We start from the raw sequence: 57,671 nt of genomic DNA, 5'->3' as shown, positions 1-57,671 counted from the left end.
GGCTAAGTACTCCTTACTGACCGATAGTGAACCAGTACCGTGAGGGAAAGGTGAAAAGCACCCCGACGAGGGGAGTGAAACAGTACCTGAAACCGAACGCCTACAATCAGTTGGAGGCCCCTTGAGGGCTGACAGCGTACCTTTTGTATAATGGGTCATCGACTTGGTCTCACGAGCAAGCTTAAGCCGTTAGGTGTAGGCGCAGCGAAAGCGAGTCTTAATAGGGCGCATGAGTTCGTGGGATCAGACCCGAAACCGAGTGATCTAGGCATGGCCAGGTTGAAGGTGCGGTAACACGCACTGGAGGACCGAACCCACATCTGTTGAAAAAGATCGGGATGAGCTGTGCCTAGGGGTGAAAGGCCAATCAAACTCGGAGATAGCTGGTTCTCTGCGAAATCTATTTAGGTAGAGCGTCATCCGAATACCCCGGGGGGTAGAGCACTGGATGGGTAATGGGGCCCCACAGGCTTACTGATCCTAACCAAACTCCGAATACCCGGGAGTACTAGATGGCAGACACACTGCGGATGCTAACGTCCGTAGTGGAGAGGGAAACAACCCTGACCTCCGGCTAAGGCCCCTAATTCATGGCTAAGTGGGAAAGCAGGTGAGACGTCCAAAACAACCAGGAGGTTGGCTTAGAAGCAGCCATCCTTTAAAGATAGCGTAACAGCTCACTGGTCTAATTAAGATGTCTTGCGGCGAAGATGTAACGGGGCTCAAGCCATGAGCCGAAGCCGAGGATGCACATAGTGCATGGTAGCAGAGCGTAGTGTGACATAGTTCCATGCGTCTTTAACCTTCCTCTGGAAGGTCTTGGACGCAAGGAGCTTTCGATGAAGCGGGCGCGTGAGCGATCCCGTGGAGAGATCACTAGCGAGAATGATGACATGAGTAGCGACAAAGAGTGTGAGAGACACTCTCGCCGAAAGTCCAAGGGTTCCTGCTTAAAGCTAATCTGAGCAGGGTAAGCCGACCCCTAAGGCGAGGCCGAAAGGCGTAGTCGATGGGAACCAGGTTAATATTCCTGGGCCAGGAGGAATGTGACGGATCTCGAAGGTAGTTCATCCTTATTGGATTGAATGGGCTGCTGAGAGGTTCCTGGAAATAGCACCTCCATAAGATCGTACCCTAAACCGACACAGGTGGACTGGTAGAGAATACCAAGGCGCTTGAGAGAACGATGTTGAAGGAACTCGGCAAAATACCTCCGTAAGTTCGCGAGAAGGAGGCCCGGGTCCTACGCAAGTGGAATCCGGGGGCACAAACCAGGGGGTGGCGACTGTTTATTAAAAACACAGGGCTCTGCGAAGTCGCAAGACGACGTATAGGGTCTGACGCCTGCCCGGTGCCTGAAGGTTAAAAGGAGGGGTGAGAGCTCCGAATTGAAGCCCAGGTAAACGGCGGCCGTAACTATAACGGTCCTAAGGTAGCGAAATTCCTTGTCGGGTAAGTTCCGACCTGCACGAATGGCGTAACGACTTCCCCGCTGTCTCCAACATCGACTCAGCGAAATTGAATTGCCTGTCAAGATGCAGGCTTCCCGCGGTTAGACGGAAAGACCCCGTGCACCTTTACTACAGCTTCGCACTGGCATCAGGATTGTGATGTGCAGGATAGGTGGTAGGCATCGAAGCAGGGACGCAAGTCCCTGTGGAGCCTCCCTTGAGATACCACCCTTCGCACTCTTGATGTCTAACCGCGGTCCGTTATCCGGATCCGGGACCCTGCGTGGCGGGTAGTTTGACTGGGGCGGTCGCCTCCTAAAGCGTAACGGAGGCGCGCGAAGGTTGGCTCAGAGCGGTCGGAAATCGCTCGTTGAGTGCAATGGCAGAAGCCAGCCTGACTGCGAGACTGACAAGTCGAGCAGAGACGAAAGTCGGCCATAGTGATCCGGTGGTCCCGAGTGGAAGGGCCATCGCTCAACGGATAAAAGGTACGCCGGGGATAACAGGCTGATACTGCCCAAGAGTCCATATCGACGGCAGTGTTTGGCACCTCGATGTCGGCTCATCTCATCCTGGGGCTGGAGCAGGTCCCAAGGGTACGGCTGTTCGCCGTTTAAAGAGGTACGTGAGCTGGGTTTAGAACGTCGTGAGACAGTTCGGTCCCTATCTGCCGTGGGTGTAGGATACTTGAGAGGAGTTGCCCCTAGTACGAGAGGACCGGGGTGAACGATCCACTGGTGGACCAGTTGTCGTGCCAACGGCAGTGCTGGGTAGCTATGATCGGACAGGATAACCGCTGAAGGCATCTAAGCGGGAAGCCCCCCTCAAAACAAGGTATCCCTGAGGGCCGTGGAAGACCACCACGTCAATAGGCCGGAGATGTAAGCATGGTAACATGCTCAGTTGACCGGTACTAATCGCCCGATTGGCTTGATCTGATCCAGTAAAAGACAGCCAAACAGAAAGCACCAAGCAAGACTTGGACAACACTTGATTGTATTCCTGCGCTCTTGGAAGTGTCACGAAACACCATCGTGACATAACTCGGGTGCGGCTTCTCGCGCAGTTGCCACGCAACTACGCTGCCAGCCGCCAACCGAGAAAATCCAAGAACCGCAGGTTCTTGGATTTTACTCGGTTTGGTGGTCATAGCGAGAGCAAAACACCCGGTCCCATCCCGAACCCGGAAGTTAAGTGCCTTTGCGCCGATGGTACTTGGGCTTAAGCCCTGGGAGAGTAGGTCACCGCCAAACCTAGTAAAATCCAACAATCCTCTCTAAACGATCAATCAAAAATACCTCGCCTGACAAATCTATACGTTAAGTGAGGAAAAACGGGCCCAAAAAGCGATACGCTCAGAAGCCCGTAACCCTGTCCTCAAGCAGCCGAATAGGCGGTAGGACTAACACAGCGTCGCGGGATGGAGCAGCCAGGTAGCTCGTCAGGCTCATAACCTGAAGGTCGTAGGTTCAAATCCTACTCCCGCAACCAAAAACACAACAGAAAAGTAAAAACAAACGTCAATATCCCTCCAAGGATCGTCGTTCAGAAACAGTACGTGTAGCGTTGACGAGCGCACTGCTGCGTAAACAGGTGGCCGCAGATTTGGCATTGGCTTCCCGACACTGAACCGCTGCATGCCCGGCTCAACCCAGAGAAACCCACCATCCAATTCTATCTGGAACGTGAGTTCGCCTAGCTGCTGAAAGAGAAGCATATGCTTCCGGAGGAGAGGGAGGTGTTAAAAAGGGCCACCCAGTTCTTTACGGAGCGAAGCATATGAGGTTTGCTATTCTTCGAATACGTCAATGGCATCTATAATCCGCGCCGACGGCACCCAGCATTGGGCTGGAAGAAACACTTGGCCTTCGAGGTTCAGGCTGAATTAACGAGAACTTTAGGCGGCATCAATCTGTGACGGGTTCAGTTTCTTAGGCACAGTTGGCAGAATAGCTAGCTGCGATCTGGAAGCCGGTTTTCAAAGCGTTTGAAGGCAAGTCCGATTAAGCCTGCGATAACCATATAGACCAATGCCAGAAGCAGCAGTGGCTCATAGACGATAAAAGTGTCCGATCTGACGCGAGAGGAGACTGAGTAAATTTCCACCACGGTGATCGTGGCCACCAGGGGGGTCGCCTTTAGCTGTAGTATGGTTTCACCACCCAATGTCGGCAGTACATTTCCTATCGCCTGCGGCAGCCAGATCCTGCGGAACATGGTGAAACGGGGCATGCCAAAACTCTTGGCCGCTTCGAGTTGGCCCTTAGCGACACTGGAAAAGGCCCCGCGCATGACCTCACCTTCATATCCTGCATAGGACAGGGTCAACGCAGTAACCGCATAGGGCCAGGCCTGACGCAGATAGGGCCACAATTCAGATGAACGGATCCAGGGAAACTGTGGAAACAGAGAGCCTAACCCATAGTACAGAAGCCAGATCTGCAACAGCAGGGGCGTTCCTCGGATGATGGTACAAAAAGTGCGGGCCGGAACGGACAGGTACCAAGGCCCGATAGCCTGAGTGAGGCCCAGAGGTATCGCCAGGAGAAACCCAAGGAAAGTACTCACCGCGAGGATCCAGATTGTGGTCCAAAGCCCTTCCAGCGCAAGGGGGGCATATTTCGGAATCCAATCCCAGCGCAGCGAGATCGCGCACCAGAGTACAAAAAGGGCAAAAAGCACCATCATCACGATGCGGTGGGGCTGCGCCAACTCCTTTAGGCTGATCATGCGGAGCCCTCCTTGAGCGAAGGCTGTCCACGCCGAGCCCATTTTTCAATTCGAGCGAAAACAGCTCCAGAACAAAGCGTTACCATCAGGTAGAGAAAACCGGCGGCCAGGAAAAAAGTGAAATAGGCCCGCGTGCTGCTGGCCGCTTGACGTGTTTCCAGTGTCAGCTCATTGAAGCCCACGACTGCCAGAAGCGCTGTATCCTTGGTAGCGATCAGCCAGAGGTTTGCCAGTCCGGGCACCGCAAAACTCATCATCGCGGGAATGGTCACCCGTCGCATGATCATAATGGCAGGCATGCCATAGGATTTTGCGGCCTCTATCTGCCCGGTTGGCACCGCCTGAATAGCTCCGCGCAGCACTTCGGTGGCATAGGCCCCCTGAACCACGCCCAGGACCCAGATGCCGGCGGCGACACCGTTGATTTCAACGCGACCACCGCCCATAGCTTCGGAGATCTGATTGATGATATCGCTGCCCACGTAATAGAGGATCAGGATCAGCACCAGTTCCGGCACCGCCCGGATCACCGTAGTGTAGATGGCGAGAAGATCACGCGTGACCTTCCCGCCGTAGAGTTTGCCATAGGCTCCGAACAGCCCAATCACCAGCCCCAGCCCAAAGGCCCCAAAGGCGATTTGCAGGGAATTGGCAAGCCCACGTAGGAGGTTGCCGCCCCAGCCCGACAGCGACAGCAGTTCCGCGCTGGCGCCGAGGCCCAGTATCTCAAGCAGTCCGGTCACGGCAGCACCTTAGTAGATGCTGGTGGTGAAATAGCCTGCGGTGATCTTTTCGTGGGTGCCATCGGCCAGGATCGCAGCGATGCCCTTGTTCAGTGCTTCCAAAAGCTCGGTCTCTCCTTTGCGCACGCCTGCGCCAACTCCACGGCCCAGGATTGCAGGGTCATCCGCGACAGCCCCCTTAATCTCGCAGCAGCTTCCGTTTCCGGAGTTTACGAAATCGGCCATAGCAATGCTATCCGCTTGGGTTGCGTCAATGCGGCCTGCAAACAGGTCCTGGTTTGCTTCGTCCTGGGTCTGATAGACCTTCAGCTCAGCGCCTTTGAAGTACTCTTGTGCATAGGCCTGGTGAATGGTCGAGGCTTGGATGCCGACAATTTTTCCGGCCAATGAGTCTGGCGTTGGCGCGATATCCATCGACTTGTCCGCTACAATAACCGCAGGCGTATTGTAGTAAGGGTCGGAAAAGTCGATTGTTTTCAAACGTTCTTCGGTGATCGACATAGAGGCCATGATGGCGTCAATCTGCTGCCCGGTCAGAGAGGGGATGATGCCATCCCAGGCCACAGGCGTGATAACGCAGTCCAGCTCTGCAGCGGCGCATACAGCATTGATCACTTCGATCTCCCAGCCGACCCAATTGCCAGAGCTGTCAAGTGAGGAGAACGGTGGATAGGGTTCCGCCGCGATGCCGATCTTGACTTGTTCAGCAGTGGCAGCGCCAGCAGTCAGGGCGGCGGCTGCGGTGGCCGCGACAAGCAGTGTCTTTAGTTTCATGAGGTTTTCTCCCGGTTGAATTATTTGGTTCTTGGTCTGTCAGCCGACTGAACTGAGGAATTGTTTCAGACGCTCTGATTGCGGATTGCCAAAGACCTCGGCAGGTGGGCCCTGCTCTTCGATGCGCCCCTGGTAGAGGTAGACAACATGGTTCGCGACCTCGCGCGCAAACTTCATTTCATGGGTGACTAGCAACATGGTACGCCCCTCTGCGGCCAGATCGCGAATGACGGTCAGCACCTCTCCGACGAGTTCAGGATCAAGGGCAGAGGTGGGTTCATCAAACAGCATTGCTGAAGGATCGACAGCCAGAGCACGCGCAATTGCTGCTCGCTGCTGTTGACCACCAGAAAGATAGGCCGGAAAGGTGTCTTCCTTGCCGCCAAGTCCCACACGTGCAAGCAATTCGCGGGCACGCTCAATTGCCTGCGGCTTTGGCATTTTCAGTACATGCACCGGCACCTCAATCACGTTTTCCAACAATGTCCTGTGGGTCCACAGATTGAACTGCTGAAACACCATTGCGAGCTTGGTGCGGATACGTTCGATCTGTTTTTGGTTGGCCGGGCTGCCATCAGCCCGCATCGCCACTTCCTCTCCACCGATTACGATCTTGCCGGAGCTTGGCGTCTCGAGGAAATTGATGCAGCGCAGCATGGTGGATTTCCCCGAACCAGAGCCGCCGATGATCGCAACCACATCGCCCTGCTGTGCCGTCAGATCTACGCCCTTCAACACTTCCAACGAGCCAAATGATTTATGCAGGTTTTCGACCCGGATGGCTTCTCGACGAGGCTCTGGTTCCTGCTCTGGCGCCGCAGCTGTGGCTCTATCCATGTCGTCTCACCCCGGAATTGCTGCTAGCAGTAAGCCGCGATTCCAGTAATTATTCAAGTGTATAATTAAGTCGATGGAAAAATTCCAACGGATCAGGAGCCTTGGGGAAGGAGCAGGAGCCACTGTTCGGCATCGGAGGGGCGCCAAAACAAGAAAGGACCCCAAAAAGAAAAGCGCCGCCAAGATGGCGACGCTTCAGGATTTTCGAATGGATCCGAGACTTAGAAGTGAGCCGACTTGGAACTTGCCGGAACAGCCAGGGGCGGGGCGAACTTAGTCAGATCAATCCCTTCAACTGCAGCCTTATATTCTTCCAGGGTTGGGGTGCGGCCCAAGATTGCCGACAGAACAACAACCGGAGTAGAGGCAAGCAGGGATTCGCCCTTTTTCTCAGCACTATCTTCCACAACGCGGCCTTGGAACAAGCGGGTAGAGGTAGCCAGAACCGTGTCGCCCTTGGCCGCCTTTTCCTGGTTCCCCATGCAGAGGTTACAGCCCGGACGTTCGAGGTAGAGAATATTCTCATACTCGGTGCGGGCCTTGCTCTTTGGCATGAAGTCATCAAATTCAAAGCCAGAGTAGCGCTGCAGGATCTCCCAATCGCCCTCTTCCTTCATCTCATCAATGATGTTGTAGGTCGGCGCTGCGACAACCAATGGGGCGTTGAATTTCACTTCGCCATTGGTCTTTTCCAGGTTTTTCAGCATCTGGGCGACGATTTTCATGTCACCCTTATGCACCATGCAAGAGCCGACAAAGCCCAGGTCAACCTTCTTCTCTGCTGCGTAGAAAGAGATCGGGCGGATGGTGTCATGGGTATAGCGTTTGGAGACATCAGCATTGTTGACGTCTGGGTCAGCGATCATCGGCTCAACGATCTCGTCGAGGTCGACCACGACTTCGGCAAAGTACTTGGCAGTGCTGTCCGGGGTCAGCGCGGGGTTCTCACCAGAGCGGATTTCTGCGATACGCTTGTCCGCCTTGTCGATGAGGCCCTGCAGGGTGCCCGCCGCATTGTCCATGCCCTTGTCGATCATGATCTGGATGCGGCCCTTGGCCAGTTCCAGCGAACCGATGAGGGTCTCATCATTGGAGATACAGATCGACGCCTTCGCCTTCATCTCCGCAGTCCAGTCGGTGAAGGTAAAGGCCTGGTCCGCCAGAAGCGTGCCGATATGCACCTCGATGATACGTCCCTGGAAGACATTGTCGCCGTGCTGTTTCAGCATCTGCGCCTGGGTCGCATGAACCACATCACGGAAATCCATGTGATCCGCCATTGTGCCTTTGAAGGTCACTTTAACCGATTCAGGGACCGGCATAGAGGCTTCACCTGTCGCCAGAGCCAGGGCAACCGTTCCGGAGTCGGCGCCAAAAGCAACACCTTTGGACATGCGCGTGTGGCTGTCGCCGCCAATGGTGATGTCCCAATCATCCACGGTGATGTCATTCAGCACCTTGTGGATCACATCGGTCATGGCGTGATATTCGTCTTTGGGATCACGTGCGGTGATCAGGCCAAAGTTATTCATGAAAGACATCAGTTTCGGGATATTGGCCTGCGCCTTCAGGTCCCAGACCGAAGCCGTGTGGCAGCCGGACTGATAGGCCCCATCCACCGAAGGAGAGATCACGGTCGCCGCCATGGCTTCCAGTTCCTGGCTGGTCATCAGGCCGGTGGTGTCCTGCGAACCCACGATATTGACCTTAACACGCACGTCAGATCCAGCGTGCAGGGTTTTGCCGGGGGTAGAGCCGCGGGCATTCTTGTTAAAGATCTTCTCAACCGCGGTCAGGCCCTGACCCTCATGGCTGATTTCCTTGGAGGGCGCAAAGGCTGATTTCAGCTCAATCCCCAAGGCCTCACAGGCAAATGTCTGCAATTTCTTGCCAAAGACGATCGCATAGGAGCCGCCCGCTTTCATGAACTCCATCTTCTGTGGAGTGAAGGCACCGGCCACGTCGACCAGCTCTTCCGAACCATCTTCGCTATAGAGCTTTTTGGTCTTGCTGTTGATGGTCAGAACGGTGCCGGTCGCGACCGAGAATTTCTGCTCAAGAACAGGGTTGCCATCGTTGTTCAGGATCGGATTGCCATCCTCATCGACCTTCTTGACCCAGTTTTTCAGGTCCAAGCCGATGCCGCCCGTCACACCAACAGTGGTCAGGAAGATCGGCGAAATACCGTTGGTGCCGGCAACAACGGGCGCGTAGTTCACAAAGGGCACATAGGGAGAAGCCTGTTTGCCGGTCCAGAGTGCAACGTTGTTGACGCCAGACATTCGCGAGGATCCGACACCCATTGTGCCTTTCTCGGCGATCAGCATCACGCGTTTGTCAGGATGCTGCAGTTTGAGCGCTTCGATTTCCTGCTGAGCCTTTTCGGACATCATGCACTTGCCATGCAGCTCGCGATCCGAACGGGAATGCGCCTGATTGCCTGGGGACAGAAGATCGGTTGAAATATCACCTTCGCCGGCAATATAGGTCACCACTTTGATCTCTTCGTCGAGGTCTGGCAGTTTGGTGAAAAACTCCGCTTCAGCATAGCTTTGCAGAACGTCCTTGGCCACGGAATTGCCAGCTTTAAAGGCGTCTTCCAGGCGATCCGTGTCTGCTTCATAGAGGAAGACCTGCGATTTCAGGACCTCGGCCGCCTGCCTTGCAATCTCTTGATCATCGCCCAAAGCAAGATCAAGCAGCACTTCAACCGATGGGCCACCTTTCATATGGGACAGCAGCTCGAATGCGAATTCGGTGGAGATTTCTTCCACAGCTTCCTTGCCCAGGATGATTTCTTTTAGGAAGCGGGCTTTCACGCCAGCTGCCGAAGTTGTGCCAGGCAAGGTGTTGTAGATAAAGAAGTCTAGGGATGCGTCACGATGCGCATTGTTGGTGTCTTTGATCTGCGCTATCAGCTCGGCTACAAGAGCACCATCATCAATCGGCTTAGGATGCAAACCATCCTTCTTGCGTGTTTCAATCTCTGCTAGGTAGCCGGTGTACAAGCTCATGACAGTCCCTACGATATAGTTGGATCAAACCCAAATGCCGGTGCTCCGAATCTTCGGAAGCACCGGGGCGACTTTACTGTATGCTGTGGTATACTAAGCAAGGTCGGCTTGCAAGGTGATGAACTGAACAATACGCCTCTGTCGCAAACTTACCGGACAACTTGATGCCGAAAGTTTGCGATGGAGACTACTGCGCTGCTCTTCATTCTCAGTCCATGCCACGGTGAGACATCGGGTGCTTTGAAGCAATCGACGGTATTTGGCATCCAGTCCGTGTTCATGGAAACTAGCGTTCGCCGCATTTTTTCGTGATTATTCGCTAAAAAAATGGGATTCGTGCAAGTTTTGTCGAATGTTGGCGCCGTTTAGCAGTCGCACTTGAAGGTAGCGTGCACCCCACCTTCGAGCGCGTCGGTTTGTGTTTTCGACCGTGCCTTTCTGCCACGGTGAAGACGGGTCACAGAACCAGGTCTGCGTTCCGATCTCGGCCTGAAGGTGGGGCCAGCTGACGAACTCAGTACCACGATCGAAAGTGATCGAACGGCGTGCGATGTGGGGCAGGTCGCGCACGGCCTTCATGATCTTGCCCATCACGGGCTTGGTGCGCTTGCTTGGGTTCTTCAGCAACACGGTGAACCGGCTAACGCGCTCGACTAGTGATGTGATGTTTGATTGGCCAAACTTCTGTTTGAACAGCATCAAATCGCCTTCCCAGTGGCCGAACTGACGGCGATGCGCCACGTCGTCGGGGCGGAACAGGATACTGACATCGCGGTCAAACTTCGGTGCCTGGCGCTTTCTGGCGCGACGCGGTCTGCGGGCCTTGCGGTGCTCGGGCAGGTACCACCAAAGCTCCTGCGCCATGCCTTCCTTGGAGTAGATATAGCGATAGATCGTTTCCTGGCAGACGCGTAGTTTCACGCCTTCGTAGATCATGCGGTTGCCGATCTGCTCGGGTGTCCAGCCTTGTTTGATCCGCTGCACAACCGTCTGGCACAGCTCAGGATGTCGGATCAGCTTGCGCTGCACAGATCTTCGCTTGTCAGTCTGCAACTGAGCGGCATGACCAAAGTAACCCGCATACTTCTTTGGGAACGCATCATCCGCCCAGAAGTTGCGTTTGATCTCACGAAAGATCGTCGACTTGTGTCGCTTCAGAACACGCGCCATCTCTCGGACGGGGACTTTGGCGTGCCACCAGTTTTCAATTCTGCGACGTTCCTGAAGCGACAGTTGCGTGTAAACAGCTCCCATGCCATGATCTCCTATTAGATAACTCATTGTTTTCTAATAGGAGTCGCACTTCAGGGTAGCGCGCTCCCGGCTACAACATTTTGCATCGATAAGGTTCATTATGTTAAAAATTTTTCCGATCCAATTCGAGGGGAGATCTACCTTTTGGGGCCGATCTAGCTTTTTCATAGGAGGATCTATCCCCGGAAGATGCCTTGGCTTGGCCATTAAGCCTGACGAAATCCCTGGTAAGACAATCCGCTCAAGTCAGAGTTGAGCCAAATTCCATCATCCAATTGGTTTTCCAATTGACGCCTCCATCCTGAGAGAAGGCCTGTTCCCAACGCGGGCTTTTGCCTTTTGTCCAGAGGAAGCGCACCACAAAGGGCTGGCCATCCAGGGTGTCGCGGGCAAAAAACGTGCGGATGTCACCATCAAAGCTTCCTTTGTCCGGCGTATCCAATCTATGGGGTGAGCGGCCATCGAGCCACCAAATCGCCCATTGCTGCAAACTGATGTCAAAACTGCGCAGTGCAATGGCATGATAGGCGCCTCCCGGAAAGTTCACAAAGTTGTCTTCCAGATTTCCATTGCCCGCCAGGATTGGCACGGTCTGAGAAGTCCCCTCAAAAACATCCCAATCCTGGCAACCGCTAAGACGTTCTCGAAGCCTTCTGTGGCGAACCTTCCAACTGCCAAACATGAAGTCAAAGTCATTCTGAGCAGTCTGCGCCATCTCAGAGATCAGATCGGTGTGCATGGGTTTTCCTTTTATCGTAACATGCACAGGCTTACTGCAATTAATATGACATCATATGTCATGATTAAATGAGGGTGAGATGAAATCTTCACGTTTGCTTTCGATCCTGATGCGCCTTCAAACGCGTGGCCAAAAGACGGCTGAACAATTGGCCCAGGAGCTTGAGGTCAGCCTGCGCACAATTCATCGAGACATCGACCAGCTCAGCTATGCAGGCGTCCCTGTTAATGCTGAACCTGGCCGCAATGGCGGGTACAAACTGCTCGATGGCTACCAAAAGCGTCTAACTGGTTTAGATGCAGAGGAAGCCAGCAGTTTGTTGCTCTCCGGTTTCGGACCCGCCTTGCATGATCTGGGGCGCCGGAAACCGCGAACCGGACCGAATTGAAAATCCTCACCGCGCTTTCAGGTGCTATGCGTGACCAGGCGGCTGTGGTTTCTGAACGGTTTCTGTTGGATCCATTGGGCTGGTACCGAAGGAAAGACCTTGCCCCTTTCGTCAAAGTGGTTGCCACCGCCGCCTGGGAACAGAAACAACTCTCGATCAGATACGAAAGCTGGAAGGGCGTTGTGGATCCTGTTGTTTCCCCTCTGGCATTCGTTCTCAAAGCGGGGAGTTGATACCTGGTGGCAGAGGTGCAAACTCCGCGGGTCTACAAAATTGCAAATATCCAGGGTATCGAGATTTTGGACAGATCTTTCTCTTGGCCAGAAGGGTTCTATCTCCTTAGCTTCTGGGGCGCCTGGATTGCTGATTTCGAACGGAGGTTGAAATCTCAGCCCGTCACGCCTCGGGTCAGTTTCTCAGGGCTGCGCATGTGGAACTAGGAGATACCGCCATCCGGGATATTCTCTCTCTAGGTCAAGAGGCTGAGGTCATTACCCCGGAGAGCCTTCGGCAAAGGGTGATCGCTGAAATTCAAAAGATCGGTGAGGCCTATGCCGCCTGAGGCCTCGGAAAGATGCTCTTTCTCCTACCTGCCAAAACCACATCAATACGGTTGCAACAGAATTAGCCCGTGGCATCAGCACCTGGGTTTGAACGTACTCAAGACGGCAGGCAGTCTTCGAAGTCTAGCCGGAACCCACCCTTTGCCTGTCTGTCGGTATCAGGAGGGATGCCAAAGGCCTCTTTATAGTGACGCCGGAAGGTCCCGGATGATGAATAGCCCACCATAAAGGCCACTTCAGCAATACTGTCATTGGTGTAAAGCACCAGCTGGCGGGCCTGTTTCATTCGCATCTTGCGGTAGTACTTCAGTGGGCTTTGGCCGGTTGCCTCCTTGAAACTGCGCTCCAGGTTGCGGGTGGAAATGCCAATGGCCTCGGCGACACTGGTCATGGAGACGGGGTATTCAATGTTCTCGGTGAAATACTGGATCGCGCGCACTACCTGTTTGGGCAAGAGATCTTGGCTCTTTGCCGTTGCCAAGGCCGGCAGTTTCTGTGGTATCGTGGGGCTGCGCACAAAGGGATGCTGGAACCAGCAGGCGGCTTCTGCCATGATCTCCGGCCCCAGGTGCTCCCCCACCAGCGAAAGCATATGGTCAAACAGAGCCAGGGTGCCAGAGATGCTGGTCATGCCGCCCCCCTGGCTGATGACGCTGCTTTGCACTGAAAAAAATGGAAACTCCGCTTGGAAAGCCGCCGCATAGCACCAATGCACCGAAATTGGTTGTTCTTTTACCAAGCCAGTCCGAGCCAGCGGGAAGACCCCGCCACTGACAGCACCCAAGCGGGTGCCTTGGCGCATAAGCCGCTGCAGGGCCGCTTTGGACCGCGCCGGGTTTTCAAACCGCGCATTGGGGTTGGAAGCAAAGAGCAAATGCTGCAGAGCTTCAGCTTCCGCCAAGGCTGCATCCGGTGTGACAAGCACCCCGGCAGAGGAGGGCACCATGCTGTCGTCCTCGCCAAGGATATGCCAGCGAAAGGCCTCTTTGCCTGCAATTTCATTGGCCGCCCGCAAGGGTTCGACAAAGGAGGAAAGCGCCGCGATAGGAAAGCCGGGGAAGACCAGAAGCCCCAGGGTCACTGGCGGGATGTCTTCGGGCATGTCGCCTCTCCTGTCCGGCGGCACCAAACGGCGCAGGGTTTTAGTCGTAGTTACCCTTCACGCGCTCTTTCTTCGGGTCGAAATGCGGGAAGGGTACGATTTTGGCGCGCAGCCGTTTCTGTTGCCCGTCCAACTGACCAATCTCAATTTCGGTCCCGATCTCCGCATGGGTGGTGGAGACCCTGCCTAAGGCGATGACCTTGCCTAGAATCGGAGATTTCATCGCGCTGGTGATCTCGCCCACCTGGGCGCGCCCTATGCGGACACAATCTCCGGGCGCCGGTATAGTTCCGCCTTCGACCTCAAAGCCGACCAGCTTGCGATGCGGATGGGCTTTGCGCTCCTCAACAGCGGTGCGGCCGATAAAGTCATCTTCCATGGATTTCAGCGGCACGGTGAAGCCGATGCCGGCCTCGAAGGGATCGGTCTGGTCGTCAAACTCGGAGCCCGCAAAGATCAGTCCGCCTTCGATGCGCAGCATATCCAGTGCTTCCAGCCCCAGCGGGGTGATGCCAAACTCCTGGCCCTCCTCCCAGACCCGGTCAAAGATCTCCACCGCGTCCTTGGGGTGGCAGAAAATCTCATAGCCCAACTCGCCGGAGTAGCCGGTGCGGGAAATCACCACCGAAGTTCCGGCGACATCCCCCACCCGCGCGACGGTCAGGCGGAACCAAGGCAGTTCCTCAACGGCGGGCTGCTGCGGCGGGGTCCAGAAGATCCGGCTGAGAATCTCGCGGCTGTGGCGGCCTTGCACTGCGATATTGTGCAGCTGATCCGTCGAGTTCCGCACCCAGACATTGAGGCCGCGTTTGCCAGCCTGCTCCTGCAGCCAGAGGCCGCTTGTGTCATTGCCGCCGATCCAGCGGAAGTTGGTCTCACCCAGCCGGTAGACGGTGCCGTCGTCGATCATACCGCCATGCTCGTAGCACATGGCGGTATAGACCACCTGGCCTACGCTCAGCTTTTTCATGTTGCGGCTCACACAGAGCTGCATCAGCTCTTCGGCATCGGGGCCCGTCACCTCGTATTTGCGCAGCGGGCTCAGATCCATCACCGCCACCTTGTCGCGGCAGGCCCAGTATTCGGCGATAGCGCCGTGATTGGTCATGGTATTGGGCAGCCAATAGCCATTGTATTCGATGAAATCGCGGGTATGGCGTGCAAAACACTCATGAAACGCGGTTTTCTTAGTTTTTTCCACATCCGCCTCCGCAGATTTTCTGTAGCCGATGGAGCGGGAGAAATCCTCTCCCGCCTTATAGGTGCGGACCTGGATGTCCGTCGGGTTCCAGCCATTGGCCGGGTCGATGTCGCAGGGACAGGCGGTGCTGACGCAGACCAGATCGGTGAGCGCGCGCAGCAGCACATAGTCGCCGGGGCGTGACCAGGGATCATCCATGCTGATCGCGTTGGTCTCGTCCAGAAGCGTGTTGAAAAAGAAGTTGATGGCCGGCCATCCACCGCGCGGTCTGATGCCGTATTGCGCCAGATCCCGGTTGATATTGTCCGAACAATTGATGTGGCCGGGATAGCCCAGATCTTCATAGTATCGGGCGGTGCAGGCCAGCCCAAAGGTGTCGTGACGCCCGCAGGTATCCTGCACGATTTCCACCAAGGGCTCCTGATCCACCGACCAGTACTTGGAGAAGATCCCTGGTGCCGGATAGAGATTGCCCATCAGACTGCGGGTCGTGGTCGGGTCAATCTCGCGCTCGATCCCCTTGTCCAGGGCGCGCAGGCTAAAGGCCTGAAAATCAGAACATTCGCGGCCCTTTACGTCCAGAATCTGGATGAACTCTCCCGCCTTCACCTCATAGCTTTGGGCATTGCCCGGCAGGATATTGTAGTCCTGCAAAGGGTCTGCCAGCGGATCCGGGGCGGTGATATCGGGTTTTTCCCGCCCGGGGGCGGCGCGTTTCACATAGAGGATGATATCCGTCGGCGGGTTCTGCTCTTCGGGCCGCATCGGCGCGCCGGGGGCCGCGACGATCAAGAGGCCGTCTACTTCGGCGGTAAAACTCGCCATGTCGCCGGCCTGGGAACCTTCCTCAAAGACGCGAATTGCGTCGCCCTGGCCGATGTCGAAACCGGCGGCTTCCAATGCCCGCAGCACCTTGCGGCCGGAGCGGGAACCATTTGCAAGCGTGGCGATGATCCCGTCGGGCTGCCCCTGCCCTGTTGCGCCCAGGTATCCGGCGCGCGAGCTGCGGTCGGGGGTAAAGATCACCATCTCTGCCATCTGCATGCCGTCGCGGTCCAAGAGGGTGATCTGATCCCCTTTGGCGATGGCAACAGCACGGGAGCCTGCGCCCGGAACCGGGTGGCGCTCTACTCCGTGGGGCAAGATGGGCAAGCCAGGCGCCAGCACGCCGCGCCGCTCAAAGGGCACTTCAAAGATCGGTTGCACGTTCATTTTCTGATCTTCCCTGCTCTATCAATCCAGGCCGAGGGCCCGTTTGCGGTGCTCTGCCCAGGCTGTGATTGCCATGTCAAAGGTGAGCGCCATCAAAGAGACGTTGAGCCCCAGCACAAAGTTCTTGCCCAGCTCGGTTCCCGCCAGGGTACGCTGCAGCTCCTGGCCCAGATCCTGGGTGCCGATGAAGGCGGCGATGATGACCATGAAGAAGGCAAACATGATCGCCTGGTTGAAGCCCACCGCCATGGTGGGCAGCGCCAGAGGCAGCTGCACTGACAGGAGTTTCTGCCGCCGGGTGGAGCCGGACATATCCGCAGCCTCGGTCATTTCCGGGGGCACGGTGCGCAGGCCCTCCACCGTGTAACGGGTCAGCGGCACCGTGGCGAAGATCAGGATCGAGAAAACCACCGCCACATCATTGACGCCAAAGAGCATGATCGCCGGGATCAGGTAGATAAAGCTGGGGAAGGTCTGCGCGGTGTCGCAGGCCAGGAGCACCCGGCGCGACCAGGCCTCGGAGCGCGAGGCCAGAATGCCCAGCGGAATGCCGATCATCATCGCCAGCACCACCGCCGAGATCACTGCATAAAGCGTAATTATGGACCGGTCCCACCAGCCGGAGAAGGCCACGATGGTGAAGAAGATCGCCGCAAAGACCGCCGGACGGCGCCCCCCCAGCCAGTAGGAGAAGCTCACCACCATCAGGATGAATGCCGGGGTTGGGATTGACAGCAGGGTATCGCGGAAGGGGATCAGTACTTTTACATTGAGGAACCAGCGCAGCCATTCGGTCACCGCGCGGATACCGTCCAGCGCCAGGAAACCCTTGATCAGCACGTCGATTTCCTTGCCCTGGCTAAAGTGCTGCTTACGCCCGATGCTGCCCAGGATCGGGAAGAGCTGCGCCAGCAGGATAAAGCCCAGAAAGACCCCCAGCGCCGTCAGCACCATGCGGTGACGGATCCACCAGGGTGTGCCCTTTTCAAAATGCACCGGCTGTTTCACCACCCAGGCTTTGGACATCCGGTCCAGGGTGACCGCGAGCAGCACGATGGTGACACCGATCTCAAAGGAGCGGCCCAGTTTGAAGCTGCCCATCATCGCCAATAACTTGGCGCCCAGCCCCGGCATGCCGATAAAGGCCGTCAGAACCACCATGGCGAGGCAGAGCATGATCACCTGATTTACGCCCACCAAAATTTCGGTGCGGGCGGCAGGTACATAGACATGGCGCAGCATCTGCCAGCGCGAGCAGCCGGACATCTTTCCGGCCTCGATCACCTCAGGGCTGACCTTTTTCAGGCCCAGGGTGGTCATCAGGATCATCGGTGGGATGGCAAAGATCACCGTCGCCACAGCCCCGGCTGTTGGCCCGACTTTAAAAAAGATCACCGCCGGCAGAAGGTAGGTGAAGAATGGCAGGGTCTGCAGCACGCTGAGCATGGGTTTCAGCACCCGCTCAACCCAAGCGAACTTCCAGGCAGCGATGCCCAAGCCCAGGCCGATGGCAAAGGCCAAAGGGGCGGCGACGGTCAGCACCGACATGGTTTGCATCGCCATTTTCCACTGGCCGATCAATGCGGTCCAGATGAAGGTCCCCGCTCCAAGGGCTGCCAGCCGCCAGCCGCCAAGCGCATAGCCAATAACACCGGCCACTCCGGCCACAGCCGCCCAGGGCACCGGCCCCAGATAGGGCCAGCGGCGTTTGCCTTCCAGCAGGTTGGCAGAGGTATCCAGGAGGAACTCAAGCGGCCCCTCGGCAATGAAACGGGTGACATGGATGAGGCCCAGATCATTCTGAATGAAGGCAAAAACCGCGTCCAAGATCTGCGCCGTGGGCGGGATAACTCCCTCGGGCAAGCGGTGCAGCCAGGCGGGCAGCAGGTTCAGGTATTGCGCCAGGGTCAGCAGGGCAGCCGCGCCGAGCAGCAGCTGCAGCACCTGGGCCTTGGTGCCGGACCCCGGCGCCTTTTTTGGTAAATCGGTTGAGAGCGTGGCCATCAGGCGTCTCCCAGCAGGAGATCAAGCGCCTTTTGCCGCTGCAGCACGCCGGTCACGGCTCCTTTGGCATCGGCGACGGGTAGATGCGCGCGGGTGTCATTGATCAAGAGGCGTGCGAGATCATGGATCGTAGCGCCGCCATCGATTGCAGCGCCCTCCACTGCGGTGCCATTCAGCGGTGAGGCCAGCCCGCGGGCGTGGACAACGCGGGCCTTGTCGATCTCTTCGGTGAATTTGGCCACATATTCCGTGGCCGGATTCATCACAATCTGATCCGGGGTGTCGCATTGCTCCACCGCGCCATTGCGCATGATGGCAATCCGATCCGCCAGGCGCAGGGCCTCGTCGAAGTCATGGGTGATGAAGACAATGGTCTTGCCCAGCATCTCCTGCAGGCGCAGGAACTCATCCTGCATCTCGCGGCGGATCAGCGGATCCAGCGCCGAGAAAGGCTCATCCAGGAACCAGATGTCCGGCTCAATCGCTAATGAGCGCGCAATGCCCACCCGCTGCTGCTGGCCGCCGGAAAGCTCGCGGGGGAAGTATTCTTCGCGCCCCTCCAGCCCGACCAGGCGGATCACCTCCAGCGCGCGGGCACGGCGTTCGTGACGGTCCTGGCCGCGCATCTCTAGCGGAAAAGCCACATTCTCCAGAACCGTGCGGTGCGGCAGCAGCCCAAAGGACTGGAACACCATGCCCATCTTGTTGCGGCGCAGCTCAATCAGCGCGCGCTCATCCATGGCCATGATGTCCTGGCCCTCGACCTCGATGGTGCCGCCGGTGATGTCGTGCAGGCGGGAAAAACAGCGCACCAGGGTGGATTTGCCGGACCCGGACAGCCCCATGATCACCAGCATTTCGCCGTGCCCGACCTCGATCGAAACATCCTTGACCCCGGCAATGTAGCCATCGGCGCGGATATCATCGAAGGAGCGGCCCGGGGCCATATTGGCGAGATATTTCTCTGGCGAGGCTCCAAAGAGCTTCCAGACGTTTTTGGCTGAGATCACGGGGGATGAGGAGGGCATGGGAAGGTCCGGTACTGGGGGCAAACGCGGCCCGGCGGGTTGTGCCGCGGGCCACGTATAGATCTAGAGCGAAAGTCAGCCTTTGCAGGCGCTGATCCAGGGATCAACAGCCGCGCGATTGGCAGCCAGCCATTCTTCGGCGGCCTCTTCCGGTTCCAGTTCATCGGTATCAACCAGCTTTGCCATCTCGGCGATTTGCGGATTGGTGAAGGAGATCTTAGTCAGGGCACAATATGCGGCGGGCCATTTGCCTTCCATACCGTCCCAGGCCGCTTTCTTCAGATAGCCGCTGGCCGGGTTGCCGCAGTCATAAAGCGCATTGGGGTTCGGGCCCTTGGCCGGGTCCTTGTCGCAGCCGTCTTCCCAGGCGGGGAAGTTCACAAATTCACCCGGCCAGACGGCTTCGGCAAAATTCGGTGTCCAGTTGAAGACCAGAACCGGCTTCTTCTCTGCTTCAGCGGCGCCGATTTCAGCCCAAAGGGCCGCAGCAGATCCTGCGTTGATCACGGTAAAGTTCAAATCCAGCGCCTCGGCGCGTTCCTTGCCGTGCTTCAGCCAGTCCACCGGCCCGTCCAGATAGCGGCCCTTGCCGCCGGTCTCGGCGGTGGCAAAGAGATGGGCGCAGTCGTTCAGCGCCTGCCAATCCGGCAGGCCCGGGCAGGCCTCTTTGGTCCAGAGCGGATACCACCAGTCCTCACGGGTGACCGCATCGTGATCGCCGGCATCATGCAAGCCGCCCTTTTCCAGCGCGGCACGGAAGGAGGCACCGAATGCGCCTTCCCAGACTTCCATCTCCAGCGAGACATCGCCGAGACGGACGGATTCATAGACCGCCTGGCTGTCGGTGGTGACGTATTCAACGTGGTTGCCCATTTCTTCAAAGATCTGGCCGACGACATTGGACATCACAATCTGGCTGGACCAGTTGTGGACAGGTATGACAATCGGATCGCTGCTGTCGGCGGCAAGGCCGGCGCTTCCGGTTACGGCGGTCAAGGCGGCTGCGGACAAGATGCGTGTAAGTTTCATGGTTGCTCCCTGGTGCTTTTGGCGGTCTTTTATGGCGTTTCCGCCGCGGGATTCTGATGATCCCGGCTCAGGGCATTCTGCATGTATCTTCACGAATTTCTGCAAAGAGATTTGATTGCATTAGGCTAAAGAAATTAGAGGCAAATGATAATTTTCATGGTTTAATCAGCCTATTGACGATTCGGGGCACTCCTTGTCAGGAAAATAAATTCCCCAAAAATAAACATTCGCGCTGCAAGTGCCCAATCTGGAGTGCCCGTTCACATGCTGAGCAAGAAGAAGATTCTTCCGCCGCTGGACTATCTTTTAGCATTTGAAGCCGCAGCCAAAACCGGCAGCTTTGCTCGTGCCAGCGATGAGCTGAACATCTCCGAGACCGCAATCAGCCGCAAGGTGCGCCTCTTGGAGCAGCACTACAACGTGCCGCTTTTTGTGCGCGGCAACCGCTCGATCACTCTGACCCAGCAGGGCGGCACGCTGCTTACCTCGGTTGAGCGCTCGATGGACATCCTGCGCGAGGCCAGCCGGGACATGTTTGCCAATCATCAGGCCAATTCGATCAATCTGGCGGCAACAAACTCGGTTGCAGCACTCTGGCTGATGCCGCGCCTGCGCAAGTTCAACCGCTCCAACGCGCGGGTGAAAATCACCCTGGTCTCTTCGGACAGCGACGCCGAATGCCTCGCCAATGAGATGGATCTCTCGATCCTGCGCGGCGAGGGCGACTGGCCCGGATATGAGTCGCATATGCTCTTTGGCGAGACGGTGTTTCCCGTCTGCAGCCCGCGCTATCTGGCGCGCAACCCAAAGGCGGGGGATCTGGCCTCCTTGCCGGATCTTGACCTGATCGAGGTGACCAGCAGCCATGCGGAGTGGATGACCTGGAAAACCTGGCTGACCCGCAGCGATGTCAGCGATGCGCCGCTGGAGCGCGCGGTAGCCTTCAACACCTACCCTCTGGCGATCCAGGCCGCGCTGGATGGGCTAGGCGTGGCACTTGGTTGGGGGCATCTGGTGGACCACCTGCTGGAGGCCGGCGAGTTGGTCCGCCCCTTGGGAGACCGGGCCGTGCGCACCGAGTCCGGCTATTACCTGCTGAAAAACACCAGCCACAAAGGCTTTCCCGAAAAGCAGATTGTCGAGAACTGGCTCATTGAGCAGAGCGCGCAGCGCAAACGCTATGCCGGCCGGGCCGCCGGTGTCTGAATTGGCACCCGTTTTGACAAGGCCTCTTCAGTAAGCCAGCACAGCGATCCCAGCAAAGGCCGCCACGCAGCCCAGCCACTGCTGCAGGCGCATCGTCTCGCGCAGAAAGGCCCAGGCTAGAACGACTGTCAGCATGCCGAATACCGAAGAGGCCACCGAGGCGAATTCAGCCCGTGGCAGGCTGCCCGCCGCCAGCACCGATTGCAGCGCCACCCCGTCCAAGAGGCCCATCACGATCAGAACCGGCAGGGGTTTCAGTCCGGGCCAGAAGGACTGGTGAGTCAGAAGCATCAGCACCAGCAAGAGGGTCAGCGCCGTGAGACGGGTCAGCAGGTTGGCCGCCGCCGGATCCACCAGAGCAGCGGTCTGGCCCAGGGCAAAGGTGCTGGCAAACCCCGCCGCAGCGATCAGCGACAGGGCAACGGCTGTTCCTCCGCCGCCTGCATTGGTGCTTTCCTCCCCATGCCCGGTTTCATGTTCTGTCTCGCCGCCGGCGGCAAAGCCAACTCCGGCAACGATGATCAGCACCGCCAGCCATTGCCACAGCGGCACCTCGGCCCCCTGCCACAGCGCGAAGAGCACCGAAAGGATCGGATAGCTGGCGATCAGCGGCGCCACCAGGGCCACCGGCCCTCGCCGGAAAGCCGCATAGAGGGCAAGGCCCGCGATCAGATAGCAAAGCCCGGCGGCCACTGCGTAGAAACTGGCACCGCCCGGCAGCAGAAACCCCGCCCCTGCGAGAGCAATGCCGCCGGCCTCATAAAGCAGGCCCACAGCCAGGACCACCATGAGGGAACCCATCAGCGGCACCTGATCCTTCAGAAACCGGACTGAGAAATCATGCAGGCCCCAACACAGGGCCGCAATCAAACCTAGACTTAAAGCACTCATTGGCCCTCCAGGAACCGAACATGGGCAACAACAGAACCCGCATGAAATCCCGCCAGCAGACTTGCTCAAAGCTGCGGGCGAAGCAATACTGGTGTTAAATTATTTTTCACATCAGGAATGTTTGGGAGCGGAGATGAAAAGCGCATTGGAGCAAATCGGCGGAGAGGCCCGCCTTCGGAAATTGGTGGAGCGGTTCTATGACCGGATGGAAACCGACCCGGCGGTGCATGCGCTGCACCGGCTGCATTTCCGCGGCCATGGCCTCAACCACACCCGGCAAACGCAGTTCGAATTCCTCTGCGGTTTTCTGGGCGGGCGGGCCTATTATAAGGAACGCTTTGGCCATATGAACATGCGCGAAATCCATGCTCATGTGCCGATCCGCGAGGCCGATGCGGAGCTCTGGCTCGAAACCTTTGATGCCGCACTTCAAGATTGCGCCATGGAAGGCCCGGCGGTGGAACGGCTGCGCGCCAGCCTGCGCCGGGCCGCGCTCTCTTTGGTCAATGATGTGCCCGACTGGCGGCTGGAGGCTCCGGCGCAGCAGGCGCCTGCGTCCAGCTAACGGCCTGAAACAAAAAACCCCGGCCGCAAAGCCGGGGCATTGGCAGGGAGGGAAACCTGGGGAAGGTGGACCTGCCGGAACCGGACAGTTAGATGTCAAGAGTGTTGTCGCGCTCCCAGCGGCTGAAGTGGCTCACGAAGGAGTTCCATTCCTGCTGCTTCATCTTCAGATAGGCGTTGGAGAACTCCTTGCCCATCATTGCCTTCAGCTCTTCGTCCTTGTCGTATTCGCGCAGGGCATCCAGCATGTTGAGAGGCAGTTTCGGCGCATCGGTGATGGTATGGCCTTCGGCGTACATGTCAATGTCATGCCGTGGGCCCGGATCTGCCTTGGTACGGATACCGGACAGCCCCGCTGCGATGATTACCGCCTGCAACAAGTAGGGGTTGGTGGCCCCATCAGGCAGCCGCAGTTCAAAACGGCCGGGTCCCGGCACCCGTACCATATGGGTGCGGTTATTGCCGGTCCAAGTCACAGTATTGGGCGCCCAGGTGGCCCCGGACATGGTGCGCGGCGCATTGATCCGCTTATAGCTGTTCACCGTCGGGTTGGTGATCGCCGCCAGGGCAGAAGCATGTTTCATGATACCGCCGAGGAAGTGCTTGCCGCGCTCACCAAGGCCCACTTCGCCGGTCGGACCCTCGCCCTCGCCTGCAAAGACATTCACGCTGGCATCCGAGCCCGCAGCGTCCCAGACGGAGATATGCGCATGACAGCCATTGCCGGTCAGACCCTCGATGGGCTTGGGCATGAAGGTGGCGCGGAAGCCATGTTTCTCGGCCACGGATTTTGCCATGAACTTGAAGAAAGAGTGCTTATCCGCGGTCTTCAGCGCATCATCAAAGTCCCAGTTCATCTCCCACTGGCCATTGGCGTCTTCGTGGTCGTTCTGGTAAGCACCCCAGCCGAGTTCCAGCATGTAGTCGCTGATTTCCTGAATCACATCCAGGCGGCGCATCATCGCCTGCTGGTCATAGCAGGGTTTTTCGGCACTATCGAAGGGGTCGGAGATTTGCTCGCCGTCCGGGGTCAGCAGGAAGAACTCTGCCTCGATGCCGGTCTTGACGTGAAGGCCCTCGTCCGCAGCTTCTTTGATCAGACGGCGCAGCACGTTGCGCGGCGCCTGTGCGACATCCTCGCCCTCCATCACGCAATTGCCAGGCACCCAAGCAATTTCGGGGTTCCATGGCAGCTGGATCACCGCGTCGGGATCCGGCACCGCCAGCATGTCCGGGTGCGCTGGGGTGAGGTCGAGCCAGGTGGCAAAACCTGCAAAACCTGCGCCATCCTCTTGCATATCCGCGATTGCCCGCGCCGGAACCAGCTTGGCCCGCTGCCCACCGAACAGATCGGTGAAGGATATCATGAAATACTTGACGCCTTTTTCTTTGGCGAAAGCAGCCAGATCTGTCGTCATGGTCTGTCTCCCCTTTCCCTGTTGTCCTGTTTTCATCTGAAAAAGGCGCAGCAATGAAACCGCCGCGCCTTTGGTATTGCTGTTTAGAAACCCGGTTTGCCTGGATACCAATCGGTCCCCGCCAGGGGCACTTTGGCCATGGCGGCGGCTTCCATCGTCAGAGCGCAGAGGTCCTCCGGCTCCAGGTTGTGGAGGTGATTATGGCCGCAGGCGCGCGCGATGGTCTGCGCCTCCAGCGTCATCACGCTGAGGTAATTGCGCAGCCGGCGGCCCGCTTCGACCGGGTCCAGACGGGAGGCGAGTTTCGCTTCCTGGGTGGTGATGCCCGCCGGATCCTGGCCCTCGTGCCAATCGTCATAGGCGCCGGTGGTGGAGCCCAGTTTCTGGTATTCCTCTTCCCACTTGGGGTCATTGTCGCCGATGGCAACCATGGCGGCGGTGCCGATGGAGACTGCATCAGCCCCCAGCGCCATCGCCTTGGCCACATCCGCACCGGTGCGGATGCCGCCGGAGACGACCAGCTGCACCTCGCGGTGCACGCCCAGATCCTGTAGCGCCTGCACGGCGGGCCGGATACAGGCCAGAGTCGGCAGGCCAACGTGCTCGATAAAGACATCCTGGGTGGCAGCGGTGCCACCCTGCATGCCATCGAGAACCACCACATCGGCGCCGGCCTTCACCGCCAGAGCGGTGTCATAATAGGGCCGGGTGCCGCCAACCTTCACGTAGATCGGCTTTTCCCAATTGGTGATTTCGCGCAGCTCCAGGATCTTGATCTCCAGATCATCGGGGCCGGTCCAATCCGGGTGCCGGCAGGCGGAGCGCTGGTCGATGCCCTTTGGCAGGGTGCGCATTTCCGCAACCCGGTCAGAGATCTTCTGCCCCAAGAGCATGCCGCCGCCGCCGGGTTTGGCACCCTGCCCCACCACGATCTCGATCGCATCAGCCTTGCGCAGGTCATTGGGGTTCATGCCGTAACGAGAAGGCAGGTACTGATAGACCAGCTGGGTGGAATGGCCGCGCTCCTCGGGCGTCATGCCGCCGTCACCAGTGGTGGTCGAGGTGCCCGCCATCGAGGCGCCGCGCCCCAGCGCTTCTTTCGCGGGGCCGGACAAGGCTCCAAAGCTCATGCCGGCGATGGTGATCGGGATTTCCAGCTCGATCGGCTTCTTGGCAAAGCGGGTGCCCAGGGTGACCTTGGTCTCGCATTTCTCCCGGTAGCCTTCCAGCGGGTAGCGTGAGATCGAGGCGCCCAGGAACAAGAGATCGTCAAAATGCGGAACCCGGCGCTTAGCGCCGCCGCCGCGGATGTCATAGATCCCGGTGGCCGCAGCGCGGCGGATTTCGGCGTTGATCGGATTGCTGAAGGTTGCCGACTGGATCGGAACCGTCCGGGGAATGCCGTGATTGTCGTCTTTCATCTCCATCCCCTCAGTAAGCATTGTCGATGTTGAAGTTGTAAAGTTTGCGGGCCGAGCCGTAGCGTTTGAACTCTTCCGGCTTGGCGTCGCAGCCGCCGCGTTCCAAAAGCTCTGCCAGCAGTTCCAGGTGCTCAGGCCGAATCTCTTTTTCGATGCAATCCGCCCCCAACGATTTGACCGATCCGCGCACAAAGAGACGCGCCTCGTAAAGGCTGTCACCCAGGGCGTCGCCGGCATCGCCGCAGACCACCAGATTGCCGGACTGCGCCATGAAGGCGGACATATGGCCGATATTGCCATGCACGATGATGTCGATGCCCTTCATCGAAATGCCGCAGCGCGAGGAGGCATTGCCCTTGATCACTAGGGTGCCGCCATGACCGGTGGCGCCCGCATATTGCGAGGCATCGCCTTCGACAATCACCGTGCCGCTCATCATGTTCTCGGCCACGCCAGGCCCGGCAGAACCATGCACATGCACGGTGGCCTGCTGGTTCATGCCGGCGCAATAATAGCCGGTGGAGCCTTTCACATTGACCTCAATCGGTGCGTCGAGGCCGACGGCGATGGCATGGCTGCCACGCGGGTTCACCACTTCCCATTGGGTTTGATTGCTGCTGCCCGCCTGCTCATGCAGGGTCGAGTTGAGGGCGCGCAGCCCCTGTGCTTCCAGATCAAATTGCTGCATATCAGGCCGCCTTGTCCTGAGAGGTCGAAGCATCGTTGTGGCTCCAGAAGTAGACCGTTGCGGGCTCTGGTTCCCAGACCCGGGCGTCTTCGATGCCGGGCAGGTTGACCAGGGCGCGGTATTCCGAGCCAAAGGCCACATATTGGTCTGTCTCAGCCATAACCGCGGGCTTGCAGGCGATCGGGTCGCGAACCACGCCAAAGCCGTCCTTGGTGCCGACCACAAAGGTGAAGAACCCGTCGAGATCGTCGAGGCTCGACTCCAGTGCTTCACCCAGCGAAGCACCTTCGCGCATCTTCCAAGTCAGATAGGCGGCTCCAACTTCGGTGTCGTTCTCGGTCTGGATATGCACCCCTTCGCGGCGCAATTTGCGGCGCAGGGAGTTGTGGTTGGAGAGCGAGCCATTGTGCACCAGGCACTGGTCGAGGCCGGTGTTGAAGGGATGCGCCCCCATGGTGGTGACAGCGGATTCGGTTGCCATGCGGGTATGACCGATGCCATGGCTGCCGCTCATGCTGCCGAGATCAAAGCGCGCCGCCACATCTTTGGGAAGGCCCACCTCTTTGTAGATCTCCAGGCTCTCGCCCTCGCTCATCACCCGCACGCTGTCATGATGCGCCGCCAGATGTCGGCGCGCGTCAGCCAGCTTCTCAGAGGCCAAATCCAGCACCGCATGGGTGTCGATCTGCTGCAGGGAAACCTGGTCCTGCAGCGCTTCGCTGAGGTCCGCGGCCAGGGTTTCGAAATCGGCATCAGGCGTATGCGATTGCACGGTGAGCTTTGCCCGCCCGGCCTCGCTGCCGCCGTAGATCGCGATGCCGGCACTGTCCGGCCCGCGGTCGGTCATGGTGATCAGCATGTCTGTCAGCATCGCGCCGAGCTGGGGCGCCAGTGACTGGTCTTTGAGGAATAATCCTACAATCCCGCACATGGAATTCAGTCCTCCGTCAGGGTGTTTCGTTGATTCGACGCTATCACCAACGCCAGGCTCAATCAATAATGCCAGGAATATTTTTTTCCTGTTAGAGAAAGAGCGGCCGGATAGCCAGCCGCTCTTTCTGTTCTTCGCAAGGGGATTGCGGTCAGTATTTTTCCAGAAGTTCCCGCACCTTATCCGGATCGCCGGCACGGCGGGCCTCCTCCAGATGCTTGCCTTCCCGGACAAACTGGATGCGGTGCCATCCGACCCAGAAGATCACCCCCAGTATGGTCATCAACACTTCGGAACCCTGGAAGGGGTAGATCGCGCCGACCTCGGCTAGATCCACCGCCCAGCTTTCATATCCTATCGTTGACATAACGCTCTCTCCTTATTCTGCAGGGGTTGCGGCTGCGGCCAGATGGGCCTTGTCGGCTTCGATGATCTCTGCCTTGGCATCCTCGTAGGCATGGTGCTCAGCGTAATCGAGGCCCTGGAGTTCGACTTCCTCCGGGATCCGCAGGACACCGGCAGCGGCCTGCATCTTGGCAACGCACCAAGCGGGGATAAAGCCAAGCCCGAAGAACATGATCAAGGCGCCGACGGTCTGGCCAACGGGATTGATCGATGCATAGCCCTCGAATGGCGAGGCAGGCACGCCCCAGAGCATGAAGCCGGAGATCACCAGCCCGACAACGCCGGCATAGCCATGCACGGCAACCGCACCGACCGCATCGTCCAGTTTGAAACGGCGCTCAACCCAGTAGTGCAGGTTGTAGACGATGACCACGCCAACGGCTGCCACCAGCATTGCCTGGATCGGGTGATAGAGGTCATTGCCCGCCGAAGCAGTGATGACCCCGGCCAAGCCGCCGGAGAAAGTCCAGAAGGCATCTCCACGAGAGACCACATAGGCCGCCATCAGCCCGCCAGAGAGGGACATCAGGAAGTTGAAGGTGATTGCCGACAGTGACGTGGGCGCTAGATAGATATTGGTTGCGGTCCAGGTAGTGCCGGTAATCTGGCCACCAATCGCCTCAGGCGAAATCGCGGGTACGTTGCAGGCCGCATAGAAGCCCCAGAAGCCGGTGTAGATCAGAAAGATCCCGATGGTCAGCATCCAAGGATTATGCGGCGGGATATCGCGCGGCGTGCCGTCCTTGGCGAATTTGCCGATACGTGGCCCCAGCACCATGATCACACCCAGGGCATAGCCGCCGGCAATGGCGTGAATCACACCAGAGGCATAGGCATCGTGATAGCCAAGGTATTTCACCATCCAGCCGGCATAGTGCCAACCCCAGGCAGCGTCGATGATCCACCAGACAGAACCGATAAGAACAGCATGCACCCAGAGCGCTGAAGAGCGGATCCGCTCGATCACCGCGCCGGAGACGATGGAAGCCGCGGTCCAGGAGAACAAGAGGAAGGCCGCCCAGAACACCCCGGTGATTCGGTCGCTCAGGTTGGTGCCCATGGTCTCGGACCAGGGCAGATTCGCATTGCCCGCCTCATGGTTGAGGCCGCCGAAGAAGGGGAAATCCGGGAAAGCCCAGTAGATCCACCATCCGAAGAAGAAGAAGGTGACGGTCACCAAGGGGATGACCATAACGTTTTTCATCAGCGTATGCATATGGTTGCGGTGGCGGCTGGCCCCCACCTCATACATGCAGAAGCCGACATGAATTAAGAACATAAAGACGACGGTCACCCAGTAATAAAACTCGGTAAAGACTGTCGTCAGCGCGTTGAGATTTCCGTCCACGGTTTCCTCTCCCTGTTCGCTTTTGGTTGTTGGAATGCGTCGCTTTTAGTTTCCCCACAGGAAATAGATTATCCTTAGGGGATACAGCGAAGCCGAGGCTGTCAACTGTTTTGTGATGCCATTCGTCTTGCCGCAATGCCGCGCCGGGATGTCGCATTTCAGCTAAAACCCCTGTGAAATAGGGGGGATCGGGTATTCTGCGCTGCACCAAAGGACTCGAGTTAGCCCAAATATTTTGTGGGCTAAGCCGCTAAATATTCCTGTTAGGAAAAAAATCTGCACTGAAGTATTGATTTTGACTCCAATCTCGGCCTGAATATCTCCAGCGAACATGACAAGAGATCTTAGGGAGATTGCAGATGGCCATCATGTGGAGAAGGTCTGCCTTGGCGCAGCGCCATGCGGAGATTGGCGGAGAGCTGGAAGACTGGAATGGCATGGGAACCGCCTGGTTCTATGACCACAGCCCGGAGCGGGCTAAGGCCGATTATGAGGCCATCCGCACCAAGGCGGGGCTGATGGATGTCTCTGGCCTGAAAAAGGTGCATGTGATGGGCGAGCACGCCGCCCAGGTCATCGACCGGGTCACCACCCGCAATGTCGAAAAGATCATGCCCGGCCGCTCCACCTATGCCTCGATCCTGAATGATCAGGGCAAATTCGTGGATGACTGCATCATCTACCGCCTGTCGGTGAACTCCTGGATGGTGGTGCATGGCACCGGCACCGGCATGGAGCAGCTCGCAAGCGTTGCGGCTTCGAAAAACTGCGCGGTGATCTTTGACGACGACCTGCATGATATGTCGCTGCAGGGCCCCGTTGCGGTGGATTTCCTGGCCGGGCATGTACCCGGCATCCGCGACCTGGCCTACTTCGGCATTATCCAGACCAAGCTCTTTGGTTGCCCAGTGATGATCTCGCGCACCGGTTACACCGGCGAGCGCGGCTATGAGATCTTTTGCCAGGCCAAGGATGCGGTGCATCTTTGGGACAGCATCCTCGAAGGCGGCAAGGACATGGGCATCCGGCCGGTGCAATTCTCCACCCTTGATCTGTTGCGCACCGAAAGCTACCTGCTGTTCTATCCCGGCGACAATTCAGAGACCTACCCCTTTGAGGGCGAACCCTGCGGCGACACCCTCTGGGAGCTGGGGCTGGAATTCACCGTCTCCCCCGGCAAGACCGGCTTTATCGGCGCCGAGAACCACTATGCCGCCCAAGGCAAGGAACGCTTCAAGATCTACGGCGTCATCCTGGAGGGTACGGCTCCGGCGGATGAGGGCGCGGATCTGCTGCAGAACGGCGAGAAGGTCGGCGTTGTCACCTTTGGCATGCACTCAGAGGTCAACAACCACAATGTCGGCATCGCCCGGATGCCGGTGGATTGCGCCAAGCCCGGAACCGAACTTACCGTGCGCAATGGCGACGGCAGCCTGATTGCGGCCCGCGCCGCTGAGATGCCCTTCTACGATCAGGACAAATCGATCCGCACCGCAAAGGGCTGACCCAGCTGCCCCGGGAAGGCGGCCCCTCCCGCCTTCCCGACGGGCGCCAGGACTCACATGAGGACATAATGTCAAAATTCGATTTTCCACCTTCGATCAAAAGCCGCCCCGTCTGGGGCAGCCTGGAGGCACGGCAGGGCAAAGCGCATCTGATGATTGCCGATGCCGAAGGCGCCGAGGCGATCCTGGATATTGCCACGCCCGAGCTGATGGCAAACAGCCACATCATCCATATTCCCAAGGGCAAGGACTACGCCGGGCGCCTCAGCGCGCTCAATCCGGCGCAGCTTTATGAGGGGCCATCCTACGAGGCCTCCCTGCCCCGCATCCGCCGGGTGCTCACGGACGGGCATATGGGGCTGCAGGTCTATCTGGCCGGCACCGAGGGGCTGATGGGCCAAGCAATACAGGAAATGATGAGCGCCGGCATTCCCCATAGCGCCATCCAGACCGAGCACCGCGGCTCCACCGCCCGCCGGATGCAATGCGTTCATTGCAAGGGGATCACCGAGGATGTCGAAACCGACCCCTATCAGTGTTCCCACTGCGGGCTGCATCTCTTTGTGCGGGATCACTATTCGCGCCGCCTTGCCGCCTATCAGGGCGTGCGGGTCGATGCCGAGGATCACGGAAATATTCCAGAACCCAAGGGGATCTACGAATGAGCGGCGCAGAGAAAATCCGGGTCAAGGTCACCGAGATCACCCCTTTGAACGAGCTGGTCACCCGCTTCCGTTTCGAAGCCCTGGACGGCAGCCTCCTGCCGACCTTCTCCGGCGGCGCCCATACGGTGGTGGAAATGCAGGACGGCGGCATCACCCGGCTCAACCCCTACTCCCTGATGTCGGACCCTTATGATCAAAGCGCCTATACCATCTCGGTCCGGCGCGATGACGCGGGGCGGGGCGGCTCGCTGTTCATGCATAACCAGGTTAAAACCGGCGACGAGATGGTGATCAGCTATCCGGTGAACCTGTTTTCCCTGGATCTGCGGGCGCGCAAGCATCTGTTTATTGCCGGCGGCATCGGCATCACGCCTTTCCTGGCGCAGATCCACCAGCTGGAACGGTTCAACGGCCACTGGGAGCTGCATTACTCCTGCCGCAGCGAAGCCCTGGGCTCTTATGCGGATGAGCTGACCCACAGCCATCCGAATGAGACCCATATCTACTACGACGATCAGGATCAGAAAATCGCGCTGCACCATCTGCTGGAGGGCCAGCCGCTGGGCACCCATGTTTATGTCTGCGGTCCCAAAGGCATGATCGACTGGGTGAAATCCACCGCCGAGGCGGAGGGCTGGCCTGCGGACAACATCCATTACGAGGAGTTCCTGGCACCAAAGCCTGGCAAGCCTTTCCAGGTGAAACTGGCGATCTCCAACAAGGTGATCGAGGTCGGCGAGCACGAAAGCCTGCTGGAAGCGATGGAGCGCGAAGGCGTCGATGCACCCTACCTTTGCCGCGGCGGCGCCTGCGGCCAATGCGAGACCCGGGTGATCGACTACCAGGGGAACTTCATTCACCGCGATCACTGGCTGGACGAGGCCGAACACGCCAGCGGCGGAAAAATCATGCCCTGCGTTTCCCGGTTCGAGGGCAAGACCCTCGTGCTGGACCGCTGACAGGAGGCACCTAAGATGACTATTCAATTCAACACCGAAAGCTTCCGGGACGATTACACCTTCCGCAATTCGGACTGGGCCATTCAACGCTTTCCCTTCCCGTTTCACGAAGACAGCTACATGTATTCGGTCAACATGGAGCAGCACCGGGGCGGGCCCAAGGGCTCGGTCTATGAAAAGCGCTTTGACGTCGATGAGCATTACGTCTCAGAGATGAAGGACCGGGCGCTGGTGCTGGATCAGGATCCGCTGCGCTGCCAGTCGCTGCCGCATATGACTCTGGCGGGCTGGGACCTCTTGGAGCTGATCATGGTCAGCAAATCCGAGGATTACCCGGATCTGTTTGAGCTGCACCGCGACGGCAACCGCTGGCGTTGGGTGAACAAGCCCCTGGGGATCGACGACACTTTCACCTTCCTCGATGAAACCACCCTGCCCTATGGCCCGATGGAATACATCACCCGTCAGGCACAGGGGGATTTTGCCGTCCTCGACCAGCGCGACGACATGCTGTGGATGGATGCCGGAATGGTCACCACCCAGGCCGACTGGAGCCTTGATTTCGACATCGGCATGAACTTTTTCGAGTGGCATGCCCCGGTGCCAAAGGCCCACGAGATGGGTATTTTTGTCCGCGCGCTGAAGTTCCTGTTGAACATCCAGCAGGGGGCGCCGGCCCGGCGGCTCAACTGGACCATGACGGTGAACCCGCTCCTGGATACCAGCCCGGAGAACTATCACAAATGGGGCATTCAGAAGACGGAGCTGACGTCAGAGAATATCGGCCAGAAACAGCATTTGCGGGTTGAGCTGCAGACTTTCTTCAGGCTGCCGCGCTCCAATGCGCTGGCCTTCCCGATCCGCTGCTATCTCTGCGCCTTTGAGGATCTGATGACGGTGCCCAAATGGGGCCGCCGGTTGCATCGCGTGATCCGCGACCTGCCGGAGGAACTGGCCACCTACAAAGGCTTTATCGACAACCGTCCCCTGATGCTGGATTACCTCAGCAGGTTTGACGATGGGCTGCCGACCTCGCCCGGGATCTGGCCGGACCGGGAAACGGAACCGCCGCTGCAGAGGTGAACCTGCTCCTAGTCAGCAAAGATATGCCCGGCTAAACAGCCGGGCAGCGCCCGACCCTCCCCACGGGAGGGCGCTTCGCGCCTCCCAGGGTCTGGCGTCGTCAGATCCGCTCCACTGCTGACCCAAACACGCTTGAAGAGATCAGGTGTTCTGCGGATAGCTGATGATCGAAAGATAGCGCGCGGGCAACTCTACCAGCTTCTCCGGCCCATGCGGCGCGTCGGCGTCAAAGAACAGGGTATCGCCCGCCTCCAGCAAATAGGTCTCATCGCCGTGGCGGTACTCCACCTGCCCCTCCAGCATATAGATCGTTTCGATGCCGCCATGTTGGAAGGTCGGAAAGACATCCGACTCCTCACTGAGCGTGATCAGATAGGGCTCGACAATCACACCGGAACCATTGGCGCCGATATGACCCAGGAGGTTGTACTGGTGATTGGCGCGGGTGCCCTCGCGCTCCAGCTCCACCCCTTCGCCGGATTTGGTATGCACCGCCTCGCGGCGTTCCTCAAAGCGACGGAAAAAGCTGGTCAGAGGAACAGACAGCGCATTGGCCAAGATCTGCAGCGTGGTCAGCGAGGGCGAGGTATTGCCGTTCTCGATCTTCGACAGCATACCGATCGACAGACCGGTGATCTGCGCCAGCTCGGCAACGGTGATCTCCTTTTGCCGCCGAAAGGCCCGGACTTCGCGGCCGATGGCCACCTCCAGCACCTTCTCACGGTCACTGCTGCGCAGGCTATGCGGATTCTGCGTCAGCTTGGGTGTCTTTTCATTGGTTTTCTTGTCCAAACCGAGCCTCTTTGATCTGCGCCTCTTAGCGACGTCATAGGGCATTTCTGCAAAAGGAAAAATGCCACCGTCGCTCCGACACTATTCATATCATGAAAGTTTCCCGAAAGGAAAATAGCAAGCCGGAAGGGCCTGGTCATTGGGCAACCGTTGCAGCAGGGCACAAAACTCGGCCGGGCCGCCAAATGCTCGGCATCACTCACCCTAGGAATTATGATGGCTTTGGCCTTGCTAGCTGTCTTCGCTCATGATCGCAGAGAGTTTTGGTTAGAGTGCCCCAATCTCAGGCGGAAGAGATTTCACCAAAACGGAAGCTGAAGCGGAAACACGGCCGCTGGCATAGGATGCCGCTACGACCAATGCTGGTGCTTGCACGAGGGCTGGAGGGGGTGCATCCAGATTGTGGGCCAATACTGATTGACACTGATTATAGTAAGGCAGTCACCAAAGGTGCTCGCAGGTTTGCCCTACGGCTTTAAGCAAATCTGCTACGCCCAAGCTAAATCGGGAACAGTCGATAGAAAGGGTTCTGGCGCGTGGAAGGCTTGGCAATCTCCGTCATGGGGCTTTTGCTGAACTGTTGCCAGAGCATCTGGAGAGCCGCTTTGCCTTGGAATTGGACATGATCTCTTTGGCGACGAACAATTGCTTGCCGGGCCATTGCCTGGACATGCAGAGGGGCATTTTGGCTTGTCCTTCCCTGCTTTTGATCCCGGTTTGCTCTATGCCTGTGATGTGCAATAGCACTTGGGTGCGTTGGAGAAACCAGAGCGCCGCACGCCACTTGTATGCCTCGTTCCGGAGAATACGCGGGCCGCTCGCGAGAGCACTCAGAAACTGGCAGCGTTTCGCGCCTTGGGCGGCGAGGTGATTTTATGCCATGACCCGCTGATGCAGCGGATGGATTGGAGCAGGGTTGATGCTTGCAAAGGCCTTGCCAAATCCCCTTTCAAGGCTGAGCGTGTGGCGGTGATATTGCCGCAATCCTCAAGTCTTTATGAGAATATGGCACAAGCGCGCCGACAGGAACTGGCCTTTTTCGATCTTAGAGAGAGGCTTGAGAGCTGGGCTGCAGAACTGGCTGCCTTTGAACACCACGCCCTCTATAAAAGATGTCGCATCCTGTTGGTCAGCCTTGATGCATAGCAGCCTGCTCCAATTCAGAGCGCTTGCTCCAGAACGTTGACTGGTCCTGTGATATGAAGATGTCATCTTCAGGCCACGACGGGAACTCTCCCAGTTTTGCGACTTTCTGGGGCTTCAACGGTACACCCCTTGCTTGGACGCCGTGGTTCAATTGCCCAAAAACCAACCGCCGCGTTACTTATCCTTACTGCAAGCTGAACAAGATGAATTAATTCGGCTAACGCTGGAAGGACGTCAGTTTGAAGCCGCCAGTTTTTCGTCACAATAGGTTGGCACGTTTCCAACCAGCGATGTACCGCAAACGCGGGTCAGATCAGGAATATGCGCGCTACTGAACCACTCCGCGCAACAGCGCGATGAGTTTGTCAGCCTCTTCCTGTCCAAGCAAAGACTGATATTCTGCATCTTGTGCTTGCACCTCCTGCCGGATCTGTAGCATTCGCTTTTTCCCCAGAGCGGTGGGAAGAACATTGACCTGGCGGTGGTCAGCCTGCGCCACTTGCCGGTGAACCAATCCGTCCGAAACCATTCGATCCACTAGTTTGGTCAGGGTTGGTGGGTTCATCAATACGACCTCAGCAAGTTGCCCCATGGTTAGGCGTTGACCCGCTTCCAATGTCTCAAGAATGCGCCATGCTTCGATCTGAATTCCGTGTTGCTTCAGGCGCGCATTCAGGGAAGCAGACATCTTTCGATGCGCTGCAGCTATGGCATAAGTGAGATAGTCCTGAATTGAACTTGGGCTCATTTGCATCGGGGCACCTGTGATTGACGGTCTAAATTTATTTGACTTGGAAAGTAAAATCAATTGGTATGTAGCGGTCTCTGACAAATCCAGAAAGGGCTGCGCTACTTTGACGACTCTTTTGGCTGTACCAACTGAACTAGAGGAACTGCGCGATGACCCGATGTTGCGCAGCAAAGGGACCTATCGGATCGCCCTTTTGATCCCGCTTTGTGGTGCAGCAGGTCTTTGGGCGCCTTCTTGTATCTCTAGTGCGCAGGTCGCCGTCGAGGAGCTAAATCGGGCGAATGGCATCGATGGCCGCAAGGTGCAACTGATCATGATCGACGCCGCCATAGAAGCGAGTATTTCGATCGAAGAGACCGTGAATGATCTGATCGAAACCCAATCGATCGATGCGATTGTCGGCATGCATATCAGTTCTATTCGTCATCGATTAAGCAAGATCGTCCGCCAAAGGGTACCCTATATTTACACGCCACTCTACGAAGGAGGCGAGCGAACGGATGGACTGTTTGCGATTGGTGAAACACCGGATGAACAGCTAGGCCCCGCGTTGACATTTCTGCAAAATGAATATCGGCCCCGAAGCTGGGCATTGATTGGCAACGATTATGTCTGGCCCAGAACCACACATAACTATGCCAAGGTCAAACTGCAGGAGATGTCAGTTGGTTTGGCCTATGAAAAGTACCTTCCTTTTGGCCTGAAAAACATGAACCAGTTCGTGGAAGAGATATCCCGGTCAGGCGCGGAGGCGGTGCTGATCTCTCTGATTGGTCAGGACGCGGTTACGTTTAATCGGGCGTTTGGCAAGGCAAAATTACACAACCGAATGCTCCGATTGTCCTGCGCGCTTGATGAGAATGGTTTGCTGGGATGCGGGGCAAGTAACAGCCAACGCATGTTCGCCGCCGCCTCCTATTTTGGCGGATTGCCAACGGAGGCGAATGCAGCTTTCAAAGAAAAATACTATCGCGTGCACGGAGAGCAGGCGCCGGTCCTGAATACCCTGGGCCAGTCCACCTATGAGGGCGTGCATTTCCTGGCCGGATTGATGCAGCGACACGCGACTGTCTGGCGAGAGCACAGTGTTTGTGCTGCCCTGCCAGTGGTTCATCGCAGTGGTCGCAAACAATTGTCCATCAACAAGAGCGAGCGCGCGCCCATCTATCTAGCACGCGCAGATGGATTGAATTTGGAGGTCATTAAAGAGTTGTAGAACAATAGGTTGATTGCTTTTGATTTCCATTTCAAATAAAAAGCTTGAAATGGAAAATAAATTCCCCCACGCTTTAGCGAAGGAATAGATCGCGGACGCTTGGTCCATTGATCGATCAAATGGGGAGAATTGCCTTGGCTTGGGTAATCACGCTGGTTCTGCTGGTAGTCGTCGCGCTCATCGCGATCTGGTTTCTGCAAAGATACTACGCGAAAGCGACATTGGACTCTGCACTGGTGCGCACCGGTTTCGGGGGGCGCCGTGTTATCACCGATGGCGGCTGTCTGTCCCTTCCCATCCTGCACCAGGTGCAAAAGGTGTCGATGGGAGCGCTGACTTTCAGCGTCAGCCGCGAAGGCCGTGACGCGGTTCTGACCCGGGATAAAATGCGGGCAGATGTGCGGTTCGAATTTGAACTTCGTGTGGCGCCAACAGAGGAAGGCATCGCAACAGCCGCACAGGCATTGGGAGCACGGATCGCGCGCGGCGGTGACACCGTCAAGGATGTCTTCGCGGGATCTCTTGTTGATGCCATTCAACGCGCAGCAGCCGCCCGCACCTTGGAAGACATTCACCTGGATCGGTCTGGCTTTTCCACGGATGTGGCAAAGGCCATTGAAACTCAGGCGGCAAAGCTGGGGCTGACCCTGGTTTCTGCCTCACTCATTGCGGTTGATCAGAGCGACCTTGGTCAATGGAACGAGAACAATGCGTTCAACGCCCAGGGCATGCGGCAATTGGCAGAGCTGGTCGCGGATCAACGCAAGGAACGTATCCGCATCGAAACCGAAGCTGAAGTTGCGGTTCGCGAAAGTCATCTGGCCCAGCATCAACGACAGCTTGAGCTACGCCGCGCTGAACGGGAAGCAGAGATTGCGCAACATGAGCATCTTACCAAGCTCGAAGCGGATGCAAAATCCCGCGAGGAGAGAGCCCGCGATGAGGCAAAGCTCGCCAGCGAAACCACCCGGATCGAGAACGAAAAGCGGGTGAAAGCGACACAGGTAGAAAGCGATGAGGCGCTGCGCAAAGCCGAAATGGCAGCCATCCGCACCCTCGAAGAAGAGAAGATCGAAAACGATATTCTGATTGCCCGTAAACGCGCAGCAGAAGCCGAGGCGCGCGCGGAAGAAGAAGAGGCGCGCGCCAAGGTCATTCTCGCCGCGGAAAATGTTCAGGCACAGAAGGAACGCGCCATTGCAGAGCGCGAGCGAGAAATCGCCCAGCTGAAACAAAGTAAGGAGCTTGAGCTCGAGAGTGCCAAGGTCAAGAGCGATGTCGAAACACTGCTGGAAAAGGCCAAGGCTGAAGCCGCTGCAAAATCCAAAGCCAGCGAAGCTGAACGCATCAGTATGGAGGCCGAAGCCGCTGGCCGTATTGCACTGAACCAGGCTGAGAACACCCTCGGCGATGCGGTGATCCGGATGCGTCTGGAAGAGCGCAAACTCGACCGCCTGCCGGAAATCATGACGCAGATGATGAAGCCGGTGGAGAAGATCGACTCGATCAGGATCAACCAGATTGCAGGGGCCGGCGGCACCCATGGAACTGGCGAAGGCGTTGACGGAGCTTTTGGGGCGGCCATGGATCAGATCCTTGGAATGGCCGTGCGACTGCCCGCAATGAAACAGATGGGTGAGGAAATCGGCCTCGACTTCGACGCCAATCTGGCAGGCCGCACTGCCGATTACGCCAACCGGATCAAAGAAAAACCCAAAATCGACAAGTGACGGGAAAACCGTCCGGGACCAACAGGAATGACATTAGGGAGGGAACTGATATGTCACTGAACCGACGCAACTTTCTGGCCAGCACAGCGGCTCTTGCCGGGGCTTCGATGCTACCTCGCGTGGCGATGGCCGCAGACACGATCAAGCTAGGTTCGATCCTAGACACCTCTGGCATTTTTGATGCCTACGGCAAGCCGATGGACATGGCCATGCGGCTCGCGGTGGCGGAGATCAACGCAGCCGGTGGCCTCCTAGGTAAGCAGGTTGAGGTCGTGGCATATGACACGCAATCTGACATGGCGCTTTATTCGCAATATGGCCAGCAGCTGGCACGCCAGAACAAGGTGGATGTGGTGCATGGTGGCATTCTCTCGGCCTCGCGCGAGGCAATCCGCCAGACCATGCGCAAGACCAAGACGCCCTATTTCTACAATGTGCTCTACGAAGGCGGCGTTTGCGATCGGAACATCTTTATCAATGGGGTCACACCTGCCCAGCAGGTTGAGGCGCTGGTGCCCTACGCCATGGCTAAGTCTGGTAAAAAGGTCTATATCCTTGCGGCCGACTACAACTATGGTCAGATCACCGCACGCTGGATCCAAAAATTTGTAGCCGACAATGGCGGCGAAACTGTGGGTGTCGATTTCTTCCCGCTGGATGTCAGCGACTTTGGTTCCACTATCGCCAAAATCCAGTCCGTTGGCCCCGATCTGGTGATTGCACCGCTGGTAGGTGGCGCGCATCTCTCCTTCTTCCGTCAATGGGCCGCTGCCGGCATGAAAGACCGCATTGCCCTAGCCTCAACCACACTGGGTGTCGGGAACGAACACAAGGTTCTGACCCCGGAAGAAGGCAACGGCATCATGGTCGCATACAACTACAGCCAAGAGCTCGATACCCCAGCCAACAAGGCCTTCAAAGACAGATGGGCTGCGGCCTATGGCGACAGCAATCTGATACATGAAACCGCAGTATCAACCTATCAAGGCGTGCTGACCTGGGCCGAAGCCTTGCGTCAGGCGGGGTCTATGGATCGCGATGCCCTGATCGCAGCGCTGGAATCCGGTCTCTCGGTCGAGGGTCCGGCAGGCAGGATCACGGTTGATCCAAAAACGCACCATGCGGTTCTTGATGTCCATATCATGGAATTCGAAAACCAAGGCATGAAGGTGATCGAGACGCTGCCACAGCGCCAGCCAATCGATACGCAGGCCGTCTGCGATCTCTCCGCCAACCCGAATGACAACACGCAGTATGAAATCGAAATCTGATCAAAGTCAGCTTTCGGCGGGGCGGCATCTACGCCCCGCGCGCCCCTGATCGGGCCATCTGTCTTTCCAACGGAAACACATACTCATGGACTTAACCGTCATCATTCTTGTCGAAATGCTCTACGCAGTCGCCTCGCTGATCCTCATCAGCGCGGGCCTTGCGGTTGTGTTCGGCATGATGAAAGTGATCAACCTCGCCCATGGTGAATTCATGATGATGGGCGGATACGCAACCATTACTGCGGTCAACCTGGGTGTGAACATCTTTCTGGCCATGCTGGTGATTGCACCAATTATCGTGGGGCTTATCGGGCTGGTGGTCGAGCGGCTGGTGATCCGCCATCTATATGGACGGCTGGTCGATACGATGCTGGCAACCTGGGGTTTGAGCCTATTCTTCATTGGCCTCGCCACGATGATCTTTGGCAATACAACTACCGGAATCTCTACGCCAATCCCCGGCTTTGCCATCGGGAACTACCAGATCAACGGCTACAACTTCTTTATTATCGTGGTCGCAGTTCTCTTGCTGGTTGGGATGCTAACGATCCTGAAATCCACCCGTGCCGGCCTGATCGCACGGGGTGCGATGCAGCGCTCGGACATGGCAGCAGCCCTGGGCTACAGCCCTGATCGCATCTACATGGCGACCTTCTTTTGCGGCTCTGCGCTATCAGGATTGGCTGGCGCTGTCCTGGCACCTTTGGTTGGCCTCGTGCCGACTTCGGGTGGTGCCTATATCGCCAAAGCTTTCATCACCGTCATTGCTGGTGGGCCGTCCTTGATCGCTGGCCTCTTCTCCAGCGCCGGTTTCTTCGGGATCGTGAACCAGGTTTTCACCTTCGCGATTTCCCCGGTGATCGGAGAGGTAGCACTGCTTTTGGCCGCCGTTGTCCTGCTACGCCTGCTGCCGCAAGGCATCACCACCAAGTTTTTCAAAGGGAAGCTTTAGATGCCAGGGAGCCTTTCAAAAGACGCTATCACGATCATCCTTGTCACCGCGATCCTGACCTGGGTTATGCCCCTGATAATCAGCACTTACACGCTCACAGTTTTGATCGTCTACGGGATGCTTGGGCTGAGCCTCGGCCTGATCTGGGGCTTTGGTGGTATCCTCTGCTTTGGCCAGGCCGCGTTCTTCGGGCTGGGCGCCTATACCTACGCCATTGCGGCCATCAACATCGGTGAAAGCACTGTTCCGATGATCCTGGCGGTTCTTGTCCCAGCCGTTTTCGCAGCACTCCTGGGCGCGATGATGTTCTATGGTCGGCTTACAGATGTCTACCTTGGGGTAATTACCCTGGTTGTCACCCTGATCCTGTTCAAGTTCATCAACTCCACCGCTGGGCCACAATATGTGATCGGAGACGCACGCCTTGGCGGATTCAACGGTATCCCCGGCTTTCAGACTTTGAATATCCCCGGTCGCCCAGACGACTACATCTGGGGCGATAGCTATTTCTACGTCTGCGCCATCCTGCTGGCTTTGGTCTTCTTCCTTGTGTCAGCCCTGCTGAGATCAAGCTTTGGCCGTGTCGCAGTTGGTATTCGTGAAAACGAAACCCGGATATCGCTGATGGGCTATGATGTCCGCGCCAGAAAAACCGTTTTGTTTGCCGCCGGAGCCGCCATTGCCGGGCTGGCCGGTGCTCTCTTCGCGAACTGGTCGGAGATTGTAACTCCTAGCCTGTTCTCACTGGGCCAATCGGCTGAGATCATCATTTGGTGCATCGTTGGCGGGCTGGGAACGCGCTTTGGCCCTGTCCTTGGCGCTGCCGGCCTGGCCTATCTGAAGTTCCTTTTGGGGCAGCAGACGATGATTGATAACACTTTGATCACCGGTCTGATCCTGGTTCTCTTTGTTCTCTTCCTGCCAAGGGGCATTGTCCCTGCCCTGGCAAGCCTATGGAAGGTGAGTTTTGGACGCCGCCCCTTGGGACGCATTCCTCAGCATCGTCGTATGAGAAACCGGGAGCGGATCAATGGCTGAAGTTGTTCTGGAAACCCATGGACTTACCATGCGCTTTGGCGGTGTGGTCGCGTCGAACAACGTTGATTTCAAACTGCGTGCGCGGGAGCTGCGTTGTCTGATCGGCCCGAACGGAGCCGGAAAGTCCACCTTCTTTAAATGCGTGACGGGTTTGCAAACCCCGACCGAAGGGGAGGTCATTATGCGCGGGGTGGAAACCACTCATTGGATGCCGCATCAGATTGCCTCGCTTGGGGTCGGCATTAAGACACAGACACCAAATGTCATGGACTCCCTAAGTGTGTTTGAAAACATCTGGCTGGCTGCGCGACGCTTTCACGCCCCTCGGAATGCCAACCGCAAGACCCAGGAAATCATCGAGCGTTTGGCTCTGGGCTCGATTGCGCGGGCGGATCTGGGGCAGTTGGCGCATGGCGAAAGGCAACGTGTCGAGCTTGGCCTTGTCGCGGTTGGTGATCCCTGGCTGGTGCTGCTGGATGAACCGGCAGCAGGTATGAGCGCCGAAGACGTCGAGCGGATGACAGAGATCATCCATGAGCTGAACAAGACCGCAGCGATCATCATCGTCGAGCATGACATGCAGTTCATCCGCTCCATCGCTGAGATGGTGACAGTATTTCACCAAGGAAAAGTACTGATGGAAGATCATGTGGACAGGGTCATGTCCGACCCCACTGTGCGCAACGTCTACCTTGGAAAGAAGGCCTGAGATGAGTGACGACGTGACAGAAATCCTCGAAGTCAAAGGCATCTCAAGCGGCTATGGCAAGGTGCCCATCCTGCACGGGATCGAATTCGCAGTTGCCGAAAACGAAGTTGTGGGCATTTTGGGCCACAACGGCATGGGCAAGACCACCTTGCTGAAAACGCTCATGGGCTTTTTGCCTGCGGGCTCCGGAACGGTTCGGTTCCATGCAACCGACATCACCGGGATGTCACCTTTTGAGCGTGCCGGTTTGGGGTTGGGATATGTTCCGCAAGGGCGTGGTATTTTCCCGCAGCTGACTGTTCGCGACAACTTGCGGTTTGCCTGGCATGAATATGCCGGGGCCTCCGAAAGCGATGTCATGGAAACCGTGCTAGCGGATTTTCCGCGCCTGCGCCCACTGTTGGATCGCGAAGGGGGCGCTCTTTCAGGCGGCGAACAACAACTGCTGGCGCTGGCGCGTTGTCTGATGGGCGACCCCGATTTCCTGCTGTTGGATGAACCCACCGAGGGCATCCAACCTTCAATCATTGAGGAAATGGGTGAAACACTGCTTGCCCTTCGTGAAAGCCGCGGTCTTTCCATTCTGCTTGTGGAGCAGAACTTCGACTTTATTTCCGATCTCTCTGACTGGGTCCTTGTCCTGGAACGTGGTCGCATAACAGGGGAGCTCAGCAAAGCTGACCTGTCTGACCAGGCCAAAGTCGACCAGTTTCTTGGCTTTGGCGCAGCCCGCTCAACCCGAAGACAGGCCAGCAACCACAGCGGACGACCGGGGGCCCAGCCAGCAGCGACAATTCAAACAAAACCTCAGGCAGCAAGCGCAACAGAACCGGCTGCCGCAAGCGTGGTGACAAACATGACCGTAAAACGACCGACACTTTCGCAGATGCGTGATATGGCCAGCCGGTTTGGCATGAACCTGTCAGATGAGGATCTGGAGGAATACCGCGAAATCATCGAGCCCTATATGCAGGCCTATGACCGCCTGGATGCGATGCCGGACTACCTGCCCGAGGTCCGCTATCCGCGCAGCCCTGGCCATTTCCCAACCCAGACCGAAAACACTTTGAACGCATGGTACGTGAAAACCGAAGTGCGCGGCGCACCGGATGGAAAACTGCGCGGCAAACGCATCGCCCTCAAAGACACGATTTGCCTTGCAGGCGTTCCAATGATGAATGGGTCCTCCATCATGGAGGGCTACACGCCCGAGATTGACGCCACAATCGTAACCCGGATGCTGGATGAGGGAGCCGTCATCACTGGCAAGGCCCATTGTGAGAATTTCTGCCTATCGGGGGGCTCGCATACCAATGCCAAGGGACCAATCCATAATCCGTGGAAACGCGGCTACATGGCAGGCGGTTCCTCTGGTGGGTCGGCCGCACTGGTGGCCGCGGGTGAGGTCGATATGGCCATTGCCGGGGATCAAGGCGGATCGATCCGTATTCCCTCGTCAAATTGCGGCGTCTACGGAATGAAACCCACCCATGGGCTGGTGCCCTACACAGGCGCGATGCCGATCGAACAGACCATTGACCACCTTGGTCCGGTGACAAACACTGTGGCCGACAATGCACTCCTGCTGGAGGTGCTGGCCGGTGAAGACGGGTTGGATCCGCGTCAGTACAAACCGACGGTCTATAGCTATACCGAGGCACTGGGACGCGGCGCACATGGAATGCGGATCGGCATTCTGAAAGAGGGCTTCGGGCATGAGAACTCCGAAACCGATGTGGATGCAAAGGTCATGCAGGCCGCAGACCGCTTTCGCGAACTGGGCGCGCGGGTGGAAGAGGTCTCCATTCCCGAGCACTATACCGCCATGGATGCTTGGACAGCGATCACGCTGGAGGGCCTGCAGGACGGCATGATGTGGGGCAATTCCACCGGCACCAACTACCGCGGTCTCTTCCTGCCCTCGATGACCGACCATATGGCGCAATGGCAGGGGCGCGCAGATGAGCTGAGTCATTCGCTTAAGGCCTGCATGTTTGTGGGCGAGCATTTCCAGCGGCAATATCGTGGCAGGTTCTACGGCAAAGGCCAGAATATCATGCGGCTTTGCAACGAACGCTACCTGGCCGCACTGAAACAATATGACCTGCTGCTGATGCCAACACTTCCGATCAAACCACAGCCACACCCGCCTGCTGACTGCTCTCTCAGCCTCTATGTGCAGCGGGCCTTTGAAATGGTTCCCAATACCGCACCCTTCAACGGCGGCCTGCCCGCTATGAACATTCCCTGCGGGCTGAGTGAAGGCCTGCCAATCGGCATGATGCTGGTTGGACCGCACTATGGTGAGATGAAGATTTATCAGGCTGCGGACGCCTTTGAGCAATCGGGCGACTGGCGCAACATGTAAGGGAGGAACGATATGTCAATCCTGAGCGAAAGTCTGGCAGTGCGTATTCCTGACAGGGATGTTGGCAATGAAGCCGATAACAACGTCACGGCCCCGCAAGACGACAAATCCTATGTGCGTGGCCCCACGTCTCCGCCCTTGGCCTATATCACCATACCCCAGCTCTTACGGGAGGCCGTCTCACGATTTGGTCCCAGAGAAGCAGCGGTCTTCCATGACCAGGGCATCCGGATGAGCTACTACGACCTGGACCGCGCGGTTGATGAGCTGGCCTCCGGATTGCTGGCCCTGGGCTTGGAAAAGGGCGATCGGGTCGGCATATGGTCGCCCAACCGTTTTGAATGGGTGCTCACCCAGTTTGCCACTGCTCGGGTTGGGCTTATTCTGGTGAATATCAACCCGGCCTACCGCCTGGGTGAGCTGGAGTACGCCTTGAACAAGGTTGGCTGCAGAGCCTTGATCGCGGCCAAGGCGTTTAAATCCTCCGACTACGCGGGCATGATCCGCACTCTCGCGCCCGAGCTTGAGAGCTGCGCCCCGGGACATCTGCGCGCGGCAAAGCTGCCGCATCTGCGCAGTGTCATCATCATGGATGATCAACCGGGCAACGGCACCTATTCGTTCGAAGCACTTCGCAAACTTGGTGGCCCGGCGCAGCAGCTACGGATCCCGGAAATCGACAAAACCCTTGGGCCTGATGATGCCATCAACATCCAGTTCACCTCTGGAACGACCGGGATGCCAAAAGGCGCCACGCTCTCGCACTACAACATCGTCAATAACGCGCGCTATGTGACCGACCGTATTGGCCTGACGGAGACGGATCGATTGGCTATCCCTGTCCCGCTTTATCACTGCTTTGGCATGGTGATGGGGGTCCTCGGCGTGGTCAGCAAAGGGGCGACAATGATCTTCCCCGGCGAAGGTTTTGATGCGGGGCAAACACTTGACGCGCTGGCAAAAGAGCGATGCACCGCCCTCTATGGTGTGCCAACCATGTTTGTTGCGATGCTAGAACAGCTGGGAAAAAACCCGCGTGATCTCTCTCATATGCGCACCGGCATTATGGCCGGGGCCCCCTGCCCCGTAGAGGTCATGCAGCGTGTGAACACGGATATGAACATGCAAGAGGTCACAATTTGCTATGGCATGACCGAGACCTCACCTGTTTCTTTCCAGAGTTTTGTCAACGATCCTACTGACAAACGCTGCGAAACGGTGGGCCGCGTTCACCCACACCTTGAAGTCAAGATCATCGATCAGGACGGCCAAATAGTGCCTGTCGGACAGCAGGGTGAGCTGTGCACCCGGGGTTATTCGGTCATGAAGGGATATTGGGAAGACGTGAAAAAAACCGGCGAAAGCACTGTCGATGGCTGGATGCATACAGGCGATCTGGCCGTTTTCGACAAAGAAGGTTTCTGCTCCATCGTGGGTCGTGTGAAGGACATGATTATCCGTGGCGGTGAAAACATCTATCCCCGTGAGATCGAAGAATACCTGATGCGACATCCAAAGGTCAGCGATGTTCAGGTCTTTGGTATTCCCGATGAGACCTTTGGTGAGGAGGTCTGCGCCTGGGCAATCGCCAAACCCGGCATGGATCTGACCGAAGAGGAGCTTCGCAACGCGCTAAACGGACAGATTGCCCACTTTAAGATACCGCGCCATTTCCGGATTGTTGACGAATTGCCCATGACAATTACCGGAAAGCCTCAGAAGTTTGTGATGCGAGACAAAATGATGGAAATACTTGGATAGCCCCACGTTCTGGCTACCGACCCGCAGGAGGTCATAGCCCCGCAAAGCAAAAGGGTCCCCTTACTCAGCGCCCGCCTCCATCCCTGTTGGGGGCGTGATGGGTGTGCTTCAAAGCAATGCAAATCCAAAGATACCCCCCAAAGGATACCCCTTTGGGATTATATGCTCTTTCTCATGGGCTTTGTACCCTCTCTTCGGAAGGTTGAAACACAATTTCGGTCCCTTGGAGCGCTGCGGCACATCCCCATTCCGCATCGGATGCGGTTTCCTGTTCAGCTCTTTTTTGCGCTGTTGGGCCGCGCGGCGCCTGCCTAGGGACCCAGAATTTGCAGGAGAGAAACATGGTTGAATACACGCGTGAGGATTGGCAGGCGCGCGCTGCAGCGTTGCGGCTTCGTAATCAGGCTTTTATCGACGGGGCCTTTGTCAATTCCGTATCCGGCAAGGTCTTTGAAAGTATAAACCCGGCAAATGGCGCTGTTCTGACCTCCGTTGCAGAATGCGATGCAGCCGATGTCGATCTGGCGGTCTCCGTGGCGCGCAGGGCGTTTGAAGACGGTCGCTGGTCACGCATGGCACCAGGAGATCGAAAAGCGGTGATGCTGAAATTGGCAGACCTGATCCGGGCCAATCTGGAAGAGATGGCACTTTTGGACAGTCTGGACATGGGGAAGCTGGTCTCTGATGCGGTGACCATCGATGCGCCTGGCTCGGCGCATTTCTTTCAGTGGTATGCAGAAACGATCGACAAAATCTATGACGAGGTTGCGCCGACGGGTCCCGGTGATCTGGCCCTGGTCAAACGGGTGCCTCTGGGGGTTGTGGGGGCCGTTACCCCGTGGAATTTCCCGCTTGATATGGCCACCTGGAAAGCTGCCGCAGCGCTGGCAGCTGGCAATTCCGTTGTGTTGAAACCGGCGGAACAATCGCCGCTGTCAGCGCTGCGGCTGGCGGAGCTTGCCAGTGAGGCCGGGGTGCCCGATGGGGTATTCAACGTTGTGCCCGGCTATGGGGCAACCGCAGGCAAGGCCCTGGGACTGCACATGGATGTGGATTGCCTCGCCTTCACTGGTTCCACCGGGATTGGCAAGATGTTCATGCAATATGCCGGCCAATCCAACCTGAAACAGGTCTGGCCCGAAACCGGCGGCAAAAGTCCGAACCTGATCTTTGCCGATTGCGAAGATCTGGAAGCCGCGGCGGATATGGCCGCCTTTGGCATCTTCTTCAATCAGGGTGAGGTTTGTTCAGCCAATTCCCGCATCTATGTGGAACGCAGCATAGCGCAGGAATTTACCGACAAGATAATCGCCCGCGCCCAGGCGATGCAACCGGGCGACCCACTGGATCCCGCCTCCAAGATGGGGGCCATTGTCAGCGAACGTCAGCTGGACGGCATCATGAGCTTTATCGAAGCAGGCAGGAAAACCGCAACCCTGGCCGAGGGCGGCAATCGTGTCACCGTGGGGGGCAAAGGGTATTTCGTGCAGCCCACAGTGTTCTGCGATGTCGATCATTCCGACCCGCTGGCACGGGATGAGATCTTTGGGCCCGTGGTTTCGATCATTCCTTTCGACAGCGAAGAAGAGGCGGTCCGCATGGCCAATGACTCGATTTACGGGCTGGCGGCCTCAGTCTGGACCGACAACCTCAGCCGGGCGCACCGGGTGGCAGAGAACCTGATGGCCGGCACCGTATCGGTGAACACCATGGATGCGCTTTCGGCGCAGACACCCTTTGGCGGTATGAAGCAATCCGGCTTTGGCCGCGATCTCTCGCTGCACAGCTTTGACAAATACACAGCGCTGAAAACCACCTGGATCAAGTATAGGACGTGATCTGCGCGACGGCGGGCGGTGCCATCGCCCTGCCCTTCCCTGCCAAAGTAAAAAAAGCGGCCGCAGATACTTCTGCGGCCGTTTTCAGTTGGGGTCTTCAGGAGAGTTACTTCTTCAGATTGGTCCAGATCTTGTCATAAACAGCCTGAGTTTCAGCGTTGCAGACCTCAATAAAGACGGGCGCACCAGCCGAAACAGGTGGATTGCCTTCGGGCAGTTTCGCCAATTCCGGGTCGACAAAATCCGCCACGCCATTCACTCCGGAGGCATAGCGAGCATAGTTGGACACGGCGGCAATGTTTTCAGGCTCCAGCAGGAAATCCATGAACTTCAGCGCGTTCTCGCGGTTGGGCGCATCTTTCAGCAGCACCACGTTGTCCATCCAGACCACATAGCCCTGCACCGGGAAGGCATATTCCACATTGGCGCCTTCTTCACGCGCCTTGGCAGAGAAGCCATCATAGATCTGGCCAACGGCAGCATCGCCGGACACCAGCACTTCTTTTGCGGTGTCGGAGTTGAACGAAGCCCAATTCGCCTTGGCCGCTGTCAGCATCGCGTTGAGGTCTTTCAGCTGGGTGCGGTCATTTGAACATTGCTCCATCCCCAGATGCAGCGAGGCCATCGCCATGACTTCGCCCTGGCTGTCCAGCATGTTGATCTTGCCGGCCAGCTCTGCCGGTGGGTTGAACAGGATATCGGTAGTATTGATATCACCCTGATAAACGTCGCGGTTCACCGCAAAAGAGGTTGAGCCCCACTGATAAGGAATGGAATGCGTACGACCTCGGTCAAAACTGGGATCGGCCCATTCTCTGGCAATATTGCCTTTGTTGGCCAGCTCGCCGTCTGCAATCGTGTCCAGCAGACCTTCGCCCGCCATGATCTTGACCATGTAGTCACCGGGCACAGCCAGATCATAGGTGCCAATGGCGCCTGCCTTCAGCGAGGCCAGCATCGACTCATTTGAGTCATAGGTGTCCATGGTGACGTTGATGCCGGTCTCGGCGGTGAACTTGTCCAAAAGCTCCTGCGGAATGTATTCAAACCAGTGGTACAGCACCAGATTGCCTTCGGCGCTTGCGCTGGTGGCACCCAGGCTCAGGGCCAGGGCAGCGGTGCTGATCTTCATGAGGTTTTTCATTGTCTTCTCCCTGTGTTGTTCACTTTGTGTTGTCGGATTTGCTGACGAGGTAGCTGATCGTCACCATCAGCACCGAGACCCCAAGCAGCATGGTGGAAATCGCCATGATGTTGGGCTTGATGCCTTGCTTGACCGAACCGAAGATTGCGGTGGGCAGGGTCTCTACCCCGGCGCCTTTGACGAAATTGGTGATGATGAAATCATCCAGACTGACGATAAAGGCGAGGATGAAACCGGATATGATGCCGGGCATCATCAGCGGCAGCAGGATCTTGGTGAAGGCCTGCCGCTTGGTCGCATAGAGATCCATCGCGGCCTGCTCATAGCTGTCCTCGATCCCCTGCATCCGGGCCGAGATCGGCAGGTAGGCAAAGGGGATGCAAAAGGCAGTATGGGCCAAGAGAATGGTCATGGTGCCCCGGTCAAAGCCGATGGAATTAAAGAAGATCAGCGTGGCCACAGCGGTAACGATTTCCGGCACCATCAGCGGCAGGCTGATCAGACCAAAGGAGAGTGCGCGCAGGCGAAACTTGCCACCCCGCACCATGCCGGTGGCGGCCAGCGTGGCGATTGTGGTGGCGAGGGTTGCCGCCACAATGGCGATGACAAAACTGTTGAAGGCTGCTGACTTGAACTTTTCGCTTTCCGGTCCGGTAAAGACATCCGCGTACCAGTGGAACGAGGCCCCCTCCCAGGTGGTGATCGAATTGGAAGCGTTGAAGCTGTAGATCGTCACCACCACCAAGGGGGCGTAGAGTATGAAGAGGCACAGCAGGGTAATGCTCTTGAAACCGCGATAAGATTTGATGTCGAACCTGGTGGATTTTGCAGCAGCCATCCCTTAGCCCTCCGTCTTTTCAGCGCGGGCCTGCTGGCGCGCATAGATGAGCAGGAGGATCAGAACCATGGTCATCAGGATCATCGAAGCGGCGGCCCCAAAGGGCCAATTGCCCGCATTGCCCTTGAACTGTTCCTCAATGAGGGAGCCAATCATGAAGTTCTTGGCACCCCCCAGGAGATCCGGCGCCAGAAAGGACCCCATCGAAGGGACAAAGACGAGGATACAACCGGCAATCACACCGGGTTTCACCGCAGGCAGCAGGATACGCCGTAGCGTGACCCATTTGCTGGCATAGAGGTCCGCCGCCGCTTCGCTGAGCGAGAAATTGTAACGCTCCACCGCCGCATAGATCGGCAGCACCATGAAGGGCAGGTAAGAGTAGAACAGCCCCAGTTGCACTGCAAAATTGGTGTTCACGATATGCAGCGGGCTGTCGATCAAACCGATGCTGATCAAGAGGTCATTGAAGGGCCCCTGATCGCGCAGGAGAAACTTCATCGAGACCGTCCGGATCAGCAGGTTCACCCAATAGGGAATGGTGATCAGGAAAACCCAAAGCGGGCGAGAATGCTCTGGCCTTGTGGCGATGAAATAGGCGGTTGGAAAGCCAATCGCCAGGCTGAGGAGTGTCGCCGCTCCGGCCTGCCAGATGGAGCGCCAGAAGATCAAAATGTAAGTCCATTCGATCTTGGGCGCTTCATCGCCAAACAATCCGCGATCAAAGAAGAATTGATCATAGGCTGCGAGGGAAAACTCCCAGATCACCCCACCGCGAAATTCCTTGGTCAGGAAGGAATAGACCAGCATCATGCTGACCGGTGCCAGAACCAGAATGCTGAGGGTGAGCCAGGCCGGCATCAACAGCCAGGTCCGGGACTCCTTGTAGGTGTCGGTGGTTGCGCTGCCGCCGCTTGCTGCACCCGCCGCCATCAGTCCACCAGGAGGCGCGCGGCCCCCAGCTCCATATTGATGAACATCTCGGTGCCCGGTTCAAAGATGCGCTTGTTGCCGCGGTCGGAATTTGAGGTGCGCACGATGAAATCCGGCCCTTCGTCGAGGGCAACGATGGTGGAGATATCAGTGCCGACAAAGATGTTCTCTTTGACCCTTCCATGCAGGCTTTCGCCTTCGGCCGGCTGGTCGGACATGAACAGGCGTTCGGGACGGATCGACATATGCACATTTGAGCCAACCCCGATACCCGCGACTTCATTGCAAGTCAGCTCATGCCCGCCACCCAGATGGCAAATCGCCCTGCCCGCTTCGATCTTGTCGACAGAAACCTCCAGCAGATTGGTTTCGCCAATGAAATCCGCAACGAACATGTTGTGCGGGCGCTCATAGATATCGACCGGAGACCCCAGCTGCTGCAGCTCACCGGCAGACATCACCGCGATGCGGTCCGACATCGTCAGGGCTTCTTCCTGGTCGTGTGTCACAAAAATAAAGGTGATCCCGGTTTCGCGCTGCAGATGCTTCAGCTCCAGCTGCATCGCCTTGCGCAGCTTCAGATCCAGCGCCGACAGGGGTTCATCCAGCAGGAGAACCTTTGGCTGCGGTGCAAGTGCGCGGGCAAGCGCTACGCGCTGCTGCTGCCCGCCAGAGAGCTGTGATGGCTTGCGTGCCGCAAATTGCGACAGTTGCACCAGTTCGAGCATCTCACCCGCGCGTTTGCGCGCGTCAGCCTTGGAGCTGCCGCGCATCTCTAGCCCGAAGGCCACATTGTCGAGAATGGTCATATGGGGAAACAGCGCGTAGTTCTGAAACACCGTGTTCACCGGACGCTGATTGGGCGGCAGGTTCTCGATTTCATCCCCGTAAAGATAGATCCCGCCTTGGGTCACATCCTCAAACCCTGCAATCATCCGCAACAGAGTGGTCTTGCCGCAGCCCGAGGGGCCGAGCAGCGTGAAAAACTCATTATCCATGATGGAAAGCGAGATTTGCTTGAGGGCCGTGAAATCGCCATAGCGTTTCACCGCATTTCGCACATCAATTGCGATTTCCCGGTCTAGTGGCACGTGCGCCTCCCTGTTGCGAAGTCCTGGTTTTCACCCTGTTTCTTGCTGATCCGCATCATTCCGCCGCCAATTCTGTGATTTCGCGGCGGAAGGGCAGAGCATCACCAATGTCATCCCCGTCCAGCTCGCGTGCGTAGCGATGGCCTGCATAGGTGGCCCAGGCGATGGGGCCTGCGGCCTCTGCATCGCCAAAGATCTTGACGGATTTGATGCCCGCATCCGCCCATTCAGCCGCGCGCGCTTTTAGCGCGCTGAAGACGCTGTCATTGCCAATGCGCGAGGCCACCATGACCACCGCATCTGCTGCATAGGGCTGGGTCGCCCCGGTATAGGTGCAGTTGCTTTCAACATGATCAGCGGCAATCCGGGTGACCCCCCGGTTGAGCACGATCTCAACGCCCATCTCAGCAAGGCGCGCGTGAATGGTGGCCTGTTCCAGCGTATTGTTGGTCCAGTCGGACACATAGGCCGCAGGGGTGATGAGGGTCACCTTGGCGCCCGCCTTGACCAGCAGCTCTGCCAGAACCCCACCCATGTAGTAGTGATCATCATCATAGATCACCACAGAGCCCACCGGCACTCGGCCTGCCATCAGATCATCAGGCGTATAGATCTTTGCGCCAGTGTCGATGGGCATCGGCACCACATGCTGGCGGCTGACCCCGTCGCGACGCCAGGTGGCGCCGGTGGCTATGGCGATGTTTTCAAAACCGAATTCCAGGATACTTTCGGCATCCAGCGCGCTGTCGAGGTAGATATCGACATTGGCTCGTTGCTGCAGTTGGTATTCACGGTAGTCCACGACGCGGCCCCAGGCTGACAGGCCCGGAAGTGTGCGTTCTTGCGTGACACGCCCGCCGATTTCCGTCTTGGCCTCAGCGATGGCAACATCATAGCCGCGGCGGCTCAGCGCCCAGGCGGCCTCGAGCCCGGCGGGGCCTGACCCCACCACCAGAATATTGGAGCTGTCGCCCTTTTTGTTCATGATTTCGGGATGCCAGCCCTTGCGCCATTCCTCCATAAAGGTGGGATTCTGGGTGCAGCGGCTGATCGACATGGTCATGTCGCCGGTGATGCAGATATTGCAGCCAATGCACTCGCGAATGTCTTCCACCCGGCCTTCCTCGATCTTGCGAGGGATAAAGGGATCGGCAATCGAGGGCCGGGCGCAGCCGATCATATCCAGGGTGCCGGATTTGATCATCCGCGCCATGACATCTGGCGAGGTGAAGCGCCCTACCCCAACAATGGGCTTGTCGGTGAGGTCATGAATGCCCCGCACCAGCTGTTCCTGCGCTGCTTCTTCGGTAAAACGCGACGGCCCGGAGCAATCCTCCCAGGCGCCCTGCGCCAGATCCCAGATATCGGGCAGGTTGCGGTTCATCTCGACGAATTCCCGCACTTCCTGGTTAGAGAAGCCAAGATCGCCGATGCTCTCATCCAGTGAAACCCGCAGGGCGATGGCGATCTTGTCGCCCACCGCATCGCGGATATCGGCGATCACCTCATTGGCAAAACGCGAGCGGTTTTCCAAGCTGCCGCCATATTCGTCTGTACGGTGATTGGTGGCACGGCTGAGGAAGTGTTGGAAGATGCCAAACCCATGCGCCCCATAGAGGTTGATCAGATCAAAGCCCGCTTCCTTGGAGCGTTTGGCGGCATTCACGAACCAGCGGCGCAGATCCTTGATCTCACTCTTGGACAACGCGCGCGCCTGCACCGGATCATTGGTGAAGGTGCGTATCGGCAGGGCCGAAGGCGCAAGCGGCACTTCTTTGGTATAGAGGTTCGGCCCGTTGATACCGGAATAGGCCAACTGAATACCCGCCAGGGCGCCATGGGTTTTCATCTTTTCCGACATCCGGCGCAGTTGCGGGATGTCCTTGTCTTCCCAAAGGCGCAGCTCGATGAACGGAGTGATTTCCGAGGTATGATGCATCTCGCATTGTTCGGTAAAGATCACCCCCCAGCCGCCTTCGGCCTTGATGCCACGCATGGCTGCTGCCGCCGAAGGGTCGCGATAGCCGCCGCCATTGCAGTGCGGCACCTGATAGAAGCGGTTCTTGGCCGTGTGGGGGCCGATCTGGATCGGCTCAAAGAGGATATCGTAGCGTGGCTCGCGCAAGGCTCGCTCCTTTGGAATTTGATGTGCTGGGCAGCGGATACAGGGGGCGGGTCACAGACCGGCGGCAACTTCGAGAATGGCCTCTCGCAGGATCGCTTCGACCCGGTCGATCATCGCGTGATCCATGATCAGAGTTGGCGACAGGATCAGCACATTGCCCAGCGGACGCGCGATCAAACCACGCCGCTGACAGGCCTGGGCGACCCTGAGGCCGACCTGGAGATCTGCATCAAAACTCTCTTTGCTGGCGCGGTCGCGGGTGAATTCGATGCCCATCATGAAATGACTGCCGCGCACTTCTCCGACGATTTCAATGTCAGACAACCCGCGCAGCTTCTCTTCAAAATAACCGCCGGTAGTGCGGACGCGCTGCGGGATCTCTTCGCGTTCCATGATCGCGATATTGGCCAGACCCGCAGCGGTGGCGGCTGGGTGACCGGAATAGGTCATGCCATGCAGAAACATGCCGTCCGGCCCCGAGACCACATCATGGATCTCGTCCGAGACAATAGTGGCCGAGAGCGGCTGATAGCCCGAGGTGAGCCCCTTGGCGGTGGTGATGATATCCGGCACCATGCCAAAGACATCCTCAGAGGCAAAGAAATGCCCCAACCGGCCAAAGGCGGTGACCACTTCGTCAGCGATGTATTTGATATCGTTGGCCTGGCAGATCTCCCAGGCGCGCTTGTGATAGCCTGCGGGCGCGGTGACAACACCGCCAGCACCCTGGATGGGCTCAGCAATGAAGGCGCAGATGTTTTCGGCCCCGATACGCTCGATACTGCCGCTCAGATCCTCCATCAAGGCATCGAGGAACTCCGCTTCCGAGGCCCCTGCCCCTTCGCGCCAGAAATGCGGTGAATGCAAGTGATGAACCAGTTCGCGCGCGCAGTGCCAACCTTCGGAATAAAGCGGCGTGGTCATCGCCATCGCCAGATGGGTGGAGCCGTGATAGGCGCCTTGGCGCGACAGCACCATCTTCTTTTCCGGGCGGCCTTTGCGGATATTGTAGTGATGCAGCATCCGGATCGCGCTGTCGTTAGCAACGGACCCTGAATTGCCAAAATGCACCGCATTCAGATGGCCGGGCGCCAGTTCAACCACCTTGGCTGCCAGAGCCGCAGCGGTGGGATGGGTAAAATTGTAGAAGGTCGAATAATAGTCCAGTGTTTGCAGCTGTTCAGTAATAGCCGCGATCATCTCTGGATGGCCGTGACCGATGTTGACACACCAAAGCCCGCCGATACCGTCGATCAACTCCGTTCCCGCATTGTCGTAGACATAGGCCCCCTTGGCCTTGCTGATCACCGTGCGTGCCCCCTGCGCCTTCAACCCGTTCAGATCGGCAAAGGACTGGATCAGATGGTCATCCTGCAAGAGAATATCATGGGTATCTTTTGCCATATTGAAGCCTTCTCGCAGTAGCCCGCCAAGCGGGGCGGTAACAGAGGTTCGGTCGGCGGCTTGTCATGTGTGAGCTGCAGTTTTATACCAACCATATTGGGCACCAATGGTATTATTGCGACAATGGGGGGTATATACCTCTGGGGGGGTATAGAGGTGGAGCAGCTAGGTACAGAGAAAGCACAGGCCTTGGCCCAGACGATCACAAATGTGGGAACACCTGCTTTTGAGGCCAGTTTGGATACCTGGCTGGGGGTGAGCTACAAGATCGACAACGTGACGATGATCGCTTTCTTTGATGATCGTAGGCCAGAGGTGTTCTACTCGCGGGCCAGGGATCGAAGGGTTTTCGAAAAGCTAGACAGCGACTATGTGCGCGGGGTCTATCTGTTGGATCCGGCCTATGCCTTGCATGCGGATCGCGCCGATGAAGATCTGTATCGGCTCTATGATATTGCGCCCGATCAATTTCAGCGAAACGAGTATTACGCCACCTATTACCGGCGCACCACATTGATCGATGAGATGATCTACTTCGTACGTCCCTCCCCCGGGGTTTCGGTTATGGTCTGCGTTGGTCGGGATGCCAGTTCCGGGCGAAAATTCTCCGCCCATATGTTTGAAAAGCTCCGCACCAGCGCGCCCATCGTTCTGGCCTTGGCGAAACGCCACTGGGGAAACCTGCGCTCCGCAGAACCCCAGAGTGAACCGCAAGTGGCTGAATTGCTTCGCGAAAGAGTAAGGCAGGACAAGGGTATTGCGCTGAGTCCACGACAATCCGAGATCGCCTTTCTGATCCTGCAGGGGCATTCCTCGGTATCGATCGGTCTGCTTTTGGGTATCAGCCCACAAACCGTCAAAGTGATCCGCAAACAGCTCTATCGCAAATGCGAGATTTCCTCTCAAGCGGAGCTGTTTTCCCTGCTCACCCCATTTTTGCTGAGTATGTAGGTCAAGGACCGAAACTACCAGATGGCCACCTGAGGGCATTTGCCAACTATCGGTTTAGTTGCACAAATCGGGTGAAGCGGTCTTCCCCTTTTTCCCCTGAGAGGCTTGCCCTACGGGCTCAGTGACGGACATGCCAAGCCCTGTGAAACGGTTTAGCACGACAATGCTGTTTTGGACCTATACGATCTGTCGGTGGACGTCTGCCGCCGTGCGGCATGATCCTGTCGCTTCACAGATTGCACCCAAACGTCAGAAAACGATCCCCGGAACGTTTTCTAACCTTCCTCTTATCTCGACACGGCGGCGGCACTCAGACCATCTGGGGTAAACCAGATTGATCGCGCCCCAAGTCGCTGCAAGCTGTCATTGTAAGCCGACCAGTTCGTCGTCTTGTACTTCCTAGGGGCCCAACTGCTCATATGCTCAAGCTAGAATACTGGAGTCGCGAGATGAATCCCTC

Annotated in this window: 46 protein-coding genes, 1 tRNA gene, 2 rRNA genes and 1 pseudogene (1 of these 50 running past the window's edge); 23 read left to right on the top strand and 27 right to left on the bottom strand. The window is 57.5% G+C overall.

Annotated elements, in window-relative coordinates; genetic code table 11:
- The 3 genes from RSK20926_RS16630 to RSK20926_RS16620 form a co-directional block, all read left to right on the top strand.
- Positions 1-2,389 (top strand): 23S ribosomal RNA (locus RSK20926_RS16630) (it extends 446 nt beyond the left edge of the window).
- A 200-nt stretch (positions 2,390-2,589) separates the two neighbouring features.
- A 5S ribosomal RNA gene (rrf, locus tag RSK20926_RS16625) occupies positions 2,590-2,704 on the top strand.
- A 161-nt stretch (positions 2,705-2,865) separates the two neighbouring features.
- A tRNA-Met gene (locus tag RSK20926_RS16620) sits at positions 2,866-2,942 on the top strand.
- A gap of 462 nt (positions 2,943-3,404) precedes the next feature.
- Here the strand turns inward: RSK20926_RS16620 and RSK20926_RS16615 are convergent.
- The 7 genes and pseudogenes from RSK20926_RS16615 to RSK20926_RS16585 form a co-directional block, all read right to left on the bottom strand.
- Complete coding sequence (locus tag RSK20926_RS16615; RefSeq protein WP_008208485.1) at positions 3,405-4,181, bottom strand: ABC transporter permease; 777 nt, start codon at positions 4,179-4,181, stop codon at positions 3,405-3,407.
- On the bottom strand, positions 4,178-4,924 hold the full coding sequence (locus RSK20926_RS16610; protein WP_008208484.1) for an ABC transporter permease: 747 nt from the start codon (positions 4,922-4,924) through the stop codon (positions 4,178-4,180). The genes RSK20926_RS16615 and RSK20926_RS16610 overlap by 4 nt, the downstream gene beginning before the upstream one ends.
- 9 nt (positions 4,925-4,933) lie before the next feature.
- Complete coding sequence (locus RSK20926_RS16605; protein WP_008208482.1) at positions 4,934-5,698, bottom strand: transporter substrate-binding domain-containing protein; 765 nt, start codon at positions 5,696-5,698, stop codon at positions 4,934-4,936.
- Between the two features lie 39 nt (positions 5,699-5,737).
- Entirely contained in the window at positions 5,738-6,535 is a 798-nt protein-coding gene (locus RSK20926_RS16600; RefSeq protein ID WP_008208480.1) for an ABC transporter ATP-binding protein, read from the bottom strand.
- Positions 6,536-6,756: 221 nt separating this feature from the next.
- Complete coding sequence (locus tag RSK20926_RS16595; RefSeq protein WP_008208478.1) at positions 6,757-9,549, bottom strand: bifunctional aconitate hydratase 2/2-methylisocitrate dehydratase; 2,793 nt, start codon at positions 9,547-9,549, stop codon at positions 6,757-6,759.
- Positions 9,550-9,894: 345 nt separating this feature from the next.
- A pseudogene (locus RSK20926_RS16590) lies at positions 9,895-10,803 on the bottom strand (IS30 family transposase); the annotation flags it as partial.
- A 241-nt stretch (positions 10,804-11,044) separates the two neighbouring features.
- Entirely contained in the window at positions 11,045-11,542 is a 498-nt protein-coding gene (locus tag RSK20926_RS16585; RefSeq protein ID WP_008208474.1) for a hypothetical protein, read from the bottom strand.
- Positions 11,543-11,621: 79 nt separating this feature from the next.
- On the opposite strand from RSK20926_RS16585, the gene RSK20926_RS22205 reads away from it, so the two are divergent.
- From RSK20926_RS22205 to RSK20926_RS22585, 3 genes are all read left to right on the top strand, one after another.
- A complete protein-coding gene (locus tag RSK20926_RS22205; RefSeq protein WP_008208472.1) occupies positions 11,622-11,930 on the top strand; it encodes a helix-turn-helix transcriptional regulator in 309 nt (102 codons plus the stop codon).
- Positions 11,931-11,956: 26 nt separating this feature from the next.
- Positions 11,957-12,163 (top strand): WYL domain-containing protein, encoded by a 207-nt coding sequence (locus tag RSK20926_RS22200; protein WP_050773110.1) that lies wholly within the window; start codon positions 11,957-11,959, stop codon positions 12,161-12,163.
- Positions 12,164-12,315: 152 nt separating this feature from the next.
- Positions 12,316-12,492: a WYL domain-containing protein gene (locus RSK20926_RS22585; RefSeq protein ID WP_083805809.1), complete on the top strand. Its 177-nt coding sequence runs from the start codon at positions 12,316-12,318 to the stop codon at positions 12,490-12,492.
- Positions 12,493-12,590: 98 nt separating this feature from the next.
- Here the strand turns inward: RSK20926_RS22585 and RSK20926_RS16575 are convergent, their stop codons facing one another.
- The 5 genes from RSK20926_RS16575 to RSK20926_RS16555 all read right to left on the bottom strand — a co-directional run bounded on the left by RSK20926_RS16575 (position 12,591) and on the right by RSK20926_RS16555 (position 20,069).
- Positions 12,591-13,595 carry a GlxA family transcriptional regulator gene (locus RSK20926_RS16575; RefSeq protein WP_008208467.1) on the bottom strand — a complete coding sequence of 335 codons (1,005 nt, stop codon included), beginning with the start codon at positions 13,593-13,595 and terminating at the stop codon, positions 12,591-12,593.
- Positions 13,596-13,635: 40 nt separating this feature from the next.
- Positions 13,636-16,008, bottom strand: a complete 2,373-nt coding sequence (locus RSK20926_RS16570) for a DUF1989 domain-containing protein (RefSeq protein ID WP_008208466.1) — start codon at positions 16,006-16,008, stop codon at positions 13,636-13,638.
- Between the two features lie 21 nt (positions 16,009-16,029).
- Entirely contained in the window at positions 16,030-18,012 is a 1,983-nt protein-coding gene (locus RSK20926_RS16565; protein WP_008208464.1) for an ABC transporter permease, read from the bottom strand.
- Positions 18,012-19,040, bottom strand: coding sequence for a quaternary amine ABC transporter ATP-binding protein (locus RSK20926_RS16560; protein ID WP_008208462.1), 1,029 nt, complete (start codon positions 19,038-19,040; stop codon positions 18,012-18,014). The genes RSK20926_RS16565 and RSK20926_RS16560 overlap by 1 nt, the downstream gene beginning before the upstream one ends.
- 75 nt (positions 19,041-19,115) lie before the next feature.
- Positions 19,116-20,069, bottom strand: coding sequence for an ABC transporter substrate-binding protein (locus RSK20926_RS16555; protein ID WP_037255502.1), 954 nt, complete (start codon positions 20,067-20,069; stop codon positions 19,116-19,118).
- A gap of 264 nt (positions 20,070-20,333) precedes the next feature.
- Between RSK20926_RS16555 and RSK20926_RS16550 the strand changes: the two genes are divergently transcribed.
- Entirely contained in the window at positions 20,334-21,275 is a 942-nt protein-coding gene (locus RSK20926_RS16550) for a LysR substrate-binding domain-containing protein (protein WP_008208457.1), read from the top strand.
- Between the two features lie 27 nt (positions 21,276-21,302).
- Here the strand turns inward: RSK20926_RS16550 and RSK20926_RS16545 are convergent, their stop codons facing one another.
- Complete coding sequence (locus RSK20926_RS16545) at positions 21,303-22,166, bottom strand: DMT family transporter (protein WP_008208455.1); 864 nt, start codon at positions 22,164-22,166, stop codon at positions 21,303-21,305.
- A 133-nt stretch (positions 22,167-22,299) separates the two neighbouring features.
- Here RSK20926_RS16545 and RSK20926_RS16540 point away from each other — a divergent pair, with 133 nt between their 5' ends.
- Positions 22,300-22,731, top strand: coding sequence for a group II truncated hemoglobin (locus RSK20926_RS16540; protein ID WP_008208452.1), 432 nt, complete (start codon positions 22,300-22,302; stop codon positions 22,729-22,731).
- An 88-nt stretch (positions 22,732-22,819) separates the two neighbouring features.
- Here RSK20926_RS16540 and glnT read toward each other — a convergent pair whose 3' ends face one another.
- The 6 genes from glnT to RSK20926_RS16510 all read right to left on the bottom strand — a co-directional run bounded on the left by glnT (position 22,820) and on the right by RSK20926_RS16510 (position 28,941).
- Positions 22,820-24,148: a type III glutamate--ammonia ligase gene (gene glnT, locus RSK20926_RS16535; protein ID WP_008208451.1), complete on the bottom strand. Its 1,329-nt coding sequence runs from the start codon at positions 24,146-24,148 to the stop codon at positions 22,820-22,822.
- A gap of 83 nt (positions 24,149-24,231) precedes the next feature.
- Positions 24,232-25,569 (bottom strand): FMN-binding glutamate synthase family protein, encoded by a 1,338-nt coding sequence (locus RSK20926_RS16530; RefSeq protein ID WP_037255499.1) that lies wholly within the window; start codon positions 25,567-25,569, stop codon positions 24,232-24,234.
- 10 nt (positions 25,570-25,579) lie between these two features.
- Positions 25,580-26,257, bottom strand: a complete 678-nt coding sequence (locus RSK20926_RS16525) for a GXGXG domain-containing protein (protein ID WP_008208447.1) — start codon at positions 26,255-26,257, stop codon at positions 25,580-25,582.
- Position 26,258: 1 nt separating this feature from the next.
- Positions 26,259-27,188, bottom strand: coding sequence for a class II glutamine amidotransferase (locus RSK20926_RS16520; RefSeq protein WP_037255446.1), 930 nt, complete (start codon positions 27,186-27,188; stop codon positions 26,259-26,261).
- A gap of 151 nt (positions 27,189-27,339) precedes the next feature.
- Positions 27,340-27,555, bottom strand: coding sequence for a hypothetical protein (locus tag RSK20926_RS16515; protein ID WP_008208443.1), 216 nt, complete (start codon positions 27,553-27,555; stop codon positions 27,340-27,342).
- Positions 27,556-27,567: 12 nt separating this feature from the next.
- Positions 27,568-28,941, bottom strand: a complete 1,374-nt coding sequence (locus RSK20926_RS16510) for an ammonium transporter (protein WP_037255443.1) — start codon at positions 28,939-28,941, stop codon at positions 27,568-27,570.
- 359 nt (positions 28,942-29,300) lie between these two features.
- Here RSK20926_RS16510 and RSK20926_RS16505 point away from each other — a divergent pair, with 359 nt between their 5' ends.
- The 4 genes from RSK20926_RS16505 to RSK20926_RS16490 all read left to right on the top strand — a co-directional run bounded on the left by RSK20926_RS16505 (position 29,301) and on the right by RSK20926_RS16490 (position 33,153).
- Positions 29,301-30,446, top strand: a complete 1,146-nt coding sequence (locus tag RSK20926_RS16505) for an aminomethyltransferase family protein (RefSeq protein WP_008208440.1) — start codon at positions 29,301-29,303, stop codon at positions 30,444-30,446.
- 68 nt (positions 30,447-30,514) lie between these two features.
- Positions 30,515-31,111 carry a dimethylamine monooxygenase subunit DmmA family protein gene (locus RSK20926_RS16500; RefSeq protein ID WP_008208437.1) on the top strand — a complete coding sequence of 199 codons (597 nt, stop codon included), beginning with the start codon at positions 30,515-30,517 and terminating at the stop codon, positions 31,109-31,111.
- Positions 31,108-32,070, top strand: a complete 963-nt coding sequence (locus RSK20926_RS16495; protein ID WP_008208435.1) for a PDR/VanB family oxidoreductase — start codon at positions 31,108-31,110, stop codon at positions 32,068-32,070. Before RSK20926_RS16500 ends, RSK20926_RS16495 begins: the two co-directional genes overlap by 4 nt.
- A 15-nt stretch (positions 32,071-32,085) precedes the next feature.
- A complete protein-coding gene (locus RSK20926_RS16490; protein ID WP_008208433.1) occupies positions 32,086-33,153 on the top strand; it encodes a heme-dependent oxidative N-demethylase family protein in 1,068 nt (355 codons plus the stop codon).
- Positions 33,154-33,294: 141 nt separating this feature from the next.
- Here RSK20926_RS16490 and RSK20926_RS16485 read toward each other — a convergent pair whose 3' ends face one another.
- Positions 33,295-33,990 (bottom strand): helix-turn-helix domain-containing protein, encoded by a 696-nt coding sequence (locus RSK20926_RS16485; RefSeq protein ID WP_008208430.1) that lies wholly within the window; start codon positions 33,988-33,990, stop codon positions 33,295-33,297.
- Positions 33,991-34,692: 702 nt separating this feature from the next.
- Between RSK20926_RS16485 and RSK20926_RS16480 the strand changes: the two genes are divergently transcribed.
- Entirely contained in the window at positions 34,693-35,091 is a 399-nt protein-coding gene (locus tag RSK20926_RS16480) for a hypothetical protein (RefSeq protein WP_008208427.1), read from the top strand.
- 328 nt (positions 35,092-35,419) lie between these two features.
- Here RSK20926_RS16480 and RSK20926_RS16475 read toward each other — a convergent pair whose 3' ends face one another.
- Positions 35,420-35,839 (bottom strand): MarR family winged helix-turn-helix transcriptional regulator, encoded by a 420-nt coding sequence (locus RSK20926_RS16475; protein WP_232281919.1) that lies wholly within the window; start codon positions 35,837-35,839, stop codon positions 35,420-35,422.
- Positions 35,840-35,855: 16 nt separating this feature from the next.
- On the opposite strand from RSK20926_RS16475, the gene RSK20926_RS16470 reads away from it, so the two are divergent.
- The 9 genes from RSK20926_RS16470 to RSK20926_RS16430 all read left to right on the top strand — a co-directional run bounded on the left by RSK20926_RS16470 (position 35,856) and on the right by RSK20926_RS16430 (position 48,725).
- Positions 35,856-37,058: a substrate-binding domain-containing protein gene (locus RSK20926_RS16470; protein ID WP_232281918.1), complete on the top strand. Its 1,203-nt coding sequence runs from the start codon at positions 35,856-35,858 to the stop codon at positions 37,056-37,058.
- Positions 37,059-37,192: 134 nt separating this feature from the next.
- Positions 37,193-38,788 (top strand): flotillin family protein, encoded by a 1,596-nt coding sequence (locus RSK20926_RS16465; protein WP_037255436.1) that lies wholly within the window; start codon positions 37,193-37,195, stop codon positions 38,786-38,788.
- Positions 38,789-38,838: 50 nt separating this feature from the next.
- A complete protein-coding gene (locus RSK20926_RS16460) occupies positions 38,839-40,059 on the top strand; it encodes an urea ABC transporter substrate-binding protein (RefSeq protein ID WP_008208423.1) in 1,221 nt (406 codons plus the stop codon).
- A gap of 85 nt (positions 40,060-40,144) precedes the next feature.
- On the top strand, positions 40,145-41,011 hold the full coding sequence (locus RSK20926_RS16455) for a branched-chain amino acid ABC transporter permease (protein ID WP_008208421.1): 867 nt from the start codon (positions 40,145-40,147) through the stop codon (positions 41,009-41,011).
- Positions 41,012-42,049 (top strand): branched-chain amino acid ABC transporter permease, encoded by a 1,038-nt coding sequence (locus RSK20926_RS16450; RefSeq protein WP_008208419.1) that lies wholly within the window; start codon positions 41,012-41,014, stop codon positions 42,047-42,049.
- Positions 42,042-42,758: an ABC transporter ATP-binding protein gene (locus RSK20926_RS16445; protein WP_008208418.1), complete on the top strand. Its 717-nt coding sequence runs from the start codon at positions 42,042-42,044 to the stop codon at positions 42,756-42,758. The genes RSK20926_RS16450 and RSK20926_RS16445 overlap by 8 nt, the downstream gene beginning before the upstream one ends.
- Position 42,759: 1 nt before the next feature.
- Positions 42,760-45,126, top strand: coding sequence for an amidase (locus RSK20926_RS22580; protein WP_008208417.1), 2,367 nt, complete (start codon positions 42,760-42,762; stop codon positions 45,124-45,126).
- Between the two features lie 12 nt (positions 45,127-45,138).
- The gene (locus RSK20926_RS16435) at positions 45,139-46,887 is read left to right on the top strand and encodes an AMP-binding protein (protein ID WP_008208416.1); all 1,749 of its coding nucleotides are present in this window, start codon (positions 45,139-45,141) and stop codon (positions 46,885-46,887) included.
- 341 nt (positions 46,888-47,228) lie between these two features.
- Complete coding sequence (locus RSK20926_RS16430) at positions 47,229-48,725, top strand: aldehyde dehydrogenase (RefSeq protein ID WP_008208414.1); 1,497 nt, start codon at positions 47,229-47,231, stop codon at positions 48,723-48,725.
- A 106-nt stretch (positions 48,726-48,831) separates the two neighbouring features.
- On the opposite strand, the gene RSK20926_RS16425 is transcribed toward RSK20926_RS16430, so the two are convergent.
- Genes RSK20926_RS16425 through RSK20926_RS16400 form a run of 6 tightly spaced genes read right to left on the bottom strand, consistent with a single transcriptional unit; the run spans position 48,832 to position 56,260 of the window.
- Positions 48,832-49,869, bottom strand: coding sequence for an extracellular solute-binding protein (locus tag RSK20926_RS16425; protein WP_008208412.1), 1,038 nt, complete (start codon positions 49,867-49,869; stop codon positions 48,832-48,834).
- Between the two features lie 19 nt (positions 49,870-49,888).
- A complete protein-coding gene (locus RSK20926_RS16420) occupies positions 49,889-50,707 on the bottom strand; it encodes an ABC transporter permease (RefSeq protein WP_008208411.1) in 819 nt (272 codons plus the stop codon).
- Between the two features lie 3 nt (positions 50,708-50,710).
- Positions 50,711-51,640, bottom strand: a complete 930-nt coding sequence (locus RSK20926_RS16415; protein WP_008208409.1) for an ABC transporter permease — start codon at positions 51,638-51,640, stop codon at positions 50,711-50,713.
- On the bottom strand, positions 51,640-52,731 hold the full coding sequence (locus tag RSK20926_RS16410) for an ABC transporter ATP-binding protein (protein WP_008208408.1): 1,092 nt from the start codon (positions 52,729-52,731) through the stop codon (positions 51,640-51,642). Before RSK20926_RS16410 ends, RSK20926_RS16415 begins: the two co-directional genes overlap by 1 nt.
- Positions 52,732-52,786: 55 nt before the next feature.
- Positions 52,787-54,856 carry an oxidoreductase gene (locus tag RSK20926_RS16405; protein ID WP_008208405.1) on the bottom strand — a complete coding sequence of 690 codons (2,070 nt, stop codon included), beginning with the start codon at positions 54,854-54,856 and terminating at the stop codon, positions 52,787-52,789.
- 51 nt (positions 54,857-54,907) lie between these two features.
- A complete protein-coding gene (locus RSK20926_RS16400) occupies positions 54,908-56,260 on the bottom strand; it encodes an aminotransferase class III-fold pyridoxal phosphate-dependent enzyme (RefSeq protein WP_008208403.1) in 1,353 nt (450 codons plus the stop codon).
- Between the two features lie 123 nt (positions 56,261-56,383).
- Here RSK20926_RS16400 and RSK20926_RS16395 point away from each other — a divergent pair, with 123 nt between their 5' ends.
- Complete coding sequence (locus RSK20926_RS16395; protein WP_157133159.1) at positions 56,384-57,211, top strand: helix-turn-helix transcriptional regulator; 828 nt, start codon at positions 56,384-56,386, stop codon at positions 57,209-57,211.
- Positions 57,212-57,671 lie beyond the last annotated feature (460 nt).

It is taken from the genome of Roseobacter sp. SK209-2-6 (assembly GCF_000169455.1).
GTDB lineage: Bacteria > Pseudomonadota > Alphaproteobacteria > Rhodobacterales > Rhodobacteraceae > Pseudophaeobacter.
This window is presented reverse-complemented; position numbering and strand designations above follow the sequence as displayed.

Bases quoted from the DNA above. Each gene is read 5' to 3' on its own strand.
- glnT (WP_008208451.1), bottom strand. From the start codon at position 24,148: ATGACGACAGATCTGGCTGCTTTCGCCAAAGAAAAAGGCGTCAAGTAT.
- RSK20926_RS16445 (WP_008208418.1), top strand. From the start codon at position 42,042: ATGGCTGAAGTTGTTCTGGAAACCCATGGACTTACCATGCGCTTTGGC.
- RSK20926_RS16515 (WP_008208443.1), bottom strand. From the start codon at position 27,555: ATGTCAACGATAGGATATGAAAGCTGGGCGGTGGATCTAGCCGAGGTC.
- RSK20926_RS22205 (WP_008208472.1), top strand. From the start codon at position 11,622: ATGAAATCTTCACGTTTGCTTTCGATCCTGATGCGCCTTCAAACGCGT.
- RSK20926_RS16425 (WP_008208412.1), bottom strand. From the start codon at position 49,869: ATGAAAAACCTCATGAAGATCAGCACCGCTGCCCTGGCCCTGAGCCTG.
- RSK20926_RS16525 (WP_008208447.1), bottom strand. From the start codon at position 26,257: ATGCAGCAATTTGATCTGGAAGCACAGGGGCTGCGCGCCCTCAACTCG.
- RSK20926_RS16560 (WP_008208462.1), bottom strand. From the start codon at position 19,040: ATGCCCTCCTCATCCCCCGTGATCTCAGCCAAAAACGTCTGGAAGCTC.
- RSK20926_RS16395 (WP_157133159.1), top strand. From the start codon at position 56,384: ATGGGGGGTATATACCTCTGGGGGGGTATAGAGGTGGAGCAGCTAGGT.
- RSK20926_RS22200 (WP_050773110.1), top strand. From the start codon at position 11,957: ATGCGTGACCAGGCGGCTGTGGTTTCTGAACGGTTTCTGTTGGATCCA.
- RSK20926_RS16450 (WP_008208419.1), top strand. From the start codon at position 41,012: ATGCCAGGGAGCCTTTCAAAAGACGCTATCACGATCATCCTTGTCACC.
- RSK20926_RS16475 (WP_232281919.1), bottom strand. From the start codon at position 35,839: ATGAGCCCAAGTTCAATTCAGGACTATCTCACTTATGCCATAGCTGCA.
- RSK20926_RS16550 (WP_008208457.1), top strand. From the start codon at position 20,334: ATGCTGAGCAAGAAGAAGATTCTTCCGCCGCTGGACTATCTTTTAGCA.
- RSK20926_RS16500 (WP_008208437.1), top strand. From the start codon at position 30,515: ATGTCAAAATTCGATTTTCCACCTTCGATCAAAAGCCGCCCCGTCTGG.
- RSK20926_RS16575 (WP_008208467.1), bottom strand. From the start codon at position 13,595: ATGCCCGAAGACATCCCGCCAGTGACCCTGGGGCTTCTGGTCTTCCCC.
- RSK20926_RS16605 (WP_008208482.1), bottom strand. From the start codon at position 5,698: ATGAAACTAAAGACACTGCTTGTCGCGGCCACCGCAGCCGCCGCCCTG.
- RSK20926_RS16400 (WP_008208403.1), bottom strand. From the start codon at position 56,260: ATGGCAAAAGATACCCATGATATTCTCTTGCAGGATGACCATCTGATC.
- RSK20926_RS16460 (WP_008208423.1), top strand. From the start codon at position 38,839: ATGTCACTGAACCGACGCAACTTTCTGGCCAGCACAGCGGCTCTTGCC.
- RSK20926_RS16540 (WP_008208452.1), top strand. From the start codon at position 22,300: ATGAAAAGCGCATTGGAGCAAATCGGCGGAGAGGCCCGCCTTCGGAAA.
- RSK20926_RS16420 (WP_008208411.1), bottom strand. From the start codon at position 50,707: ATGGCTGCTGCAAAATCCACCAGGTTCGACATCAAATCTTATCGCGGT.
- RSK20926_RS16545 (WP_008208455.1), bottom strand. From the start codon at position 22,166: ATGAGTGCTTTAAGTCTAGGTTTGATTGCGGCCCTGTGTTGGGGCCTG.
- RSK20926_RS16615 (WP_008208485.1), bottom strand. From the start codon at position 4,181: ATGATCAGCCTAAAGGAGTTGGCGCAGCCCCACCGCATCGTGATGATG.
- RSK20926_RS16585 (WP_008208474.1), bottom strand. From the start codon at position 11,542: ATGCACACCGATCTGATCTCTGAGATGGCGCAGACTGCTCAGAATGAC.
- RSK20926_RS16565 (WP_008208464.1), bottom strand. From the start codon at position 18,012: ATGGCCACGCTCTCAACCGATTTACCAAAAAAGGCGCCGGGGTCCGGC.
- RSK20926_RS16570 (WP_008208466.1), bottom strand. From the start codon at position 16,008: ATGAACGTGCAACCGATCTTTGAAGTGCCCTTTGAGCGGCGCGGCGTG.
- RSK20926_RS16530 (WP_037255499.1), bottom strand. From the start codon at position 25,569: ATGAAAGACGACAATCACGGCATTCCCCGGACGGTTCCGATCCAGTCG.
- RSK20926_RS16490 (WP_008208433.1), top strand. From the start codon at position 32,086: ATGACTATTCAATTCAACACCGAAAGCTTCCGGGACGATTACACCTTC.
- RSK20926_RS16455 (WP_008208421.1), top strand. From the start codon at position 40,145: ATGGACTTAACCGTCATCATTCTTGTCGAAATGCTCTACGCAGTCGCC.
- RSK20926_RS22580 (WP_008208417.1), top strand. From the start codon at position 42,760: ATGAGTGACGACGTGACAGAAATCCTCGAAGTCAAAGGCATCTCAAGC.
- RSK20926_RS16495 (WP_008208435.1), top strand. From the start codon at position 31,108: ATGAGCGGCGCAGAGAAAATCCGGGTCAAGGTCACCGAGATCACCCCT.
- RSK20926_RS16435 (WP_008208416.1), top strand. From the start codon at position 45,139: ATGTCAATCCTGAGCGAAAGTCTGGCAGTGCGTATTCCTGACAGGGAT.
- RSK20926_RS16600 (WP_008208480.1), bottom strand. From the start codon at position 6,535: ATGGATAGAGCCACAGCTGCGGCGCCAGAGCAGGAACCAGAGCCTCGT.
- RSK20926_RS16415 (WP_008208409.1), bottom strand. From the start codon at position 51,640: ATGGCGGCGGGTGCAGCAAGCGGCGGCAGCGCAACCACCGACACCTAC.
- RSK20926_RS16520 (WP_037255446.1), bottom strand. From the start codon at position 27,188: ATGTGCGGGATTGTAGGATTATTCCTCAAAGACCAGTCACTGGCGCCC.
- RSK20926_RS16555 (WP_037255502.1), bottom strand. From the start codon at position 20,069: ATGAAACTTACACGCATCTTGTCCGCAGCCGCCTTGACCGCCGTAACC.
- RSK20926_RS16505 (WP_008208440.1), top strand. From the start codon at position 29,301: ATGGCCATCATGTGGAGAAGGTCTGCCTTGGCGCAGCGCCATGCGGAG.
- RSK20926_RS16595 (WP_008208478.1), bottom strand. From the start codon at position 9,549: ATGAGCTTGTACACCGGCTACCTAGCAGAGATTGAAACACGCAAGAAG.
- RSK20926_RS16485 (WP_008208430.1), bottom strand. From the start codon at position 33,990: ATGCCCTATGACGTCGCTAAGAGGCGCAGATCAAAGAGGCTCGGTTTG.
- RSK20926_RS16430 (WP_008208414.1), top strand. From the start codon at position 47,229: ATGGTTGAATACACGCGTGAGGATTGGCAGGCGCGCGCTGCAGCGTTG.